The organism is Porphyromonas levii (assembly GCF_018206105.1).
Classification (GTDB): Bacteria; Bacteroidota; Bacteroidia; order Bacteroidales; family Porphyromonadaceae; genus Porphyromonas_A; species Porphyromonas_A levii.
Map to the genome: position 1 here is coordinate 1 of NZ_JADRGN010000013.1, position 51905 is coordinate 51905.

Below are 51905 nucleotides of genomic sequence, written 5' to 3' on the forward strand. Positions count from 1 at the left end.
GGCGAGACAATTTGTGTCCGATGGCAACTAGCGTTTTATGGAAGGGCGAGGGGCATTGTTGGAGCGCTAGAAGAGCTAGTGGGCGCCCTCTTGCTACTTGTAGCTAAATTTGTATCTTTGTGGATATTATATAATAATGTAGGAGATAGATGGGTGCAGTACTCGAAAGCATAGGAAAGTATGTGGCGTTGCTCGGGGAGGTATTTAAGCGTCCCCAGCGTATGCGTATGTTCTCTCGGGAGCTTGTGCGTGAGATTTATGTCCAAGGGGTTGGCTCTATCTGGATTGTATTTCTTGTCTCCTTTTTTATCGGTGCCGTACTGACGATGCAGTTAGGTATCAATATGAGCCACCCTTTGATTCCAAAGTTTACTATAGGTTATGCCGCTCGTGAGATCGTGATTCTAGAATTCTCGAGTACGATTATGTGCATGATACTTGCCGGCAAATGTGGAAGTAGTATCGCTAGCCAGATAGGCACAATGCGTATCACGGAACAGCTAGATGCCATGGATATCATGGGGGTAAATGCTGCGAACTATGTGATCCTCCCCAAGATTGTGGGGATGATGCTCTTTGTGCCCATCCTCGTATTGATAAGTATCATGGTGGGGATAGGGGGTGGCTATCTCGCTTGTCTTGTATCGCCCAATATCCCTATCAGTGAGTTCGAGGCAGGATTGCAGCTCACATTTAAGCCCTACAATGTGTTTTACTCTATCGTAAAGAGTGTGGTATATGTCTTCTTCATATCCTCTCTGGCTTCCTATTTCGGCTACTTCGTGAAAGGTGGAGCGCTAGAGGTAGGGCGTGCGAGCACTCAGGCGGTGGTGATGAGCAATGCGGCTATCCTAGTAGTAGACTTAGTACTCACCCAATTAATGCTCGTATAGGTATGATAGAGGTACATAATCTGCATAAGAGTTTCGGGGAAAAAGAGGTGCTGAAGGGGGTGAATACGACCTTCAAGCCTGGGGAGTGCTCTCTTATCATTGGCAAGTCGGGTGTAGGGAAAACGGTATTGATGAAGTGCGTGGTGGGGCTCGAGACCCCTACAAGTGGCGAGGTGCTCTATGATGGTAGGGACCTACACCAGATGTCGCCACGGGAGACCCGTAAGCTGAGGCAAGAGGTGGGCATGCTCTTTCAGAACTCAGCGCTCTTTGATAGCATGAATGTCTTTGAGAATGTGCTCTATCCGCTCGATATGTTTTCCAAGATGAAGCGGGGGATGAGGCTAGATAGAGCCAAAGAGTGCCTAAGGCGGGTGCAGCTCTATGACGCTCGCTACAAGTATCCTGGGGAGATAAGCGGAGGTATGAAGAAGAGGGTAGCTATTGCGCGTGCTATTGCCCTTGGGCCTAAGTACCTATTTTGTGACGAGCCTTCGAGTGGACTAGATCCTGAGACCTCGAAGCTCATCGACCAATTGCTTAAGGAGATTACTCGGGAGGGTATGATAACGACGATTGTGAATACGCATGACATGAACTCGGTGGCTAATATTGGCGATCATGTGCTATTCGTGAATGGCGGTAATATATGGTGGGAAGGGAAAGGTACAGAGATTGAAAATTCAGGAGACGAGGTATTGAAGAACTTCGTCTTTATCAGCAAATTGTAAAGTATATATATGGAGAAGGAAGTAAAGGGTGTCGGTGAAGTGGCACAAGAGAAGTCACTTAATTTTATAGAGCAGATAGTGGAGGAGGATCTACGCAATGGCTTAAATGATGGGCGTATTCAGACTCGCTTCCCACCCGAACCTAACGGATACTTGCATATCGGGCACGCCAAGGCGGTTTGTATAGACTTTGGTATCGCTCAGAAGTACAACGGTGTCTGTAATCTCCGTTTTGACGATACCAATCCTGTGAAGGAGGATACGGAGTATGTCGATGCAATAGAGGCGGATATCAAGTGGTTGGGATTTGAGTGGGGTAGTGTATATTATGCTTCGGACTACTTCCAGCAGCTTTATGACTTCGCTGTACGCCTGATAAAGGAGGGTCGTGCCTATGTCGATGAGCAGAGTTCGGAGCAGATAGCAGCGCAGAAGGGTACTCCTACTCAGCCAGGTGAGGATAGCCCTTACCGCAATCGTCCGATAAGTGAGAGCTTAGAGCTATTCGAGAAGATGCGCCATGGCGAGATTGCTGAGGGCGCTATGGTATTGCGTGCCAAGATAGATATGGGGCACTCCAATATGCACTTCCGCGATCCTATTATCTATCGAATTATTCACCACCCTCACCACCGTACGGGCAGGGACTGGAGTGTATACCCTATGTATGACTTCGCCCATGGTCAGAGCGATTACTTCGAGGGGGTTACACACTCTATCTGTACGCTGGAGTTTGTGGTGCACCGTCCGTTGTATGATTATTTTGTAGAGCTTCTCAAGGCGGATGAATATAGACCTCATCAGTATGAGTTCAACCGCCTCAATCTCACCTACACTATGATGAGTAAGCGCAAGCTTATGGAACTGGTGAGGAGAGGTCTGGTACATGGATGGGACGACCCTCGTATGCCTACGCTGGTAGGGTTGCGTCGTAGAGGTTATACCCCTAGGAGTATCCGCAACTTCGTAGATATGATTGGCTATACCAAGTACGATGGTACGATAGATATGGCTATGCTAGAAAGTGCTGCTAGGGAGGATCTCAATAAGGTATCGAACCGAGCAGCAGTGGTGATGGATCCCGTGAAGCTCGTGATTACCAATTATCCCGAGGGACAGGTGGAGATGATGTCGGTAGTGAATAATCCTGAAGCTGAGGCGGTGGAGAAGCACGAGATTGCCTTTACCCGTGAGCTATGGATAGAGCGTGAGGACTTTATGGAGGATGCTCCTAAGAAGTACTTCCGCCTTACCCCTGGGCAGGAGGTGCGTCTGCGTGGTGCCTATATCATCCAGTGCACAGGATGCAAGAAGGATGAGGAGGGCAATGTAGTAGAGGTATATGCTACCTGTGATATGGAGAGCAAGACCGGTATGGTCAATGCCAATCGTAAGGTGAAGGGAACCATCCACTGGGTGAGCACTGAGCATGCGCTACCAGTGGAGCTGAGGATGTATGACCGCCTATTTATGGCGGAAGACCCTGCATCGGCAGATGCTGAGGACTTGGCAGACCTCCTCAATCCCAATAGTGAGGTGATTATCCCAACGGCTTATGCCGAGGAGTGGCTAAGGGATGCGCAGCCTGAGGATCACTTCCAATTTGTACGTAAGGGCTATTTCGCTTGCGACAAAGATTCGACTAAGGATAAGCTCGTATTTAATCAGACTGTAGGTCTGCGCGATACTTGGGCAAAGGAGAAGAATAAGTAATGCATAGAAGGATATGAAGAATAAACTAATACTAGGGATAATCGCTGTGGCGATACTCCTCGGGCTAGGTTCGCCAGAGGCGTCGGCACAGACAAAGAACCGCTCGGGCGTCATCGACGAGGTGGCGTGGATTGTGGGCGATGAGGCGATCTTACTCTCCGATATTGAGCGTCAGAGGCTGTACTACGAGTCTATGGGGCAGCACTTCGAAGGGGATGCACGTTGCCTTATTCCCGAGCAGATGGCGATACAGAAGCTATTTCTGAACCAAGCTCAGATAGATAGTATCTATCCTAATGAAGCGATGGTGAACCAGGCGGTGAACCAATGGATAGAGATGGTGACTAATGAACTCGGTAGCCGTGAGAAGGTAGAGGAGTATCTGGGGCTCAATATGGCGCAGATACGTGCCGACCGTCGGAAGGTGGTGTCGGAGGAGTCTGTAGTGATGCAGATGAGGCAGAAGCTGGTGGGGGATATCCAGGTGGCGCCATCGGAGGTCAACCGTTTCTATGACACGGTGAATAAGGATAGCCTGCCCTTTATGCCACAGACAGTGGAGGTACAGATAGTGACCCAGCTGCCTAATGTGCCTCTGAGCGAGGTGGATCGTGTGAAGCAGCAACTCATCGAGTATACCGAGAAGGTAAATAAGGGTGAGATGTCGTTCGAGACACTTGCGCGTATCTACTCGGAAGATAGCAATACCGCACTTAAGGGCGGTGAGATTGGCTTTGTTGGCCGCTCGGAACTAGAGCCAGAGTTTGCCAATGTTGCCTTTGGTTTGCAGAATAAGGACAAAGTGTCGCGTATCGTGAAGACGGCAAAGGGCTATCATATCATGCAATTGATAGATAAGCGTGGCGACCAAGTTAATGTCCGCCATATCATGCTTCGACCTAAGGTGGCTAATGACGACCTTATAGCTACTACCAGTAGAATGGACTCTATCGCTCATCTCATAAGTGTGGATAGCCTGCCTTTCGATGTCGCTGCCCGTATGTACTCTTACGATGAGGACACCCGCCTAGGTAATGGACAGATGGTCAATACCAATGAACAGAGCCAGTACTACGGTACTTCGCGCTTTACGATGGAGGACCTTCCACAGGAAGTCTCTGCTCAGATTGCCAAGCTGCAGGAAGGCGAGGTGTCACAGCCATTCACCATGTTGGACAAGAATAAGAATACTGTAGTGGCACTTGTGCTACTAAAGCGCCGTGCGCCAGGTCACCGAGCCAATGTTGTGGATGACTATCAGATTATCAAAAACATCGTGCTCCAGAAGAAGCAGAACGACACACTCAATGAGTGGATACAGAAGAAACAGAAGACCACTTACGTAAGTATTAGTCCTGAGTATCGCCAATGCAAGTTTCAGTACCCCGGGTGGTTGGCGGAGTAGTCTTAGGACTACTATTCACCATCTTCGTTACTCGTGCTATGAATAGCAAAGGGTTGGTTACCTCTGTAGCCAACCCCTTTGCCGTGGATACCGCTACTAAGAAAAGTGCCAATGGCAAGGAGCGTATCTTCATAGAGAATGTAGACGTATGGAGGTTCGACCAAGCTATCGATAGCCAAGCGCAATTGCTTGTGGGTAATGTCGTGCTCCGGCACAACAACGCCTATATGTACTGTGATAGCGCTAAGCTATTCCAAGAGCAGAATAGGTTTGAAGGCTACAACAATGTCCGTATCGTACAGGGCGACTCTTTGGAGATTACCTGCAACTATATCGACTACGACGGCACCACCATGGTATCCCGACTGAGGGAGTTCGTAGTGATGAAGCATGGCGACAATACCCTATACACCGATAGCCTCGATTATGATAGAGTCTCTGGACTAGGGTACTACTTCGATTCGGGCTCTATCACCGATACGCTAAATGTCCTGAGCTCCATCTACGGAGAGTACGATACCAAAACGAAGAAAGCGGTATTCCAGAACGAGGTAGTACTGGATAACCCCAACTTCAAGCTCTATACCGATATCCTCCATTACGATACCGAGAGTAAGCTAGCCAATATCACAAGCCCTTCTCGTATTGTAGGCGATAGCGGGGTAATACTCACCTCGCGAGGCACTTATGATACTGCCAATGATCTTGCCTACCTTATGAATCGCCCCGTAATAGAGTCGGGCACTCGCTGGATGACGGGAGACTCTATCTTCTATGACCGTGGTGCGCAAAGGGCGGAAATATATGGGCACATCAATATGAAGGATACCGCTGATCAGGTAGCGCTCAGGGGCAATTATGCCGAATACCACGAAGAGACATCTTATGGCTATGCTACCGACAGTGCGTATATGGCTGAGTATTCTGGCGAAGACACTCTATACGTCCATGCTCACATATTAGAGATGATTAAGGTCGATAGCGTCTCTAACCTGATTAAGGGACGAGGGAATGCGCGTCTCTATCGTGAAGATATGCAAGCGGTATCGGATTCTATCCTCTATTATTCTGCCGATTCAGTGATGCACTGGGTAGGGCATCCATTTGTATGGAGTGGCAAGTCTCAGGTAACGGGTGATAGTCTCTCTATCTATATTAAGAATGGTGCTGTAGACTATGCCCATATCCGCGAAAATGCCTACCTGTCCAATAAGGTAGATGATAAAGAGCACTACAATCAGATGCGTGGGCGAGAAGTCCTCGCCTACTTCTCCGATAACAAGCTTGACTCTGTATGGACTCGGGGTAACGCTGAGGTCATCTACTACAGTCTAAACCAAGATAGTGTACCAACCGAGCATATCAAGTCGCAGAGTAGTGCTATCCTGATGCAGTTCGAGAAAGAAGAGATATCGCTTATCAAACTACTCGACCGTACCGTAGGTACCATGACTCCTATAATCTTATTGGATCATAGTCAGCTCTTCTACCCTGGATTCGTGTGGTTTCCCGAAGGGCGTCCTACTAGTTTCTTAGATATCTTCCGCACTACCCCTAAGCCCAATGTCAATACTTCACAGCCGGCTGATGGACAACAACCTCAGGCAGAAGCGCCTCCTTCGGAATTAGCACCCAGGGCATCGGTAGCCGAAGCAGCAGCCGAAGCACCTCCACTAGAAGTTAAGGCTAAACCCTAGTTTTACACCCCACTGACCTCTTGAAAAAGAGGTAAGTGGGGTTAATCTTCTATAGACATCCACCCTAAGTGCCCTGAAAATATTCTCCAGACCGAACCCTACCTCTCCATAGAAGTCCTTACTCATCTCCTGCGAGTGGGTCGGGAGCAAGAACAGCTCCTCACCTCCCTCTTGCCTATTCTTCTTGGTCAGATTGCCGTACATCATGTTGGCAGTCAACACACCCCTTAGTCCCAGATGCTTTACCCATGGGATGCGGTCAAATACCAACCCTCTCATGTGATACTCAAGAAAGGCAGTTCCCCATTCATCAGCCACAAACTCTAGAGGGTTGAGGAGGTTAAACGAATTATTCCTATGCAATATATCGCTATTAGTTGGTGGCGTATAGAGGATAGGGTAAGGCACAGCGCTCCATATCTTACCTATGCTGAGCTGGTAGTCCAACCTTCCCCACTTCCCCATCCATAGTCTTTGTTCCATACTCAGCTCCGTGCGCTGCCTATTATAGTCGCCTCCAAATTGCTTTGAAGCCCATTCGTGCTTAAGCCTATACACAGGCACTTCTCGCTGTATCCTAGAGTCGTGGTGGTACCTCTGCATAGAGCCCTCAAATATCCTCTCACTTGGCGACCACCGAAGCTCTACACCCACCACGGCGTCCCGTATCTCCGACAGCTTCTGTATCGAACCATCCCCATTAATCCTCACATACTCCAGATTACCCTGAGGTTTATCTTGGAAGTAGTTGGCATACACATTGAGTGATAGGTCTGGGCTGAAATCATTAAGGTACCGTATAGAGTAGGTCTTCCTATACGACCGAGAGGCGAGGTAAGAGACCCCCACATCGTAGAGGATATTGGTGCGATCGGTATTCTCAATCACCTGCCCTGGTACATTGAGGTCATACTTATGGTTAAGCGAAATCTCGTGCCTAGGGTACTCTTCTTTGAAGTAACGCTTCGGGTGGAAGGAGTGGGTATAGGTGATACCATACTTCCACCGCTCATCTCTAAAGCCATACGCTGCATAGCCTTCTATAAAGTGCATCCGAGAGAAGAAGCCTGTGGTTCTCCCCCCGAGCGTGAGCCTGAGTCCCTCCACTCCATTGTAATACACCATCTCATCGATAGGACCAATATCGAAGTGGCTTCCACCATACACCTTGCTATAGTCCCACCCCGTACGTAGATAGTTAAGCCCTATCATATCCGCTACCTCTAGCACAAAGCGTTGCCACGATAGCTTCCTAAACTCATCCATAAAGTGGCGCAAGCCCTCATCGGTAGCAATCAGTTTCTTCGCCTTAAGTTGGGACATCAGCAACTGAGACCGCTCATCATTAGTGAGGTCTTGGTACTGTTTCAAGGCGTAGACGAGTGTACTATCCGGTTGCTCGTACTCGTAATCACTGTACTTCCTATTGTGCTCCACATAGGCTGAGAACATCTTTAGGAATAGCTTCATATCTGCAGTCAAACGCTCTTCTACCAAGTGCCAATGCCCATTTTGCTCTCCGTACCACTGCTGTACCTGTAGCTGTTCCACGAAGTTGACATTGGTCATCTTGGGGAATACCAATACCGCCTGTAGTAGATGAGGCTCCTCTCCAGAGGCTATCTGTAGCCGTCCTGTAAAGCTCGGGGCATGTGGATTTCTTGGGATAAATTCTACGATCTGCGCTATCTTGCCATGCGCAATAATGGTATCGGTTAGGTAGAAACGATAGTTCTGCCTCGCCTTAGCGCCTAGAGGTGTAGGGAACTCCGTCTGTAGCATCCTCACCTTAGGGTCGAAGAGGTCCAGCTCGGGCAGAAGCTCCTCTAGCCTTATCGTATTGGTGCCATCATTGAAGTTTTGATCAATACCCATTAGGTTGCTATAGACCACAGCCTCATTGGTCTTACCCTGTTTGGCGTTATAGCCCTTGAGGGTCACCTTCACCCTCTTTGAGAGAGGCAACACAGCTGAGCCATCCATCTTGGAGTAGCTCAAGTATTGCCCGAAGAAAGGTGCTACCTTCGAGAGAACCGTCTCCCACTTATCCATACCCGCCAGCGAGAGCGATAGTTGATCTACTTGCTGGTAGCTGTGGTTGCTCTGGTACTTGCGCCGTTGACGCTCAAGCTCTGAAACCCTCTCTATGAGTGCTACAGCAGGATTATCCTCTTGGTACTTAGCTTTGTCGCCTATGACCGTGAGCACAGGCATCATGATTGGTTGGCGCTCATCGTTAGGGGTCTGGGCAAAGGTGTGTTGCCAACAAAATAGGAGCACAAGCCCGCATATTATGATACCCCAACGACTCATCGCTTATCCCCTTCCCGTCTTGGTGATTATTGTACCTATCTTACTCAGGTCTATGAAGCTGGGACTGAGAAATTGCTGCAACTGGTCTGTATCCACATTGGCAATCATCTCGCCACGATAGGCAATAGATATCTCACCTCTCTCCTCGCTAATAATGATTACCTTGGCATCCGTTGCTTGCGACATCCCTAGCCCCGAGCGGTGCCTAAGCCCCATCTCCTTGGGAAGCTCTTGCCCCTGCGCTACTGGCAAAATACATGCAGCAGCTACAATCGTGTAGTCTCGGATAATCATAGCGCCATCGTGCAAAGGAGCATTCTTGAAGAATATATTCTCCATCAAGCGAGAGTTGACCTTGGCATTGATAATCTCGCCCGTGTGGATGTATTGCTCCAAACTCGTCTCTTGCTCAATCACTATGAGCGCTCCAGTCTTTTTCCTCGCCATATTGGCACAGGCAAAAGAGATCATTCCGATAAAGCTCTGCCCTCGGCTTATAGAGGCATCCTTGTCCGTCCTGAATAGCTTCCGGAAGAAACGCCACCTCTGAGTACTACCCAGTACATTTAGGAACCGCTTGATATCGTCTTGGAAGATAATGACAATCACCACGATACCCACACTGAATAGAGCGTCTAGGATACCCCCCAATAGGCGCATCCTCAGGAGTTGCGATGTGACTACCCATATTACGATAAGTGCGATGATACCACCGAAGAGCGTGCCACTACCACTCTTCCTCAGCACATCGTACACGTAGTAGAGTAGTAGCCCTACTAGTAGGATATCCAAAAGGTCCTTAAACGAAAATACCAGCCAGTCCATGCTTCCTCAGGATAGTGATTGGCTCCCCTCTCTTTAGGGCAGGAGAGCACATCACGGTTCATTGTTTATTACTTCTTCTTCAGTAGTTTTACCATCTTCATTGCCTCCCATGCCTCACGTACATCATGCACACGGAGGAAGTGAGCTCCTTCGAGTAGCGCAAAAGTGTTCAGCACCGTGGTGCCATTGAGCGCATCGGCAGGAGTGGTACCGAAATAGCGGTAGATCATACTCTTTCTACTAATCCCTACATACAGAGGATAGTCTAGAGCCCTAAACTTCCCGAGGTCTCTCATCAGTTCGTAGTTTTGCTCCGTGGTCTTGCTGAAGCCAAAGCCCGGATCCAGTATGATATTCTCCTTGCGCACACCCAGCTCCCTCAGCTTCTCTATCGTAACCAATAGCTCTTCTATTACCCCATCAGCTACATTCCCTTTGTACTCGCAAAGGCTTTGCATCGTCTTGGGCGTACCACGCATATGCATCAGTATATAAGGTACATTTAGCTCAGCGATGGTTCGTAGCATTTCAGGGTCGATAAGCCCGCCCGAAACATCGTTGATGACGTCAGCCCCACCGATTTCTACCGACTTGCGTGCCACCTCAGCTACAAAGGTGTCCACGCTCACAGGGATATCCGGGTAGTCTTTCTGCAGTATCTCCAGTACGCCACTCACACGGCGCCACTCCTCCTCGGGTGTCACCTCAGCCGCATCAGGTCTACTACTATAGCCCCCTACGTCTACCATGGTGCCCCCCTCCTGTATAATCTCCTCTATACGCTCGTGTATAGCGCGCTCACCGGCTATCCTACTGCCCGAGTAGAAAGAGTCTGGAGTATGGTTTAGGATACCGACAATCATCGGCTCCTCCGTTAAGTTGTAAGCCTTCCCCCTAAAGTTCATCACCACGTCTTGCATATCTGCTGTCCCCTAGTTTAGTAATTTAATTCTTACAAATGTACCCAAAAACTCCCGATATATCGAACTAAGTCTACCGCTATCCTATATCATTTCGAGGCATTGTGGTGCCGCTACACCTAAGCTATTACCTTGATAATCAACCTTTATTATAGGTCTGAAAACCCTGCGATAGCGAGCAGCTATTTCGGAGACGGCGAGGGGGCAAATTTATTCCTAGAGATAAATAAATTTATTTGTACAGATAAATATTTTTATTCCTAGAGAAAAATAAATTTATTCCTAGGAATAAATTTTGCTACTTGCGCGAGCCACAATGCGTGCTATGGATAGTGCGGTTATCGCTAGCCGTAATAGCTATCGATAACCGCACCAATTGCCTCCTCCCCGAGGGTGTCCACCGAAGAGTTTAGAATGGAAGGGCTTGCTGTACACCTGCCTTAGCTACCCTAAGACCACTCTTTGCGATTTCCTCCATTTGCTCTACGGTATATTCCTTCTCATCGAACTTCTTCAATCCCTCGACCGCTTTCTTATACTCGTCAACAGCCTTATCGAAGTCTGCCTGATCCCCCTTCTCCTCAGCGATCTTCTCTACCTTCATAGATGCCTTTACCACCTTGTCCACTGCGCCCTCTGGAGTAGCGGTACATGCTGTAAATGCAAACATCGTCATAGTGGCTACGAAAGCCAACATCATTTTCTTCATCATATCTCTTACCTACTCTATTATTGGATTTTCGGCTTCCTCCTAAATAATAATACTGTAAAATCACCAGTTTTGCAAATATACGATATTCTATCCATATCCTTTACATAAATAATGACACGACACCCTATCTTGCTTTCAGGGACAACCTTAGGGCATATTCTAGATATTGGGTACCTTTGTGCTAAATGTCATCAAAAACAAATAATTTCATCAACGATCTATGGTTTGGTTGCAGCAGCTTTTCTTTGGAGGTGGCGTAGCACACTCTCTTTTGGTAATGGCGCTTACAATTATGACGGGGTTAATACTTGGGCGAGTGAAGATCTTCGGAATCTCACTCGGTGCTACCTTTATTCTCTTCGCCGGTATACTTTATGGAGAGCTCGGGATGAAGGTGGACGCTGGGATACTCCACTTCTTCCAAGAGTTCGGACTTATCCTATTTGTCTTTGCCATCGGTTTGCAGGTAGGGCCTAGCTTCTTCAGCAATTTTATGAAGGGAGGTCGAACCCTCAACCTCCTAGCCACCCTCAATGTATTACTTGCCGTGGTAGTGACTGTAGTCATCTACTTCCTCTCTGGCGTACCCGTACAGACGATGGTAGGCATCATGAGTGGCGCTATCACGAATACCCCTGGTCTTGGAGCTGCACAGCAAGCATTCAATGATATCACAGGCAACTCAGACCCCTCTATCGGTATGGGCTACGCAGTTGCCTACCCTCTTGGCGTAGTAGGCATCATCCTCTCCATGGTGCTGATCAGAGCTATCGCGAGAGTAAACATCAGCAAAGAGGAGCACCAGCTACAGGCTGAACGTGCCGAAGAAGAGCTCTCAGCGATTCCTCTTTCGCTAGAAGTCCAAAACCCATCCTTATTCGGATGCAATGTAGAATCACTCACAGAGCTACTCCGCGGGCGCCACTTCGTGGTTTCTAGGATATGGAAAAAGGCTACCGATGAGATTCAGATAGCAGTGACGAGCACGGTACTAGAGGAAGGAGATAGGATATTTGTTATCACGGAGCAGCCCAATATCGAGGCGCTAGTCATGACCGTGGGTAGAGAGCTACACATAGATCGTAAGCGCTGGATTCCTGAGGACTCCAAGTACATTGCAAGAAAGGTGGTAGTCACTAGGAAAGAGGTCAATGGTAAGAGCCTGAAGAGCCTCAACCTGAGGGCACTCTATGCGGTAAATGTAACGCGTATCTACAGAGCTGGTGTGGAAATTGTGGCATCGCCCAACTTCATCCTTCAGTACGGCGACCGCCTCAATGTAGTGGGTAGCGACGCTGCCATAGAGAATGTCATCCCTATTTTTGGTAATTCCGTGAAGCGTCTCGATGAGCCCAATCTCTTTACCATCTTCTTGGGTATTGTACTCGGTATCATGTTTGGATCTATCCCTATTATGTTCCCTGGCATTCCTCAGCCTGTGAAACTAGGTTTGGCAGGCGGTCCACTTATTGTCGCCATCTTCATAGCACGCTTCGGATACAAAGTACACCTCGTATCTTATACCACCACGAGTGCCAACCTTATCCTTCGTGAAATGGGTATCAGTATCTTCCTCGCCTGTGTCGGCATCAACGCAGGTAACGGATTTATCGATACGATAGTGAACCAGGGCGGTTTGGCTTGGGTAGGGTATGGTCTCTTGATTACGATGATTCCTCTACTGGTAGTAGGTTTCATAGGTCGATTTATCCTAAAGCTCAACTACCTACAGATAGTAGGAATGATGGCAGGTGCTACTACCGACCCTCCTGCCCTAGCCTATGCCAATAGCCTATCGGACAACGAGGCTTCTGCCGTAAGCTATGCTACGGTATATCCGCTTACGATGTTCCTGAGGGTACTCGCAGCACAGCTTATGATTATATTCCTACTCTAAGCACAAGAGCAGCAAGAGAATAATAGAATGTGAATAGTGACCAACGTAGGTATCATCCTATACGTTGGTCACTATTCGTATTATCACTAAAATAATAAGTATATTTGCGTGGTGATTAGGTAGAATAAATACTTCAAACAATATAAGATTCAATTACGATGGCTAATATCGAGAATTTTGACTTTAGGGGCAAGCGCGTCTTTGTACGCGTAGACTTCAATGTGCCCATGGATGAGAATAAGAAGATTACCGACGATACCCGCATGCGTGCGGCACTGCCAACACTTCAGAAGATTCAGAAGGACGGCGGTCGCCTTATCATCGGCAGCCACATGGGTAGACCCAAGGGGGTAGATAAGCAGTTCTCTCTCGACTACATCCGTCCACACCTAGAGGAGCTATTGGGTACGCCCGTTAAGTTTGCCGACGATTGCGTGAGCGACGAAGCACTCCAGATGGCCAACGAGCTAAAGGATGGCGAGGTGCAACTCCTAGAGAACCTCCGTTTCCACGCCGAAGAGGAGGGTAAGGGCAATGGCAAGGCAGGGCAGCCTGCATTCACTGAGCGCCTAGCCAATATGGCAGACGTTTATGTCAATGACGCCTTTGGTACTGCACACCGTGCACATGCATCTACAGCGCTTATCGCAGACCATTTTGATGCCGACCACAAGATGTTCGGCTTCCTTATGGGTAAGGAAGTAGCTGCAGTAGAGCGCGTGATGGACAAGGTAGAGCGCCCATTCACCGCTATCATGGGTGGTAGCAAAGTCTCCAGTAAGATCGAGATTATCGAGAATCTAATGAATAAGGTAGACAACCTAATCCTCACCGGAGGCATGGTGTATACCTTTATGAAGGCTCGTGGGGGTAAGATCGGCAACTCTATCTGTGAGGACGACAAGCTCGACCTCGCGCTAGAGATAGAGCGTAAGGCTAAGGAGAAGGGTGTAAACCTAGTACTTGGCGTAGACTCTGTAATTGGAGACGACTTCTCCAACGACGCCAATACCCAAGTTGCAGATAGCAACAACATCCCTGATGGTTGGGAAGGTCTGGACATCGGCCCTAAGACACAGGAGAAGTTCGCTGCCGTTATTCGCGACTCCAAGACCATCCTGTGGAATGGCCCATTCGGTGTATTTGAGTTCGACACTTTCGCCAAGGGCTCAGAGGCAATGGCTAAGGTAATTGCCGAGACTACCGCTAAGGGCGCCTACTCTCTCGTAGGTGGTGGTGACTCTGTAGCGGCTGTCAATAAGTTTGGTCTTGCCGATCAGATGAGCTACGTATCTACAGGCGGAGGTGCCCTCCTCGAAGCCATTGAGGGCAAAGTACTTCCAGGCATCGCCGCAATCAATAGGAAGTAAACCGTAATAGCGCTATTACAAGAGGGTCTGATAAGGCATTTGCCTTGTCAGACCCTATTTTATGAACATATTTAAGACTTTTCCTTTGCTACTCCATTACGATTTAGCTAAATTTGCGGAGTAATTATGTTTAGGGAAACAATAGTAAGAAATGGATTACGGTATTCTTGACTTTATCCACCTCATTGGCTCGCTCGGCATCTTCCTCTACGGAATGAAGATAATGAGCGAAGGGCTACAAAAGGTGGCTGGCGACCGCATGAAGAGTATTCTCTCTGCAATGACCTCCAATCGTGTATTCGGTGTATTTACGGGTATTCTTATCACCGCACTGATACAATCATCCTCAGCGACTACGCTCATGGCCGTGAGCTTTGTCAATGCCAGCCTACTTACGCTAGCCCAGGGGGTCAGCGTCATTATGGGAGCCAATATAGGCACCACCGCTACTGCTTGGATTATCTCACTCTTAGGTTTCAAGGTAGACGTCAGTGCCTTTGCCATTCCCCTCATTGCCGTAGCGATACCATTTATCTTCTCCAAGAAAGCTAGGATGAACTCGTGGGGCGACTTCATGCTCGGCTTCTCGCTCCTATTCCTGGGGCTTCAGTTCCTCAAGGAATCTATGCCCGACCTTCAGAACAACCCCGAGGCGCTCTCATTTCTCCAGACCTATACCAACCTAGGCTTCGGATCGGTACTCATCTTCCTTCTTATCGGTACTATCCTCACCTTCATAGTGCAGAGCTCAAGCGCCACAGTCGCTATCACCCTCGTGATGTGTAGCCAAGGATGGATCCCCTTCGAGATGGGCGCAGCGATGATCTTAGGAGAGAATATCGGTACTACTATTACCGCCAACCTCGCTGCCCTTAGTGCCAATTACAATGCTAAGCGTGCCGCACTCTCACACACCCTATTCAATGTCTTCGGTGTGGTATGGGTACTCTTCCTTTTCTTCCCAGCTATCAACCTCGTTTCAGGTATTGTAGAGAGAATAGATGGCTATGACCCTCGCAACCTATTCCCTATGATTGCCGACCTCAATGCTCGGTTCCAGCCTGGCGACGTAGCCATGATAACGGGCAAAGACCCTATTTTCGATCCCGAGCTGAGTCGTTTGCAAGCCACCATACGTAGCTCTGCAGGCGCCATCAGTATAGGGTTGTCGCTCTTCCACACGATGTTCAACATCTCCAATACTCTAGTGATGATCTGGTTTGTGCCAGTCATCGTGAAGATATGCAATAAGGTTATCCACCCTTCCAAGAAGGCTGCCGAGAAAAAGGAGTATTCCCACCTACAGTACCTTTCTACACGTATGCTCTCCACAAGTGAGCTATCCTTGCTTCAGGTGAATAAGGAGATTGTCTCCTTCGCCGATAAGGGACTAGGCATGCTCCGAATGGTTCGCGAGCTGAGCAATATCCAAGAGCGAGATCAGTTTGAACTCGTCTTTACCCGCATCGATAAGTATGAGCGCATCTGCGACCGAGTGGAGATAGAAATCGTGCAGTATCTGACAGAGCTATCCCGAGGAGACCTGAGTGGAGAGTCACGCCACAAGGTTCAGAAGTACCTCCGTATAGCTAGCGAGATAGAGAGCATCGGGGACTCCTGCTTCGAGATAGCCCGCATCCTCCGACGTAAGCTCGATGATGGCATCAAGGAGAACCCAATCATTGCCGCACACCTAGGCGTACTTCATGAAATGCTCGAGAATATCCTCAATCACATGAAAGGCGTACTAGAGGACAATGAAGATAATGCTCAGGACATGCTACTTATATCTCAAGACCTAGAGAAAGCACTCAACATCAAGTATAAGTTCCTAGTTACTGAGAACCTAAAGGATCTGCAGGTCAATGCTTATCCATACCAAGACTCAGTCTACTACCTCGATATCATCGACGAATACGAGCGAATAGGCGACTACGCTGTCAATGTAGTAGAAGCATTTATCGGCGAAGAGAAGTAATCGCCAATGGTAATCGCCTCTTTTCAGGCACCAATTCCCCTCCTATAGAGTCCTTTCTAAAGCTCTGTAGGAGGGAAATTTGCATTGCGCAAATACACATTCATTCAATAATCTTAAAGTAAATTGGGAAGTTCCAGAAAATATATTACCTTTGCCAATACAAGAGATGGGGTAAGGGAATTTGGTGCACAAGTCCAAAGCAGTACCCGCTACCGTGATGCTTCCCCTATAGATTAGGGTATCGTGCTATTATAAGCCACTGAGCCGAAAAGGTGCTTGGGAAGGCAATAGTAGAGAAGAGCTAAGCCGGGAGACCTCCCCTTCAATTTGGTGCAATGCGCTTGCACAGAGAGCCGATGACGCCTTCCGGGTGTGGAGGTGCCGTCATTCCAAGGCAGTCGTAGCTGTCTTTCTTTCTCTTTGTAGGTGTTGCGCCCCAAGCGAGTGATAAAGTTTAGTACAACGACAAAAGAAAAGAAAGGCATGAACAAGTATTTCGACAATCTAGCACTCCGCATCGGAGCTTTGTCTCTGATGCTCTTCGCGCTTGCTACCAGCTGCACTCCTAGCAATGACCGACCAACACCAGAGCCGATAAATCTTGAGCCTCCGACTGTGTATGTCATTAATTCAGGCGGTAAGGGCAAAGCTAATGCATCTATAGATGCGTATGCGCCAGACAGGAAGAGGCTTATAAGAGAAGTTTTCAACAAGACGAATGGTATTAAGCTCGGCGATACAGCACAAAGCGGATCCTTCTTTGGCAACGACTTGTACATAGTGGTTGGCAACTCTAATGTCATCTATAGGCTAAACCCTAAGACGATGAAGCGTACCGGTCAGCTCGAGATTGAGAGCCCGCGGTACATCTACTTCGTAAGTTCCGACAAAGCGTACGTGTCTCACTTGGGTTCGGGCGATATCACAATCTTCAATCCCCGGACGATGGAGACAACCGGAAAAATCACTACTTATCAGTCTGCTATTCACGGTGCTGGGAAGTTCGACCTCAGTACGGAGGAGTGGCTAAAAGTAGACGACAAGCACGTACTCGTGAGCTGCTGGAGCAACAATAGCAAGGTACTACTTATCGATACGACTCAGGACAAAGTGGTCAAGGAGATTGAGGTAGGTCTACAACCCAAGAGCATGGACATGGATAAGAATGGTAAGGTATGGGTACTCTGTGAAGGTCAGTCTTGGGTGGGTAAGAACCCTACCATCTGGACGATTGACTCCAAGGTCAACTATGCCGCACATCAGGTTGGTGGGGGGATTACGAAGTTTAAGGATCTTATGTATCCTGCGACTTCGCACCTCAGGATGAATTTCGCTAAGGATGCTTTCTACTTCTTCAATGCACCACACATCTTCAAGATGAGCATTACAGACAAAGAGATTCCGGCTACACCTTTCATCAATATGCCATCTAATTGTAATACCTATTCTCTGGCTGTAGCACCAAATGGCGACCTTTACATCGGAGACAGTAAGGACAACAAACAAGAGGGCACAGTATATAGGTACTCCGCAGATGGTCAGAAGCTCGATAGCTTCTCAGTGGGGGTACTGCCCATCGACTTCGTATTTTACGTCAAGAAATAATTAATCCCAATGAGGCTCTTGCTAGCCATATTTAGTATCGCGTTCCTCGCACTTCCCACAAGTGCAGAGGAGCGTGATACTTTATTGATACAACAGCAGTACAACCTCTCGGAGCTAGAGGTAGTCAGCCGAAGACCGCTCAGCCAAATAGGTGTGATGCAGAGCAAGATAGCGCCACTCGTACTCCACGATAATATTGCGCTCTCTCTGGGAGACGTCCTCACCTACGGAAGCGGTATATTCGTAAAAGAACAAGGGCGTGGGGCACTCAGCACCGTCTCCTTTCGTGGTACAGCTGCCAGCCATACCCGCGTAGACTGGAATGGGGTGGCACTCAATTCACCTACGCTTGGATTTACCGACTTCAGCCTTATACCGAGCTACTTTGTCGATAATGCCGCACTCCTGCACGGCTCTAGCTCTATCAGCCAAGGGGGTGGCGGACTAGGTGGTGCCGTGGTGCTTAATACCGACCTCTCTAAGCTCCCTCACGGGCATCTACTCACCTACACACAGGGCATTGGCTCCTACAAAACCTTCGATGAGTACCTGCGCTACACGTACAGTGGCGAGCAGTGGCAGAGCAGCACCCGTCTCGTAGCCGCCTCTAGCCGCAACGACTTCATCTACACCAATAAAGATGAGTGGGCTGATATCAAGGACGAAGAGGGGAATATCCTGAGTTCGTACCACCCTCGCGAGCGGAATAGCAATGGTGCCTTCCGAGATTTCCACCTACTTCAAGAGCTAGCCTACCAGCCTAATCCCGCCCACCGGATAGGGCTTTCCCTATGGGGCACAAGTAGCTATAGGCAACTACCACTATTGTCGGTAGACTATGGCAATCCCGCCCTTAGGGTCAATGAGAATAGAGAACAGAGCCTACGTGGCGTATTGACCCATAATTATATCGGAGCGCAATGGTCACTGGAGAACCGACTAGGGCATAGTACCTCTTATATCTCTTACGATAATGGCTCCAGGGCAGTGATAGACGGGCCTGTCTCCTACTTTTACCAGACCCGTAGCCTATTGCACAATACCTTTGCCGAGAGCAAAGCCCAGTGGTTTGCAAGCCCTAAGCTCATGCTTAATGGCTCAGCCAAGATAGCGCTACAGCAGGCACGCACGGCAGGCAAGGTACATGCTACGGGCGACCCCGACCTATCCAAAGGACTCCTACACAAGCGAGTAGAGGCGAGCCTCTACCTATCTGCCAAGTATACCCCTACCGACCGTCTCGGCATCTCTCCTGCACTTAGGTTCGAGGTGTATGGCAATCGCTCCACGCCACTTATCCCTGCGCTCTTCGTGGATTACCTCATCTACAAGCCTGCCAACCTAGCGCTGGTAGCTTCGGTAAGCCGTAATTATCACGAACCAACCCTCAATGACCTCTTCTATATCCCTGGGGGCAATCCCAACCTTCGCCCCGAGAAAGGACTTACTTACGATATCGGGCTCACCTATGCCATAGGGAAGAAGGACTGGAAAGTCTCTGGCTCTCTAAATTGGTTCGACTCCAGAGTACACGATTGGATTGTGTGGCTTCCTGCAGGAGGTAGTAGTGCTATTTGGACACCTATTAATTACAACAACGTACACGCCTATGGTATCGAAAGTGCTCTGCAGGGAGCTTATCGCATTAGTCCCAAGGCACAGATAGACCTACAGGTCAACTACTCTTGGACCCCTTCGATTAATCAGGGACCATCCATATTCAACAACGATAGGTCCATCGGCAAACAGCTCGTCTATATCCCTCGCCACTCAGCATCGCTGATTGCGACAGGCACTTACACCTCATGGCGCTTCACCTACAAGTACGCCTACTACAGCGAGCGCTTCACCTCTACAAGCAATAGCCCAAGTAAGCTATATACAGTTGCCCCCTACCACATGCACGATGTCTCGATAGAGAAACTATTCTCTACACGAGCTCTAGACCTAGGGCTCAAACTAGCGGTGAAGAACTTATTTAATGCCGACTATCAGACCGTCATGAGCTATCCCATGCCAGGGCGCAACTTCGAGCTCTTCATCACCATATCGCCTAACTTCAGCCCAAGCCACCACAAGTAACGCCCCAAGTAGCGCTACAGCAAATATTGCCTAGCGCTATCCAGCAACATGAACCGCCAAAGTAGGCAAATTTATCTCCAGGAATAAATTTATTTTTCTGTACCTAGATTCCGCAAATGACAATTAGTTCCATCTCAACTCTCAAATCTAGCACTTTTTGAGTTGTCTAGTTTTTTGGGGAGTATTATACCCTGCCATGGAATATGGAATAGTAGTAGCTGTATAACAATAACCAATAACTATGTAAAAAGAAAGAAAAATGTGTACGTTTGTAACAGTGAAAGAAAAAAACACTAGCCCGTTGTCTATAAATGGGGAGTACTATACAAGTTTCTTTAGCCGGCTTGAGGGGCGATGAGACGATCCAGAGTTTAGCGAAGCGATACGAAGTGAGCCCGAGCAAGATTACAGAATGGATGCGAGAACTTGAGGAGAAAGCAGCACAGGCTTTTGAAAAGCCTTCTGATAGCACCAAAGAACTTAAGAAGATAGAGAGTGAGAATAAGCGACTATTACAGAAGGTAGGACAGCTTACAATAGACTGCGATTTTTTTTGCGACTGCCTGCGAGGATGCAGGACTCAAAGTGAGATAATTGAGATGGAGCGTCAGCGCCCCGCAGGCTTAAGCCGAAATCGTTTCTGTAAGTACATGAAGCTTACCCGTTCAAGCTTGTACTACCAACCTAAGGGAGAAAGTGAGGAGAACCTTGAGGTGATGCGTATCATTGATGAGTACCACACGGAGCATCCCACCTCAGGAGTTGTACATATGCGTGATATGCTGAGACTGAGAGGCTACTCAGTAAATGAGAAGCGTGTAAGGCGACTTATGCGTAAGATGGACATACTGGTAATTTACCCACAGAAGAGCCTCAGTAACGGTACTGTAGCAAGCTCGTACATCCCTACCTACTTAGGGGACTTAAGGTAGAGCGCCCCAATCAGGTATGGTCGACAGATATTTCTTATATCCTTATAGAGAAAGGGTTTATGTACCTCTCTGCAGTTATAGATGTTTATAGTCGTTTTGTGGTGGGTTGGAAACTCTCCAATACGCTTTCAGCTAATAACTGCACCGACCTTGTGAAGGAGTGTGTAGAGCGATATGGATGCCCCGAGATTATCAACTCAGACCAAGGCGTACAGTATACGAGCAAGAAGTGGGTAGAGCTATTAGAGGAAAAGGGAATAAGGATAAGTATGGATGGAAAAGGTCGTTGCAAAGACAATATTTGGATAGAACGCTTCTGGAGAAGCAAGATAGGGAAAGTCCCTATTTCGCAATTTATTAGTATCTTTGCTCCGTTTCGATGACACTCAGAGGAGTGTCACCATGCTCCGAAACTCGGAGGACTCGCTGCCGTACGGTGCTCTATCAAGGGTATTAGGCGACGAGTAAAGTGGTACTTAAATAGATATTTATGAGACTAAAGACTATGTTGTTTGGTCTGCTACCCGTGCTCTTACTTTCGGGCAAGAGCTCCACAACGACTCCCGACAAGGGGTTTAATCCTGGAGAGCAGATACCAAGCATTGTAGTGGAAGGGACGGACATCGGCGGTTCTTTAGCAAGCGAGCCAAAGGCGGTGCTGGTGGTATGGTCGGTTGAAGATGCGACCTCTAGAATGGCCAATACATGGGTAATCAATAACCCTGAACTTCGCAGTGCCAATACTCCTATTTATTCCATCTGTATTGATGGTGATGATAAGGATGCCGACTTCTACTCTAAGATCGACGGTAGCAATGCTCCTATTACCCCCATAGGACTGGAGGGAGAGAGCCAGAAGCAAAGAAGCCTAAGGGAATTGGCTTCCCGTGGATCCAACAAAGTGTATTATACCTCGTATGGTATGATCGAAAAGGTAATCACTAGTGATGAACTTTTCAAAAAGATTCAATAATAAAAGGAGCGGCAAGATGGTCTACTATCCATCTCGTCGCTCCTTTTTCTTTTTTCCCCTTGTAGGACTAGCGCTACTTCTTAGACTTATTACGCTCATGTGCTGTACGCTGATGCGCTACGGCGTCTTTCTTCTTCCGTGCCCGAGCTTCTTGCTCCGTCACTTGGGTCTCATCGCCAAGCATAGCCTGTAGTTCGAAGAGCTGATCTCTATACTGAGCGGCAGAGACAAAGTCGAGCGCCTTGGCAGCTGCCTCCATAGCCTCACGTGTAGATGTTATCTTCTCAGCCAGTGTTTCCTTAGAAAGGTACTCGAAACCCTTCTCCGCAGCGCGCTGCCTATCGGTCTCTACCCGATACTGACGCACCTCCTTAGGCTCAAAGGTTCCACCCTTACTTGGTCCGGTTAGCTCTAGGATAGAAGCACTCTTCTTTATGATCTGCTTGGGCACTATTCCATGTAGCTTATTATAGGCAAGCTGTTTCTCTCGCCTGCGAGCGGTCTCATCTATAGTCAGCTGCATACTTGGGGTGATTCTATTGGCATACATAATCACCATACCATTCACATTACGTGCAGCTCGTCCGGCCGTCTGGGTTAGCGACCTATGATTACGTAGGAAGCCCTCCTTATCTGCGTCTAGTATCGCCACGAGAGACACCTCGGGAAGATCCAATCCTTCACGAAGCAGATTGACGCCCACCAGCACATCAAAGTCGCCCCTCCTAAGTCCCTCCATAATCTCCACCCTTCGGATGGTGACCACCTCGCTATGGATATATTCCGTACGAATACCCTGCTCTGCGAGGTGCTCCGAAAGCTCCTCCGCCATGCGCTTAGTGAGCGTGGTCACCAACGTACGCTCCCCCCGCTCTATACGCAGGTGTATCTCATGCACGAGGTCGTCAATCTGATTCTTCTCGGGGCGCACCTCTATGATAGGGTCGGGTAGACCTGTAGGGCGAATAATCTGCTCTACAATCATGCCGCCACTCTCCTCTAGTTCGAAATCGGCAGGAGTAGCACTCACATAGATGGTACGATCCGTAAGCGCCTGAAACTCGGGGAACTTCAGTGGTCTATTATCTATAGCGGCAGGAAGACGGAAGCCATAGTCTACGAGGTTGGTTTTTCTAAACTTATCCCCCTCGTACATACCCCTCACTTGAGGGATAGTCACGTGGCTCTCGTCTATTACGAGCAAGAAGTCTTTAGGGAAGTAGTCGAGTAGGCAATAGGGTCTTTCGCCTGCAGCACGCCCATCGAAGTAGCGAGAGTAGTTCTCAATACCATTACAATACCCTAGCTCTTGGAGCATCGTCACATCGTTGGTCACCCTTTCGTACAGCCTTGTTGCCTCCTCGGAGCGTCCCATCTTGTGGAAGAGCTCTACCTGCAGCTCCAAGTCCGCCTTTATCATCTGTATGGCCCGCTCCGTCTGCTCCTTGGTGGTCACAAATAAATTGGCAGGATAGATCTGCACCTCATCGAGGGCACTCATCTCCGTCATATCTAGAGGGTTGACACAGCTTATGCGTTCCACCTCATCGCCCCAGAACTCTATTCGGTATGCCATCCCCTCATAGCCCTCCACGGCAGGGAATATATCGAGGGTATCTCCCTGATTACGAAAGGTACCAGGCTTAAACTCCGCTCTATCATGTATGTAGTGGGCGTTGACTAGTTTCCGAAGAAATTCATCGCGCTCTATCTCCTCCCCCACACTGATATCGATACGCTGAGAAGCGTAGTCATGGGGGTTCGCCATACCATAGATACAGCTCACACTGGCAACGACAATGACATCCTTGCGCCCCGAAAGGAGAGAGGCGGTGGTCTTGAGGCGCAGCTTCTCTATCTCGTCATTGATAGACATATCCTTCTCGATATACATATCATTGCTAGGGAGATAGGCTTCGGGCTGGTAGTAGTCGTAGTAACTGACAAAGTACTCTACTGCATTATGGGGGAAGAAGGTCTTAAACTCTCCATAGAGCTGAGCTGCGAGCGTCTTATTATGGCTCAGTACCAGCGTAGGCATCCCTAACTCCTTCACCACATTTGCCACAGTAAAAGTCTTGCCCGACCCTGTCACGCCCAATAGGGTCTGCTTGTGCTGCCCAAAACGGATACCCTCCACGAGCTGCTTGATCGCCTCGGGCTGATCGCCCATCGGTGCAAATTTAGAAACTAGTTCAAACTCCTTCATAGACTACAAAGATACTATTTTACTTCGGCTCACGGCTTACTTCTTGTGCCCTAGAAAAAGGAGGTTATGCAGAGCATGCCTGCATAACCTCCTACACTCTATACTTGTGGGTATAAATTATTTCTTATAGAGTGCCTTATTAATCTGCTCCTCAGAGAGCTGCTTAGTACATAGGTACCAGTCGTAGCACTTAAGGTCTGCTTCCTTACCCTGCATACGATCTCTAGCTACACCGCAAGAGCCTGCAGTAGGCTGGATAACCTCAGCACCTGGCTGCCAATCTGCTGGTAGAGCTACACCGAACTCGTCAGCTACCTGAAGACCCTTGAGTACACGTACAATCTCATCGAAGTTACGACCGAGCGCAGCTGGATAGTAGATAATGGTACGGATCTTATCCTGTGGGTCGATGAAGAACACCGCACGGCTTGCCTGAGTGCTATTCTCATTTGGGTGAATCATACCATAGGTCTTAGCAATCTCCATGGTGATATCCTCTACGAGAGGGAACTCTACCTCGATATCCTTCATCCCATTGAACTCTAGGTCCTTGATGCCACGTAGCCAAGCGATGTGACTATAGAGACCGTCGATAGAAAGACCTACAAGCTGAGTATTGAGGTCGGCAAACTCCTGCTGCCTCTTGCCGAAGGTCATAAACTCAGTAGTACATACTGGTGTAAAGTCGGCTGGGTGGCTAAATAGGATCTTCCACTTACCTTGGAAGTCTTCAGGGAAGTTGATCTCGCCCTGAGTAGTTTTTGCATGAAATGATGGTGCCTTATCACCAATCCTTGGCATTGTATAAACCTTCTCCTGTTCCATAATTCTTTCTTTTATAGTAGTTATGTTATTAATTACAGCACAAAGGTATCTCTCTTTATTAGGACTACCAACAGACTGAAGCTATACCATTATAGATAAAAACTATACCCCAACGGCAAGCCCCGTCTACAGCACCTTTTGGAGAGATAAGCAAAAGGTGTATATTTGTATAAATAAAGATAGATATGACACTACAACAACTAGAATACCTCCTTGCGCTATCCCGCACGCGACACTTTGGCAGAGCAGCCGAGGAGTGCGACGTAACGCAGCCCACACTGAGTGCGATGATTTCCAAACTGGAGGACGAACTGGAGGCTAAGCTCTTCGATCGCAAACAAACACCTCTCGGTATCACCCCTATTGGCGAAGCGGTAGTAGCACAAGCCGAAGTGGTTCTACGCGAGTCAGAGAAACTACTCGGCACCGTCCGCGAGTCGCAAGGCTCTCTCACAGGCACCTTTCATATAGGCATCCTACCTACCATAGCACCCTACCTACTCCCTCGCTTCTTTCCTCAGATGATGCGAGAGCACCCCGAGCTGGATATAAGGATAACGGAGATGAAGTCGCCTCGTATCAAAGAAGCGCTTCTCAGAGGTGAAATAGATGCAGGTATCATGGCGGATATCGGGACTACAGATGGGTTTGGGATCACAGAGCTATTCTACGAACAGTATTTTGCCTACGTCTCAGAGCGAGATGAGCTATTCAAGGTAAATAGAATCAAAAGTAGCGACCTTGCAGGTAAATCTTTGTGGTTGCTAGAGGAGGGACACTGTTTCCGTGACCAGCTGGTTCGGTTCTGCCAGATTAAGGAAGCATCAGCAAGCCAAAGAGCTTATCATCTGGGCAGTATAGAGACTTTTATGCGCATGGTAGAAGGAGGGCGAGGAGTTACCTTTATACCCGAATTGGCAATAGACCAGCTCTCCCAAGAGCAAAAGCGCCTAGTGCGTCCCTTCGCTATTCCAGTACCTACCCGAGAGATTATGATGGTCACGCACCCTCACTTTATCCGCACACGCCTTAGGGACTTCTTAGTAGAGAAAATCTGTAAGAGCCTGCCCAAGGAGATGCTCTCCCCTCATCGCCAAAATAGTGTATTGCTAAGGTAGACGCCACTGTTTCTTATTGCAATGCGGGCATACCCCCTTAATAATGAGGGTATAGCCACCTGCCTTGTACCCCTCAGGCAAAAGCAGTTGGCTATAATCCAGCGACAATCCATCGAGGCATATCGTCTCGCCACACACCTCGCACGTGAAGTGTGCGTGGCTGTGCTCGTGCGACTGATTGACCGCATACTTAGCTATTCCACTACCATCCTGTATCTGATGAATCAATCCCACCCCAAGGAATAGCTGTAGGTTGCGAAAGATACTACTCTTATCCACCGTTACCAGCTCCGTCTCTAAGTCGTTCAGACTCATCGCAGTGCTTGCCTCCTCCAAGGCTCTATAGAGGAGATGACGCACGGGGGTAATACGCACGCCAAAGTGGTCTAGCAATCTTGTTAGTCTCTCCTTATCCATAGCACTCCTCCATTCCTTACACCTTAGACTTATAGGCGAGCGCTCTCAGGGCATTGAGCACCACGAAGAGTGTCACCCCTACATCGGCAATCACCGCAAGAGTTAGCGAAGCAAACCCAACTACCGCCAGTAGCATAACGAGGAACTTAAAGCCGAGGGCAAAGCTAATGTTTTGCACTACAATTTTGTGGGTATAGCGAGAGATATCTATGGCTTGGGGCACCTTCAGGGGGTCATCGCTCTGGATAATCACATCGGCAGCCTCTATCGTGGCATCGCTACCCATGCCGCCCATGGCAATACCCACACTACTCAGCTTCATTACTGGAGCATCATTGAGCCCGTCGCCTACAAAAGCCACCTTATGCTCGGCTAGTAGCTCCGCCACTGCCTCCATCTTATCGTCTGGCAGTAGTCCACCCCTAGCATCGGCAATACCAACCATTCGGGCAGTCTCTACTACGGCTTCCATCTTGTCCCCTGAGAGCATCACGACATGGGTCGTGCCTGCCGCCCTCAGAGCCTCTACCGCCTCGGTACTATTAGGCTTAAGCACATCGGAGAGTACCACCTCCGCAACCAATCGTCCATCTATGGCAAGCAAGATTACGCTTGCACCCCCTACCCCATGGGTACTGATGTCATGGCGCTCCAGTAGACGGTCACTCCCCACCAGCAATCGTTTGCCCGACGCACTTACCGCCTGTAGCCCTAAGCCAGGCAACTCCTCTACTTGCGCTACCTCTGCTGGCTCTACCCCCTCGGCATATCGCTGAATAGCCATCGCCATTGGGTGCGTACTCCGAGCCTCTAGGGCGAGGAGATAACCTAGTGCCTCTTCGCGTGAGACCCCTTCAAGGAGTCGGAGGTCTTTGACCTCGAAATGTCCCTCGGTGAGTGTACCAGTCTTATCGAAGACTACCGCTTCGACCTTCCTAAGCTCCTCCAGATGAATAGCCCCCTTCACCAATAGACCGTGCTGGCTCATAGCTCCTAGCCCACAGACATAACTAAGCGGCACACTAATCACCAAGGCACAAGGGCAAGAGACAACCAAAAAGACCAATCCCCGATAGAGCCATTCCTGGAATTCGTAAGCCGAACCTAGTACAAGCCAAGGCAATAATACCACGAGCACCGCTAAGGCAAACACAATGGGAGTATACACCTTTGCAAATCGGCGGACGAAACGCTCAGTCTTGGGCTTATGCTCGGCAGCTTCCTCCGTCATCTTTAGTATCTTAGCTAGGGTACTATCTTCATACGGCTTAAGCACCTCAATATCTATCGGCATACGGCTCACCAAGCTTCCTGCCAAGACTTCCTCCCCCGCTTCTAACTCTACCAGCATACTCTCTCCGGTGAGGGACGATTGATCCAGCACCGCCACCTCACTGAGTAGTCTACCATCCAGCGACACGCGTCTACCAGGTGCCACACGTAGGATATCGCCCACGCGAGCATCTGTAGCAAGTATCTCACGGGTTGAGCTTCCCTCTACGAGCTGTACCATATCGTTTCGGACATCCACAAGCTCGGAGATGTTATGGCGCACCTTACCTACCGCCTTAGCCTCGAGGTACTGACCCAATTGATACAAGAGCATCAGCAAGACAGCTTCACAGTGCTGACCTATGGCAAAAGCCCCGACAGAGGCAACCACCATTAGGGTACACTCATTAAAGTAAGACCGCTCGTGGCGTATCAGGCTCCACCCTTCGAGCATTACCGGAAGCCCTACTGGGAGAAAAGCTATCATTAGAGCAATGCTCTTCAGCCACTCTACCCCCCACCACTCGAAGAAATACGACACCAGCGCAGTCAATAGCAAGATAGCAACCGAAACGTTGACTCTCCTTAGTCCTTTGGAACTCTCATCATGATTATGGGTAGCCTCCGTACCACAAGTACTATTACTAGCACAGCCACAAGCACAGCCGCCACTACAGTTTTTATCACTCATAAATCCTCCTATCAATATTATCTTTCCACAAAGATAAGGACACTACCTTGCAACTCATTTGCAACTTACTTGCCACAGAGAACCAACCAGCTAATCCTCCTCCGACTTCCCTAGGACTTCAACCTAGTTCATTGACCCACCGAACCACCACAGGAGCGAAGTAACAATGCTCCAGCTTCATTACCTTCTGCTGAATCTGCTCCGCCGTATCGTGGATAGGGTCTATCACTATACTCGCTTGGAATAAAGTTGTCCCACGGTCATACTCCTTATCTATCACGTGTATAGTGATGCCCGACTCCGTTTCCCCAGCTGCTTTCACAGCCCTATGGACATGCATCCCATGCATCCCCTTACCGCCGTACTTAGGGAGGAGTGCCGGGTGAATATTGACTATCCTCTGAGGATAAGCCTCTAGTAGAAACTCTGGGATTAGTCTCAAGTACCCTGCCAAGACAATGGCATCTATGCCATATTGCTTCAAGAGGGGCAAGAACACGCTAGGGGTGCTTAGTTCCTCACGCGTAAGGCAGTGGCTCGGGATGCCGAGCTTCTTGGCACGCTCCAGTACATAAGCCTCTGGTTGATCACTCACTACGCAAGCTATCTGCACCCCTGCTTGTGGGTGCTCACGTAGATACTCCGCAATTTTCTGCATATTCGATCCACTTCCTGAGGCAAATATCGCTATCTTCTTCATCTCAAATAAAGTTAAATGTGCACACTCATATATTGCCTGTGCATTATTTTTTATATCTTTGCTCCGTAGTTAACAGAGATGTATGCTCAAAGATAGCTACTTTTGTGGATAAGTAATAAGATTGAATATTGATAACTACTAAGTAAGATTAACTATGGCAAATCAAGAAATTGCTGCTAAGGTAAAGGAGATCATCGTAGACAAGCTAAACGTAGATGCTAGTGAGGTTACAGAGGCTGCTAGCTTCACCAACGATCTTGGTGCTGACTCACTTGATACCGTAGAGCTAATCATGGAGTTTGAGAAGGTTTTTGATATCACTATCGAGGACGAGGTATCTCAGAATATCCAGACTGTAGGTGATGCTATCCAGCACATCGAGGAGGCTCTTGCTAGCAAGTAAGCAGTAAGCTTATATAAAAGTGTTCCCTGGGGATAACGCCCTTGGGAGCACTTTTATTCTTAAATAGCAAAGATATTCAGATAACAAGTATACAATTATCATTACAGATATATATGGAGCTTAAGAGAGTAGTAGTGACCGGACTAGGCGCTATCACACCTGTAGGCAACGATGCGCCTACCACCTGGGAAGCACTTAAAGCAGGCAAGAGCGGTGCAGGGACAATCACCCTGCTGAATACCGAGAAACACAAGACACAATTTGCCTGCGAGGTAAAGGACTTCGACCCCAATAAGCATTTCGACCGCAAGGAGGCACGCAAGTATGACCGCTACACCATGTTCGCCCTAGTAAGTGCGGACGAAGCGATCAAGGATTGTGGTATCGATCTAGAGCAAGCCGATAAGAACCGCATAGGAGTTATCTTCACCAGCGGTGTCGGTGGTATGAAGACCTTCGAGGAGGAGGTCATGGGCTACAACGAAGAGCGTGGTCCTCGTTTCAGCCCTTTCTTTGTGCCCAAGATGATTGCCGACATGGCTGCGGGTCAGATCAGCATGGCTTATGGTTTCCATGGTCCTAACTACGCTACAGTATCGGCCTGTGCGTCTAGTACCAATGCCATCATCGATGCGTTCAATCTGATTCGTCTAGGCAAGGCCGATATGATTCTGAGCGGTGGTGCCGAAGCGCCTATCACCATAGCAGGTCTAGGTGGCTTCAATGCCATGAATGCACTCTCTACCCGCAACGATGACCCTCAGGCGGCTTCACGCCCATTCAGTGCTAGTCGTGATGGTTTCGTGATGGGCGAAGGAGGCGTTACCCTAGTGCTTGAGGAGTACGAGCACGCCAAGGCTCGCGGTGCCAAGATCTATGCAGAAATGATTGGTAGCGGTCTATCTGCCGATGCCTACCACCTCACAGCGTCTCACCCAGAAGGGCTAGGCGCAAAGCTGGTGATGCTCAATGCGCTTGATGATGCTGGGCTCAAGGTAGAGGACATAGACTATATTAATGTACACGGTACCTCTACCCCTGTTGGCGATATTAGCGAGGTGAAAGCTATTAAGAGCGTATTTGGTGACCACGCCTACAAGCTCAACATCAGCAGTACCAAGTCTATGACCGGTCACCTCCTAGGAGCAGCTGGAGCCATAGAGGCGATGGCATGCGTGATGGCCATCAAGGACGGTGTGATTCCACCAACTATCAACCATGCCGATGGTGATGAGGATGAAGAAATAGATTATAAGCTCAACTTCACCTTCAATGTAAAGCAAGAGCGTCCTATCAAGGTGGCTCTATCCAACACCTTTGGCTTTGGCGGCCACAACGCTTCTGTAATATTCAAGAAGTACGAAGAATAAGCAACACCTATGGGCATAAGAGCCATACTAACTATAGTTCGGAAAAGGGTGCGCAAGCTCGCCACCCCTTTCCGAAAGAAAGAGGTACTAGAGGGGAATCCCAAAACACTCCGCCACATAGCGTTGGAGAAGATGATGGGCACAGAGATAAGTAATCCTCAGATATACTCTCAGGCTCTTACCCATCGTTCGTACGAAGGTGCTGGAGGTATGCGGAGCAATGAGCGACTAGAGTACCTTGGCGATAGCGTGGTGAGCCTAGCAGTAGGGCATACCCTATATGAGCTCTATCCTGATGAAGCCGAGGGGACACTCACGAGTATCCGCTCCTATCTCGTGAATAGGCAGAATATGAATGCCACTGCAGCAAAGCTCGGACTAGATAAGCTCATCTACGCAGATAGCGGCGTCACACTCAAGGGCGCAGATGTGATGGGCAACACTCTGGAGGCTCTAATAGGTGCCATGTACTTGGATAAAGGGTACGACTTTGCGGCTCAGTTCGTCCGTTCCAACCTGATTGTCTCCAAGAACAATGTACGTGTGGTAGCCAAGAAGGAAGAGGACTACAAGACTGAGCTCATTATCCTGATGCAGAAGGAGAAGGTAGACTACGAGTTTGTACACCTCGATACCAACTTCACCAAGGAGCAGGGCTTTATCCACCGTTGCGAACTAAGAATAAACTTTCCTACCGGGCAGATGTGTACCGTGGGTGTGGGTAATTCTAAGAAGAAAGCACACCAAAACGCATCGAAAGAGGCGCTTCGGCGTATCGAGAAGATAAGAGCGAAGTAATTTCTCTAGATTGTGATAAATAAATTTGGAGGCAGCTATGCGGATGTTGATATTCGTGTAGCTGCTTTGTCTTTATAAGTTCTGTCCTCTCCTGAAATAGTAGACACATTGAGTTAGCAAAATCATGGATAAACAAGTAACAATTAGGTATCGTCAGCCGGGGATTGCGAAGTTTCCGTCGATGGAAACAAAAGTTTCCAAGGTTGGAACGATAAGTTTCCATCGACGGAAATAAAAGTTTCCACGGTTGGAAACCTACCTTTCCAACGACGGAAAATATTTTGGAACGCCTACTCATGGTGGGCGACAAGACTTCTAAAGCAAAAGCAATTTTATTAGTTTTTTCAAGGAATACTCTGTGCGCTCGCAGCCGACACGCTGCGGACGCATTTTAGTTGCATCGAAAGGCTAAAACAAAATACATATTATTATACTCACGATTTTATCTGCATATACGTGCAATTTACTGGATATAATTACTATATTTGCCCGCAGAATGTAATTTTATCCTTTTATATACAGACATGGAGCTACAAGCAACATTACAACAAAAGACTAAGGGCATACTTCAGGAACGAACAGAGCAGTACCGTGTACCGCAAGAGTTTATGGCGAAGGGCATATACCCTTACTTCCGAGAAACCACTAGCAAGCAAGAGCCAGAGGTGACCATGCAGGGGAAGAGGGTATTGATGTTCGGCTCCAATGCCTACACGGGTCTGACCAATCACCCCGAGGTAATCCTAGCTGGGCAGATGGCTATGGAGCTGTACGGCAGTGGCTGTGCGGGCTCTCGCTTCCTCAATGGCACGCTAGACCTTCATAATACTCTGGAGCGTAAGATGGCGGAGTTTATCGGAAAGGATGATGCACTTGTTCTCGCCACTGGCTTTACGGTCAATTCGGGTGTAATCCCTCAGCTCGTGGGGCGCAATGATTATATTCTATATGATAGCCGTGTACATGCTTCTATCATAGACGGTCGCAGGCTCGCCAGTGCGAAGTCTATCCGATTTAAGCACAACGATATGGAAGACCTAGAACGTCAGCTACAGAAGTGTAACCCCGAGGCACTCAAACTAATCGTGGTGGATGGTGTGTACTCTATGGAGGGCGATCTGGCACCACTCCCCGAGATTGTGGCGCTGAAGTATAAGTACAATGCCACCCTACTCGTAGACGAAGCGCACGGAGTGGGCGTATTCGGGCGCAATGGGCGTGGTATCTGTGACCATTACGGTGTGACCAAGGATGTAGACCTCATCATGGGGACTTTCAGTAAGTCACTTGCCTCTATCGGAGGCTTTGTGACTGCCGATGCTTCGGTCATCAACTATCTTCGCCACACCACACGTACCTATATCTTCTCCGCTTCATCATCTCCTGCCGCTACCGCTTGCGCACTCAAGGCGGTGGAGATACTAGAGCAAGAGCCCGAACGGATAGAGCAACTATGGACGGTGACCAATTATGCCCTCAAGCGCTTCCGCGAAGAAGGCTTCGAGATTGGCGACACGGCTTCACCTATAATCCCTCTCTACGTAAGGGATGTGGACAAAACCTTTGCGGTCACGAAGCTCGCTTTCGATAATGGCGTATTTATCAACCCCGTTATCCCTCCTGCCTGTGCGCCAGAGGATACCCTCGTGCGCTTTGCCCTCATGGCTACGCACTCTATAGAACAAGTAGAGCGGGCAGTGAAGATTCTAAAACTCTGCTTTAAGGAACTAGATATCATCCAATGACACCTTCTCCAAGGCTACTCCTTACAGGCGCCACAGGCTTCATAGGTCGCTACCTGCTCCAAGAGCTAAAGGATAGTGGCTATGAAGTGTGGGTGGCTGTGCGGAGCGAGAGTAATCGAAGGGGGCTCGAGAGTGAATCGATTGTGGAGGTAGACTATGGCTCTACAGCTCAGATGAAGAGCGCTTTTGAGGAGATTGGGGGCTTCGACTATGTGGTGCACAATGCAGGGGTTACGAAGTGCAGCCATCGGAGTACCTTTATGGAGGTCAATTATCGCAATACTACACGTCTGCTTAGGGCACTAGAGGCATTGGTTCGGCGCCCTAAGTGCTTCCTCTACATGAGTAGTATGAGTAGCTTCGCCCCCAATCTCACAGAGCAACCACTCCGAAGCGATAGCCCCCAACAGCCTATTACGGAGTATGGAAGGAGCAAACTGGCAGCGGAGAAGGCCATTGCTGCGTCGGTGATACCACACGTAATCCTCTGCCCGACAGGAGTGTATGGCAAAGGGGATCAAGACTATATCCTCTCCATTCAGACGATGAAGAGGGGCTTCAGCTTCGTATCGGGCACTACGCCACAGCTTCTTAGCTTTGTGCATGTACGTGATGTAGCAAGGGCGGTGAGCTTCTTACTCCAGCACCCTGAGAGCTATGGAATGCGTTACTTGCTGAGTGATGGTAGGGACTATACCGACCAAGACTTCACACAGATTGTGTCTCAACTCATAGGACGACGGGTGAGAGAGGTGCGTGTGCCGCTCCGATTGGTCAAACGAGCATGTTATATAGGGGATAAGCTCGGAAAGATTATCGGGAAACCCCTTGTGTTTAACCAAGACAAGTATCCGATTCTTGCCCAGCACAATTGGCTTTGCGACATCACTCCCCTCCTATCCCTCGGTTTCCAGCCACAGTATGACCTGAGAAGTGGTATCGCCGAAGCCTTGGGAATTACTTACAAATCCATCTAATCGATCTCTCCCGAAAAGAGAATCTATAGATAGAATTATTCCTAGAGATAGACTTAGTTATCTCTGGGAATAATTTTTTATTTGTACATGCAAATATATCTATCCCGCTCGGTACAAGAAAATTGAAGCATCCAGAGAAATCACTTCGGAAGTATAGACGACCTCAATGTGGGCTTGAATAAATCACTTATAATGAGTATTTTTGCTTGAAATAGATAATAATTAGTTTGAAAGATATGAGATTGATTCAGGCATTGTTTTTGTCTTTATTTGTGCTGTTGGGTAGCACAGGGAGTTGGGCACAGCAGAGCAAAAAGACGAGGGTAGCGTGTATAGGAGACTCTGTCACCGAGGGGATGGGGCTCAAGGATGCCAAGACGGAGAGTTATCCATCGGTGCTTCAGGGATTATTAGGTGATGATTATGAGGTACGCAACTTTGGGCACAGCGGCGCTACACTCCTCAAGAATGGGCACAACCCTTATGTTAAAACTCAGCAATATGCAGATGCAATGGCATTCCCTGCCGATATTGCGGTCATTCACTTGGGACTCAATGACACCGATCCTCGCAATTTCCCCTTTTACAGAGACCGGTTTAGGCAAGACTATGTCTGGTTGATTGATCAAGTGCGTAGCCTCAATCCCGATGTCGAGATTTATATCTGTAGTATGACCCCAATATTTACAGGGCATCAACGCTATACATCGAGCACTCAGGTGTGGCACAGTCTTTTACAAAAGGAGATTGAGCAGGTGGTGCAGGCGAGGAATGTACACTTTATCGACCTCAATAGGGCATTTGCGCACCGCCCTGATTTGATTACAGACCGCCCAACTTTGCACCCTAATAAGGCCGGTGCAGAGCTCCTAGCTAAGACGGTGTACCGGCACTTGACTGGAGACTTTGGAGGTTTCCGGATCTCTTCCATCTGGGGCAGTGGTATGGTATTGCAGCAGTCCAGTGCGATACAGATGGAGGGGATAGCGAACGCAGGCACTCCTATTACAGTAGAATGGAATGGGCAGAAGCTAAGCACGGTCTCAGGTGAAGACGGTAGGTGGAGCGTCATTATTTTGACGCCTAAGGGTAGCTACAAGAGCTATGAGATGACCATTAAGCATGGCAAAGAGACTACCCGCTTTACGGATATCTTGGTGGGTGAAGTATGGCTCGCCCTCGGGCAAAGTAATATGGAGTGGCACCTTGGTAATATCAATGGCGGGAAGGAGCTCGCAAAGAGTGCTGATGCCCAACGACCGCTACGCCTTTTTCATCTATGGGAATTGGCTCGCACCGATAATGTGGTTTGGAGTGATGAGGTGCTCCAGCGTGCTAACGAATTGGATTTTTACCACGGTAAATGGGGGAAAGATGCTGAGGAGGAGGCATTGTCATTCTCTGGAATAGGTTATGCTTTTGGGAGACAGTTGCAGGAGCAAATCGATGTACCTGTAGGTGTAGTGCAATTGGCAGTGGGAGGTAGTCCTCTTCTTTCATGGGTAAGTAGAGAGCGATTGATAGAGGACCCGTTTTTTCACGGATCTTTTGTCAATTGGCGAAGTACTGATTATATGATGCGATGGGCAAGGGAGCGTGCTACGACCAATTTGGGAGAGAAAAGTAAGGATTCTTTCCAAAGGCATAGTTACGATCCCTCTTTCAACTATGAGGCCGGACTCGTCCAGCTAGGTGAGATCCCATTTGCCGGGGCTCTATGGTATCAAGGGGAGAGCGATGCAGAAAATGCCGAGCTATACGCACGTCTCTTTCCACTATTGGTAGAAGACCTCAGGAGGTACCATGGCACATCTCTTCCGATTTACACGGTACAATTGAGTTCTATCGAGCGTACGCCTTGGCCCTGGTTTAGGTGGCATCAGGCTATGTTGGCAAGCGATCCTATAATCCCGGGTGTACACCTCGCCGTGTCGCACGATTATGGTGACCCTAACGACGTACACCCAAAAGAGAAGCTCCCGGTGGCAAATAGGCTTGTTGCCTTGGCATTACAATACAATTACCATAGAAATATTGTAGCAGACAGCCCGATACCATTGGGGATTAATAGAATTGGAGCAGATAAGTGGCGCATTGATTTTGTCCCTTCAAAAGGACGACTCGCCACCACCGACGGGAGTAGCTCAGTGAAAGGGTTGGAAGTCATTACCACTTCAGGAGAGCGCATAGAGGTCTCTGCCATTATCTCTAAAGATCAGCGCAGTCTCGAGGTGACGATTCCTGCTAATTCAGGTGCGACAGACGTAGTCTACGCGTGGGATCCTATAGTGGGACCAGAGTGTAATCTATGCTATGACGGTGCTCAACCTGCAGGCTCCTTCCGTCTTGAATTTAAATAGAGGCTTAGGTAAGCCCCTTATAGCCGCAGTAGATGTGGCGTAAGTAAATAGGAAACCCCCATCCGATAGATTATCGGATGGGGGTTCTTTTTGTCTATTCTAGGGTAGACCTGTTGCAATTCGCACGAATGGCAAATATTTAATCATACAAGCATTGCAACTAAACATTATATTTGATAACTTTGTATTGCAAATAAAGATATAAGGAATTTAAGATAAGGTATAATATCATGGATTTTAAGAAAGGTCGTTGGAATAGCGAGATCAATGTGAGGGACTTTGTCCTCCTAAATGTGACCCCTTATGATGGGGATGCATCGTTTCTCTCAGGAGCATCGGAACGGACTAAGCGTATATGGAGGCTATGCCTAGATGCTATCAAGGAGGAGCGTGCCAATAATGGTGTACGTTCTATAGATGCGGAGACAGTCTCTACCATCACATCACACGCTGCTGGCTATATCTCTAAGGAGGATGAATTGATTGTGGGGCTACAGACAGACGAATTGCTACGTCGCTCAATCAAACCATACGGAGGCATCAGTGTTGTACGCAAGGCTTGTGAAGAGAATGGGGTAGAGCTATCTCCTAAGGTGTTGGATATCTTCACTCATTATGCTAAGACACACAATGAGGGAGTATTCGATGCCTATACAGATGAGATTCGCAAGTTTCGTTCGCTCGGGTTCTTGACAGGTCTGCCTGATAACTATGCTCGTGGTCGAGTGATAGGGGACTATCGTAGGCTTGCGCTCTACGGTCTTGATCGCCTCATTGAAGCGAAGGAAGCAGACTTGGCTACGCTTACCAGCCCGATGACAGAAGCTCGTGTGCGGCTACGTGAAGAGGTACGCATGCAGATTAAGGCACTTTATGCGATAAAGGAGCTGGGCAATATCTATGGACTTGACCTTTCTCGCCCGGCAGAGTCGGCTCAGGAGGCAGTGCAGTGGGTGTATATGGCATATCTAGCAGCGGTGAAGGAGCAAGACGGCGCTGCGATGTCATTGGGCAATGTCTCATCTTTCTTGGATATTTATATTGAGTATGATTTACAAAAGGGTAATATCACCGAGGAGTTTGCTCAAGAGTTAATCGACCAGTTTGTGATTAAGCTGAGGATGGTGCGTCATCTCCGCATGAATAGCTACAACGAAATCTTTGCCGGCGATCCCACTTGGGTCACTGAGTCTATTGGAGGTCGCCTGTCGGATGGTCGTCACAAGGTGACTAAGACATCGTTCCGCTTTATCCAGACGCTCTATAACCTCGGCCCAAGTCCCGAGCCCAACATGACTGTCCTCTGGGCGCAAGATCTTCCTCAGGGCTTCAAAGACTTCTGCGCTCAGGCCTCTATCGATACTTCTAGTATCCAGTACGAAAATGATGATCTCATGCGTGGGACTCGTGGTTCTGACGACTATGGCATCGCTTGCTGTGTTTCTTTCCAGGAGATAGGCAAGCAGATCCAATTCTTCGGCGCACGAGCCAATCTTGCCAAGGCGCTTCTGCTCGCTATCAATGGTGGGCGCTGTGAAAATACGGGGAAGGTTGTAATAGACTGTATTCCAGAACTTAAGAGTGATATCTTGGACTTCGAGGAGGTGATGAGCAACTATCGCCTTGTACTTAGAGAAGTGGCAAGAGTGTACAACGATGCGATGAATATCATCCATTACATGCACGATAAGTACTACTACGAAAAAGCACAGATGGCATTTATCGATACCAATCCCGCAATCAATCTCGCTTACGGAGCAGCTGGACTATCGATTGTTGCCGACTCGCTCTCGGCTATCAAGCACGCACAAGTACGTGTAGAGCGCAATGCAGATGGTCTCTCGACAGCCTTTCACACAGAGGGCGAATATCCCTGCTTTGGCAATGATGATGACCGTGTAGATAGTATAGCTACGAATATTGTAGATATTTTCATGGGACAACTTAGAGATCTTCCAATCTATAAGAATGCAGAGCCTACGCTATCTATCCTCACCATTACGTCCAACGTAATGTATGGCAAGAAAACGGGAGCTACCCCCGACGGTCGTAGCGCAGGCGTTGCCTTTGCTCCGGGAGCCAATCCAATGCACGGACGTGACCAGAGAGGTGCGATTGCGTCGCTCTCTTCGGTCTCAAAGATCAATTATGAAAACTCCCTCGATGGAGTGAGCAATACCTTTAGTATCGTACCACACTCTCTTGGTTCTAATGCAGAGGAGCGTGTAGAAAACCTTGTGAGTATGATGGATGGTTACTTCTCTAAAGAAGCGCACCACCTCAACGTAAACGTGCTCAATCGTGCGATGCTCGAAGACGCAATGGAGCACCCGGAGAATTATCCCCAACTCACAATCCGTGTATCGGGCTATGCGGTCAATTTTGTACAGCTCAGCCGTGAACACCAGTTAGAGGTAATCTCCAGAAGCTTCCATGAGCGTATGCGTTGATAACTACAATCATGATTAGAGTACATTCGTACGAATCTATGGGGACATTCGACGGGCCGGGGCTCCGGCTCGTCGTATTTCTCCAAGGATGCAATTTTAAGTGCGCCTTCTGTGCCAATCCGGATACCATAGCTTTTGAAGGGGGTAAGGAGACAGACCCACAGGAGATCCTCGACTTAGCACTGAGCCAGAAGGCGTTCTTTGGTCGGCGTGGGGGGATTACCTTTTCAGGAGGCGAACCGATGCTACAGGCTCGTCAGCTCTTGCCTTTATTCAGGCAACTCAAGGAACACGACATCCACATTGTGGTAGATACCAATGGTTCGTTTCTCAATGATGATGTCAAAGCGCTACTTGAGCACACAGATATGGTGCTACTAGATGTAAAGGCAGTGGACGAGACCAAGCACAGACACCTCACCGAAGCACGCAATATAAATGTTCGTCGAATGGCAGAATACTTGGAGCGGCAGGGTATTCCCATGCGCCTCCGCTGTGTGATGGTGCCGGGCTACAATGATTCTCCAGAGGATATCCGTCTTATTGGAGAGCAGTATAGCGGCTTCACCAATATTGATAGGGTCGAGGTGCTTCCTTATCACACTTTTGGAGTACACAAGTATAAGTCACTAGGTTGGGTATATCGTCTAGAGGGGCTTACGGAGCATGCCCCCGAAGAGGTCGCCCTCCTGATCCAGGAGTTTGAGAAGTATTTCCCCTTAGTCTGGGCTCAATCGTGATGGCTTAGTATCTATATTCAAAGGTCATCAATAGGAGGTGGGCGTCCCTCCAAAGTTTGTTTGCATCTTATAGTCCAGTTGGACATTAAATACCCCTTGCGCCTTCAAGGTTAGAGGGATCAATAGCAATAATAGAGGCAATAATTCTTTTCATAAAGAGCAAAACTTAGGTAAGTACAATAATAATGAACAAAAGTCTAAGAAACGAATGTAAGACATTTTTTTGAAACTTCAAAATTATAAGCGTTCATTGGCTTTTGGAGTGTTGTGATAACTAAAGATATTGCATGACAAAAATAATCATATAATATTTCAATGTTAGGACAACGGAGATGGTACAATACAACAAATCGGGGCTATGCTGAACCATCCAGCATAGCCCCGATTGTTGTATAATATATAGCGTATTACTTTTGGTAAAACTCCTGATTGGTCATATCGATAGCCTTAGGCCTTAGGAATACAATCTGGAGGATAAGTGCCAATAGCACCACACCTGCGAGTACGGCGAAGCCAATGCCAAGGTGTCCCTCTTGTGCCCAAGCACCGAGTACTTGCGTCACTACTGCACCAGCAAGCACGCCCACAAAGTTCATGAAGCCGTATGCCGTGCTCCGCAGACTATCGGGTACAAACTGACAAAGGATAGGCATGTTATTGGCATCGAATAGACCATAGCCAATACCGAAACAAAGTGCTGCACCCACGATAGCCAAGGTAGTACTACCGATACCTACGAGGACTAGAGCGGGAATGGTAAATGCCAATCCTATCGCACTTGTATATACACGCCCACGGAGGTTGCTCATTACCCACTTATCGCTCAGTACGCCACCAATGATGACGCCCACCAGACTGCTTGCCGCAATGGATATGGTACTCATAGGTCCAGCCTGCATCATATCCACGCCCAAATTCTCTGCGAATAGAGTGGGCAACCAGTTGCGCACCGCCCAGCCTGGGAGACTAGGGGCGGCAAACATCACTAGGATAACCCAAAAGGCTGGCGTGCCGAATAGTCGCTTCAGCCCAGTCATCACCGGCACCTTAGCTACCACGACATCCGCAGTTGCCTTCTTTCCACTTACAGTGCGCTTATCCATCAATACAATTGAGAGCAGCACGGCATATGCAACACCGATAACACCGAACCAGTGGAACGTCTCTTGCCAACTGAGATGGTGCGCCACAGTGGCGCCAAAGCCACCCAAGGCTTGTCCTAGATAGAGCCCTATCATGTGGATACCAGTAGCAAGCGAACGAGTCTTGCCCGTATGATACTCCGTGATAAGAGCCAGTCCCGCAGGGATATATAGTGCCTCGCTCACACCCATAATGGCACGAAGTACCAGCATCTGCTCAAAGGTGGTACAGAAACCCATGCCTAGGGTAATCGCACTCCATACCCCTAGGCTCCCTACAATAATCCATTTACGACTAAAACGGTCGGCAAAGCCACCCGCTACAGGACTAAGGAATGCGTAGATCCAGAGGAATACCGCCATAAGCATACCGAAGTTCTCCATATCCTGGAGCGCTTGGATATCCACAGCGATACTCTCGCGCATAGTAGAGAGTACCTGACGATCTAGGTAGTTGAGTAGCGCTACCATACTCAGTAGCACTACCACCAGCCAAGCATACCACTTACTCTCTTTGATGTGTCTGACGTCTGCCATAGTTTACTTCCTAAGAGTAGTTATCTCATCACACAGGAGCGATGCCTTTACAAGCATACGAGGGATATGGAAAGGACCCTTAAAAATATTTCCCTTGGCAGGCTGAGCCACAGTACCATCACGATGCAGATAGCCGTACCACTCGGGATACTCCTTATCCTTCAAGTGCTTCCAAGCCCAATCATCTACCTTCTGGTACCAGTCTACATACTTCTCATCTCCCGTAAGGATATAGGCATAAAGGGTAGCTATCTGTGCTTCGGTCTGTGGCCACCAGAACTTCATATCCTGCGAATAGTCTTGTGCAGGGAAGCCCTTGCAGTCACGGAAGTTGATGATACCACCATGTACCTCGTCCCAACCCCACTTCCACGCATCATCGAGTATCGTAGTAGAGAAGTCACGCATCTCCTTGGCACAAGAGAGGTTCGGCATTAGGCGACTCGCCTCCATTAGGAACCATGCAGTCTCGATACAGTGACCAGGATTGATAACCCGACCATTGAGGGTATCAATCATCTCTCCCTCAGGAGTTACCATCTCCAGTACGCAATTATACTTAGGCTGATAGAGCTTGTCCTTGATAAGGCGGAAGCTCTCCTCCACTTGCTTAGCTAGGCGCTCATCCTCGGTGACCTGCGAGAGCACCACCGCCACATTGAGCATAATCATCGTAATGCTATGCCCCACCGCCTCTAGCGAAGGTAGATACTTAGGCTCCAGCATTCCAGGAGTAGCCAGCCACTGTTGTACTTTGAAGAATAGATTGAGTGCCTTCTCGGCATAGCTCTTATCACCCGTTGCCTTGGCATATTCAGCCCAAGCGATGATTGCGAAGCTCTCCGAGAACACATACCGACGCTTCCTAAGTGGCGTACCATCGCGCTTCACCTCGAAGTACATACGTCCGTCCTTGGGGTCGAAGCAGTATTGCTCCATAAAGTCGAGTATTTGCTTGCTCGCCTCCAAGTACTCGGGGCGTTGTGCTACATTATTGTAGGCATAGGCGAAGGTAAAAGCAGAGCGCCCTTGGAACCATACCGACTTAGTCTCGTCCATCAAGACGCCATCCCTATCAAGACAGGTAAGCATCCCACCATACTCTCGATCCAGACCGTGCTCCAACCAAAATGGGAGGATACCCTCCGTAAGCTCAGAGCGATAGCGCTGAGCTTGTTTTCCGAAGTCTATCATACGAACTTACTTAACCGCAACGTCGAAGAACTTAATAGCCTCTAGCTCCCTCCTTATTGCCTCCGACTCCACTGGCTCTATCGTACGGAATGGGATGCGGTTAGGACCAAGGTCTAGCCCTAGGAGCTTCATGATATGCTTACCAGCTACAATATTGCCACGGTACTTAGCAATCACGTTGATAACGTCCTGAGCATAGTTCTGATGCTTCACCGCCTCATCGATATTGCCCTTATTCCACTCCTCGATAATGCTCACCAAGCCACGCCCATTGTAGTTGGCAGTTCCGCTGATACCCCCTTGGGCACCACCCATCACGAGACCAGAAAGAATCGTCTCGTCTTGACCATGCAGCATATCGAACTTTCCACCCTCATAGAGCATGCACTGGTTGTACTCATATAGACTCTCGTAGGTGTACTTGATGCCTGCGAAGTTAGGAATCTTACCATCTACATACTTCAGGAAGTCTACCATGCTCAGATAAGCCCCATTGAATACAGGGATATGATAGAAATAGAATGGAAGCTCAGGTGCACCCTCAGCAATCTGAGCACAGTAAGCAGCTAGCTCCTCTACCCTACCTACCTTTGGGAATGGAGGTGCCATAGCTCCAATACCATATACGCCTAGGGCTTGAGCATGCTCCGCAAGCTTGCGGCTACTCTTTACACAAGTAGAACCCACATGCACGATCACCTTGAAATTATCCCACGCCTTAGTAGCATTGTGCCAAGCCTCAGCCAACTGCATGCGCTCCTCATCCGTAAGCATATACCCTTCGCCAGAAGAACCATTGATAAATACCCCTACGAGACCATTCTTCCTAAGTAGCTCTGCGTACTGTGGAATCACACTGACATTTACCTCCTTACCATCAGCGGTAAAAGGGGTAAAGGGAGCCACCAATAGGCCCTTAATCTTTTCAAACTTTGCCATAATCTTTTCTTACTAATATATTGTGTAATTATTCTTCGTACAGTTCATCGCCCTCCACGAGTTCTACCAGAAGCTGGGCTATCTCACGAGCACAAGCCTCGGCAAAGGCTTTTCCCTTCTCGGGGGTTGCCTTGCGTGGATCTCCAACACCCGTATCTTCGGTCACATCCAGCCAGTTACGAGGCGTCCAAGCAATACCTTTTCTCAGCCCCTCCACAGCCCAGCCATGTTGCTTACCCTCACCAGCGCGCTCTAGTTCTACCAATTCAGGGAAATAGTGCATCATCACCGAGGTTTCCAACTCGTGTGCATGCTCTCCGTCCATCTCGAAGTACTCCTTCTCGGGTGCCGCTTTCCACCACTCCGCAGATAGGATCAGGAAGTCGGGATAGTCCACAGCGAGGTCGCGAATCATATTCTTGAAGCTATTGCCACCATGACCATTGAGAATCAGAAGTATATTTATACCTTGCTCATCTAGGCTCTCCACGATGTCGCTCAGAATCCCCGCCTGAGTCTCATACCGAGTATGGATACAGAAAGGCAACTCCCTCTGCCCTGGGTTTTGTGCGCCAAAGGGTACAGGGGGCAGCACCATCGTGTGTACATCCTTTTCCCAAGCTAGGCGGGCGGCATCCAGCCCTATCGCCTGCGATAGATAGCAGTCGGTAAGATAAGGCAAGTGGTAGTTGTGGGGTTCGGTAGCCCCCCAAGGCAAAATAGCTATATGGTATTCCTCTTTCCGTACCCGTCCATAATTGGTGGTACTCAAGTCATAATCTTTTATCATAATATCTGTCTCCAAGCATTGAAAGTCCGTACCCCAGGTTTGCGCTCTCCGCCAATCACCGTAGCAGCTTCGGGCGAAACGGCAAGCACAGCACCTGCCGTAGCTAGCGCATTATCTGTCGCCACAATCTCCCAACCATTTGTCTCCGGTATAAAGCGAATAATATGTGGCATAAAGTGGTAATCCTCCTCCTTCATACTCATATAGGCTTTGCCCTCCTCGGCGTACCTATCTAGGAGCGCTTCGTTGCCCTCCTTGGTAGCAATAGCTTTATTGAACCCGCGCATAATAGCAGGCTCAAAGACCTCCCAGTCTACACCACCAACCACATACACCTGCTTTGTGGTTGGTTCCACAGCCACCGTGCTTCCCACGAAGAGGAGCTTACGCCCATTTTCTAAAGTAGGACGCTCCGCTACCAATTCCCACTGAGGGGACTCGGCATGGATGCTGATGCGATAAGCCTTTTCGTGCATATAGGGGGGCTGCTCAAGCCCTACGGCAGGACGGTGACCTCCGAAGATATAGAAATAGCCATCGAGGATAAAGCTCACGCACTGAATACGTGCACCATCGGGCAGCGCAGCAAGCGTATGATGCTCGCCCGTCTTGATATTGACCTGAACCAAACTATCCATTGGCACACCATCAGCCACCCATCCACCGGCTAGATAAAGGCTATCGCCAGAGTAAGCGCCACTACCTTCGAACCAACCAGAGGGCAGCTTAGTATCGAGCAACTTCACACCCTCCGCGGTCACCTCATGAATGGTATCATACGCCTTTGTGCCATCCGAACCACCGACGAAGTAGAGGCGCTTGCCATCACTGCTAGGGATAGAAGTGCCGTAAGCAATAGGAGCGACCAACTCACCTATCCTTCTGGTCTCTCCGTCTCTCAGTCCGTAAACCGAACGGTAATACTTCTTTGTTCCCCCCTCGCTTGGACCTTTATCAGGGAAGTTGCACCCTCCGCCATAAATAGTCCACTCACCCAGAGCACCTCCAAATGCACCCGACACCCCTTTGGTAAAACCAGCCTCTGGATAAAGGCTTGTTTCCGTACTGATCGCCAACTTCTGTAGCATCTTCACCTCTTCTTTCTTATGTTCACACCCACACCCTGCCAGACCTACAATCCATATCGTAATAAGCCCGAGGGCAATAAAGCACCTATTCATAAATAAATTACTAATCTTACCGACCAGACAAATCTACCCAAAATTTCTCATACCGATAGCAAAAATAATAGCCTGAGAGAAGTAGAGAAGAAAAAAATCATACCCGTACCTCGTTGACCTGCCTAGGCAGACCCCACGACCATTTAATATATACTAATCACCACAATTAGTATATATTAAATTACTCATTTAGTATATATTAAACTGGTCAATTAATATATATTAAATGGTCTTGGGGTATAGCGAGAGCGGTCAACGAGTAGGCATGAAAGGTTTTTCGCCCTTACAGTATCCGTCTTTTCCCGAATAGGGTTGACTTTTTTGGGACAATCCTACTATCTACTTGACCTTATGTGCCTGTGGTATCACTGACCTATTGACTCCCATTTCCTAATTTACTTGACTATGCCCACTAAGTGGCTGACTATTTCAGCGCATTACAGGGTATCTTTCCCTAAATCTATTGTCCATTATGGGGCACTCTAGAATAGCGGTAAGGATTTGGTAACTTTGTTGCCTGTAACTTCACACATATATTATACAGCTATGAATCCTTGGATGACAATTGGTCTACTAGTGATCTCAAATATCTTTATGACCTTCGCTTGGTACGGACACGTCAAGCTGGAGCAAATAAAAGTATTTACCAATGCCACACCTCTCTACCTCATCATATTACTGAGTTGGGGACTAGCGTTATTGGAATACGCTTTCCAGATCCCCGCCAATCGCTACGGCTTTGTGGGCAATGGCGGTGCTTTCTCACTGATGCAGCTCAAAGTGGTTCAGGAGGTTATCTCTATCACGGTGTTCACTATCTTCTCCGTGATCTTTTTTAGAGGCGAACCGCTGCAGTGGAACCATTTCGCGGCATTTGTCTGTCTGATACTGGCCGTCTACTTTGTCTTTAAGTAGTCCGCTCCGTGGCATATAGAGTACAGACTTGATAGGGGTGATGCGTACCACTATTATTCGTATATTTGGGGTATGAAAGGAATAAACATAATTTGGGGCGCAGTAATAGCGCTAATAGGGATAACGACAGCGGAGGCTGGCACTCCGCCAATGATGATGCGGGATAACCAAAAAGCGGATGCCGCTTGGGCTTATGCCGATAGTGCTATGCAGGGGATGAGCGACGAGCAGATGCTGGCTCAGCTGATTATGCCCATGATATGGCCAAAGGAGGATAGCAAATCTATCGCAGCTTGGGATAAACTTGTGGAGAAAGGGTTTGGCGGTGTGCTGTGGCAGAAAGGCGAACCTTCGGCTCAGCTTCGGCTGACCAATCGCATGCGAGAACGTGCCCAGCTACCGATGCTAGTGGCAATGGATGGCGAATGGGGGCTCTCCATGAGACTCTCAGGTACGATCTCATGGCCTAGGAACATGGTGGTGGGTGCTACGGACAACCTGCTGACCATCTTTGAATACGGCAGGAAGACAGCCGAAGAGGCGCACAGGATGGGTATCCATGTCAATTTTGCACCTGTGGCAGATGTCAATAATAATCCTGCTAATCCTGTCATAGGCACCCGCAGTTTTGGTTCCGACCCTACGAGAGTGGCACGCCAAGTGGTGGCGTATGCCCAAGGGCTGGAGAGCCAAGGCGTATTATCGGTGGCGAAGCACTTCCCAGGGCATGGCGATACCAACGTAGACTCCCACAAAGCAGTACCCACCATTAAGCACAACCGCTCTAGGCTAGAGCAGGTGGAGCTACTGCCATTTCAGCAATATATCAATAGTGGGCTGGGGGGCATGATGACGGGGCACCTCTCGGTGCCTGCGCTGGACAGCAGCAAGCAAGTGGCAAGTGCGAGCCGCTTGATTACCACCGGGCTTTTGCAAGAAGGGCTAGGCTTCGAGGGACTCATCTTTACCGATGGGCTTGCCATGCAGGGTGCCATCGACGCCACCAGTGGCAAGTCCTTGGCTGTAGAGGTATTCAATGCCGGCAATGATATACTCCTAGCTCCTGCCGACCCTTATCGTACGTTGGCAGACCTTAGGCAAGCCCTCAAGGGCAAGAAGATAGAGCGCTCCGAGGTGGAGCGAAAGTGCCGCAAGGTACTCGCTTGGAAGTATCTATTGGGAGCCAATGACCACAGTCCCATCTCGGCGACCAACCTATCGGCAGACCTCAATAACGGCAAGAGCAAAGCGCTACTCGAGACTATTTATGAGGAGAGCATGACCCTCCTAAAGAATAACGGCAACACCCTACCCCTAGGCACCAGAGGTTCGCTTGCACTGCTCCGCTATGGCAATAATGGTACAGGTACTCTATTCTCCGAGCTACAGAGCAAACACGGCGTAAAGGCTTACGACCTTAGCCTTAGTGCTGGAGCAGGAGCACGCAATACGACCTATAAAAACCTTAGGAGTGCCGACCATATTGTGGTGGCAATCACTTCGGACAAGGCAAGACCCGATGCAGGGCTGGGACAATTGGCTCGGGACAAAGAGGTAACCCTAGTCTTTATGACCTCGGCTTATACAGCATTGCACTTCAAGGAGGTGATCGCTTTTGCCAAGGCGGTAGCTATCGGCTACGATGCTAAGGACCCTGCACAGCGTGCTATGGGGAAAGCGCTCAATGGGGTACTACCATTTAGAGGCACCTTACCTGTAGACCTACCCCCTATATATAAAGTGGGTGCTGGCATTGTTACAGAACCGGCTGTGCTTACGTTTGCTAAGCCAGAGGAGGTAGGGCTGAGTAGCATGATTCTCTCAGGCATAGACAAGATAGCAGAGGAGGGGCTCGCCAAGGGGGCTTACCCTGGCTGCCAAATCCTCGTAGCAAAGGGCGGCAAGGTAGTCTATAGCAAAGCCTTTGGGTATAAGGATGCTCGGAAACAAGAACCCAATACCACGGCAACACTCTACGACTTGGCCAGTATCACGAAAGCGGCAGTGACCACACCGCTTATCATGATAGCCGAGGATGAGGGTCTACTGAGGACAACCGACAGAATAGGTACCCACTTGAACTATCTCAAGGGGAGTGACAAGGAGGAGGTTCGTATTTCAGACCTCCTTCATCATATAGCCGGTATGCCAGCGGTCATCAACTTCTACCTCTCGCTGATAGACGAGCAGAGCTACGCCTCGCCCCTGATTACATACTCGAGGAAGGAGGGATTCCCGATTCAGATAGCGCGCAAGGCTTGGGCTCGTAGGGGGTGGCGCTTCCTCCCCACGCTAGTACAGGAAACGAAGAGCGACCAGTTCCCCATCCGTATGGCGGAAGGGCTTTTCCTCAGTACCTCAGTGCGGGAGATGATGAGGGGGGAGATACGTGATGCCAACCGCCGAAAAGGTGGCTATAGGTATAGCGATATCGACTTCCTCTTGCTCCAAGACATTCTAGAGGCGAAGTATCAGAAGCCTTTGGATCAGCTATTTTACGAGAAGATAAGTCGCCCACTAGGTGAAGGGCGAATTACCTTCAACCCTCTAGAGCGTTTCGCTCCCGAGGAGATTGCCGAGGGGCAGAAAGACGACTTCCTCCGGCGTCAGACCCTTCGTGGTGATGTAGACGACGAGGCTGCGGCTATGCTCGGTGGCGTGTCGGGTAATGCTGGGCTTTTTAGTAATGCCGAATCGCTGTTCCCCGTGGTACAGACCCTACTCGATGGTACTTATGGAAACAAAAGAGTGATGAAGACGCCCACGGTGAAGATGTTTACCAGCGCAAGACACAGCGCATCGCCGTATGCTCTGGGGTTCGACAGACATAGAGGCAGAGGCAAGGTGGGGAATGTAGCAGATATTGCACCCCTGAGTACCTTCGGGCACACAGGCTTTACGGGCACTTGCTTCTGGGTAGATCCGGAGCATGAGATCGTCTATATCTTCCTCTCCAATAGGACGGCACCCACCCGTTGGAATACCAAACTCTCTCAGCTGGATATTCGTACCCGCATCCAAGAGACCATTTACAAGGCTCTACAGTAGGGAGCCGGTAGCCATAATAGACCAAGGAGCGACCTCCGTGCGCTGTCAAGTGTGACACTTTTGTCAGACTTAGGCAGGTGGCACGGAGGTTGCTCTTATTGTAACAGAAATAACAACATATATATTAGAATAGAACATGGGAAAGATAATTGGTATAGACTTGGGTACAACGAACTCTGTTGTAGCTGTACTTGAGGGTAACGAACCGGTGGTAATCACCAATAGCGAGGGCAAGCGCACGACTCCTAGTGTGGTAGCCTTTGTACAGGATGGCGAGCGTAAGGTGGGTGATCCTGCAAAGCGCCAAGCCATCACTAATCCAGAGCACACTGTGTACTCTATCAAGAGATTTATGGGCGAGCGCTTCTCTCACGTCGCTGAGGAGGCACACCGTCTACCTTACAAGCTAGTAGCAGGCGAGAATGATACGCCTCGTGTAGATATCGACGGAAGGCTCTACACCCCTCAGGAGATCTCGGCAATGACGCTTCAGAAGATGAAGAAGACAGCTGAGGACTACCTAGGTACTGAGGTAACCGACGCAGTTATCACCGTACCAGCTTACTTTAGCGATGCTCAGAGGCAGGCAACTAAGGAGGCAGGTGAGATTGCTGGGCTCAAGGTACTACGTATTGTGAATGAGCCTACGGCTGCTGCCCTTGCTTATGGTTTGGACAAGAGCAATAAGGATATGAAGATTGCGGTATTCGACCTCGGCGGTGGTACTTTCGATATCTCTATCCTTGAGCTGGGCGATGGCGTATTTGAGGTACTCTCAACCAACGGTGATACCCACCTCGGTGGTGACGACTTCGACCACGTGATTATCGACTGGCTGGCAGAGGAGTTTAAGAACGATGAGGGACTTGACCTCCGTAAGGATCCTATGGCACTACAGCGCCTAAAGGAAGCTGCTGAGAAGGCAAAGATTGAGCTCTCTAGCTCTACCAGCACAGAGATCAACCTACCTTATATCATGCCGGTAGACGGAGTGCCAAAGCACTTGGTACGCACACTGAGCCGCGCTAAGTTCGAGCAGCTAAGCGATAAGTATATCAATGCTTGCCGTATCCCTGTAGAGCAGGCGCTCAAGGATGCTGGTCTGTCTGCTTCGGATATCGATGAGGTAATCCTCGTAGGTGGTTCTACTCGTATCCCTGCAGTACAGGAGTTGGTAGCTAAGATATTTGGCAAGGAGCCTTCAAAGGGTGTAAACCCAGATGAGGTAGTGGCTCTAGGTGCAGCTATCCAAGGTGGTGTGCTGAGTGGCGATGTAAAGGATGTGCTGCTGCTGGATGTAACTCCGCTCTCTCTTGGTATCGAGACTATGGGCGGCGTGATGACGAAGCTCATCGATGCAAATACCACAATCCCAACCAAGAAGTCACAGACCTTTACCACGGCTACAGATAACCAGCCAAGCGTAGAGATACATGTACTTCAGGGTGAGCGCCCAATGGCGAAGGACAATAAGAGCCTCGGGAAGTTTAACCTCGACGGTATTCCACCAGCCCAACGCGGTGTGCCACAGATTGAGGTGACTTTCGATATCGATGCCAATGGTATTGTAAACGTTTCGGCTAAGGATAAGGGCACAGGCAAGGAGCAGAAGATCCGTATCGAGGCTTCGAGTGGTCTATCGGACGCTGATATCGAGCGTATGAAGGCGGAGGCACAGGCCAATGCTGAGAGCGATAAGAAGGAGCGCGAGCGTGTGGATAAGATCAATGAAGCCGATAGCGTTATCTTCCAGACCGAGAAGCAGCTCGCTGAGCTTGGCGACAAGTTGCCAGCAGATAAGAAGGGTCAGATTGAGGAAGCACTCAATAAGCTAAAGGATGCCCACAAGGCACAGGATGTAGCGCTTATTGATACTGCACTCAATGGTCTGAATAGCCTAATGCAGCAGATGAGTGCCGAGATGTACGCCCAGACGGGTGGCGATGCAGGACAAGCTGGTCCAGACATGAGCGGTACTAACAATAGCCAGAGCCAAAGCAATAATGGCAATGACGATGTTACCGATGCCGACTTCGAG

38 protein-coding genes, 1 pseudogene and 1 riboswitch are annotated in these 51905 nt (G+C 48.9%); of the genes and pseudogenes, 25 read left to right on the forward strand and 14 right to left on the reverse strand.

All coding sequences use genetic code 11. The annotated features are described in order from the left end of the window. The first annotated feature begins 149 nt into the window (after positions 1 to 149). From IX315_RS04215 to IX315_RS04235, 5 genes are read left to right on the forward strand one after another with little or no spacing between them, the layout of a single operon-like run. Positions 150 to 893, forward strand: a complete 744-nt coding sequence (locus tag IX315_RS04215; RefSeq protein ID WP_018358021.1) for an MlaE family ABC transporter permease — start codon at positions 150 to 152, stop codon at positions 891 to 893. Positions 894 to 895: 2 nt separating this feature from the next. Then, entirely contained in the window at positions 896 to 1624 is a 729-nt protein-coding gene (locus tag IX315_RS04220) for an ABC transporter ATP-binding protein (protein WP_134849589.1), read from the forward strand. A 9-nt stretch (positions 1625 to 1633) separates the two neighbouring features. Next, a complete protein-coding gene (locus tag IX315_RS04225) occupies positions 1634 to 3337 on the forward strand; it encodes a glutamine--tRNA ligase/YqeY domain fusion protein (RefSeq protein ID WP_018358023.1) in 1704 nt (567 codons plus the stop codon). 13 nt (positions 3338 to 3350) lie between these two features. After that, complete coding sequence (locus tag IX315_RS04230) at positions 3351 to 4742, forward strand: peptidylprolyl isomerase (protein ID WP_018358024.1); 1392 nt, start codon at positions 3351 to 3353, stop codon at positions 4740 to 4742. Beyond that, positions 4706 to 6439, forward strand: a complete 1734-nt coding sequence (locus IX315_RS04235; protein ID WP_244973086.1) for an OstA-like protein — start codon at positions 4706 to 4708, stop codon at positions 6437 to 6439. Before IX315_RS04230 ends, IX315_RS04235 begins: the two co-directional genes overlap by 37 nt. Here the strand turns inward: IX315_RS04235 and IX315_RS04240 are convergent. The 4 genes from IX315_RS04240 to IX315_RS04255 form a co-directional block, all read right to left on the reverse strand. Beyond that, positions 6416 to 8752, reverse strand: a complete 2337-nt coding sequence (locus IX315_RS04240) for a DUF5686 family protein (protein WP_211837208.1) — start codon at positions 8750 to 8752, stop codon at positions 6416 to 6418. The genes IX315_RS04235 and IX315_RS04240 overlap by 24 nt on opposite strands. Positions 8753 to 8755: 3 nt before the next feature. Then, positions 8756 to 9577 carry a diadenylate cyclase CdaA gene (cdaA, locus tag IX315_RS04245; RefSeq protein WP_211638788.1) on the reverse strand — a complete coding sequence of 274 codons (822 nt, stop codon included), beginning with the start codon at positions 9575 to 9577 and terminating at the stop codon, positions 8756 to 8758. A gap of 68 nt (positions 9578 to 9645) precedes the next feature. Further along, positions 9646 to 10497, reverse strand: a complete 852-nt coding sequence (gene folP / locus IX315_RS04250) for a dihydropteroate synthase (protein WP_211638787.1) — start codon at positions 10495 to 10497, stop codon at positions 9646 to 9648. Between the two features lie 409 nt (positions 10498 to 10906). Further along, positions 10907 to 11209 (reverse strand): hypothetical protein, encoded by a 303-nt coding sequence (locus tag IX315_RS04255; protein WP_033408805.1) that lies wholly within the window; start codon positions 11207 to 11209, stop codon positions 10907 to 10909. Positions 11210 to 11429: 220 nt separating this feature from the next. Here IX315_RS04255 and IX315_RS04260 point away from each other — a divergent pair, with 220 nt between their 5' ends. The 8 genes and pseudogenes from IX315_RS04260 to IX315_RS04295 all read left to right on the forward strand — a co-directional run bounded on the left by IX315_RS04260 (position 11430) and on the right by IX315_RS04295 (position 22046). Then, entirely contained in the window at positions 11430 to 13106 is a 1677-nt protein-coding gene (locus tag IX315_RS04260) for a putative transporter (RefSeq protein WP_018359146.1), read from the forward strand. 158 nt (positions 13107 to 13264) lie between these two features. After that, entirely contained in the window at positions 13265 to 14476 is a 1212-nt protein-coding gene (locus tag IX315_RS04265; protein ID WP_211837209.1) for a phosphoglycerate kinase, read from the forward strand. A 151-nt stretch (positions 14477 to 14627) separates the two neighbouring features. Then, positions 14628 to 16454 (forward strand): Na/Pi cotransporter family protein, encoded by a 1827-nt coding sequence (locus IX315_RS04270; protein ID WP_211638783.1) that lies wholly within the window; start codon positions 14628 to 14630, stop codon positions 16452 to 16454. A 151-nt stretch (positions 16455 to 16605) separates the two neighbouring features. Beyond that, positions 16606 to 16791: riboswitch (cobalamin riboswitch) on the forward strand. 146 nt (positions 16792 to 16937) lie between these two features. Then, the gene (locus IX315_RS04275; RefSeq protein WP_211835938.1) at positions 16938 to 18059 is read left to right on the forward strand and encodes a DUF5074 domain-containing protein; all 1122 of its coding nucleotides are present in this window, start codon (positions 16938 to 16940) and stop codon (positions 18057 to 18059) included. Positions 18060 to 18068: 9 nt separating this feature from the next. After that, entirely contained in the window at positions 18069 to 20141 is a 2073-nt protein-coding gene (locus tag IX315_RS04280; RefSeq protein ID WP_134849598.1) for a TonB-dependent receptor, read from the forward strand. A gap of 311 nt (positions 20142 to 20452) precedes the next feature. After that, positions 20453 to 21073 (forward strand): IS3 family transposase, encoded by a 621-nt coding sequence (locus tag IX315_RS04285; RefSeq protein WP_211837210.1) that lies wholly within the window; start codon positions 20453 to 20455, stop codon positions 21071 to 21073. An 11-nt stretch (positions 21074 to 21084) separates the two neighbouring features. After that, positions 21085 to 21456 (forward strand): annotated as a pseudogene (locus IX315_RS04290) (transposase); the annotation flags it as partial. A gap of 107 nt (positions 21457 to 21563) precedes the next feature. After that, on the forward strand, positions 21564 to 22046 hold the full coding sequence (locus IX315_RS04295) for a hypothetical protein (RefSeq protein WP_018358092.1): 483 nt from the start codon (positions 21564 to 21566) through the stop codon (positions 22044 to 22046). Between the two features lie 73 nt (positions 22047 to 22119). Here the strand turns inward: IX315_RS04295 and uvrB are convergent, their stop codons facing one another. After that, the gene (gene uvrB / locus IX315_RS04300) at positions 22120 to 24255 is read right to left on the reverse strand and encodes an excinuclease ABC subunit UvrB (protein ID WP_211837211.1); all 2136 of its coding nucleotides are present in this window, start codon (positions 24253 to 24255) and stop codon (positions 22120 to 22122) included. A 117-nt stretch (positions 24256 to 24372) separates the two neighbouring features. Beyond that, positions 24373 to 25080, reverse strand: a complete 708-nt coding sequence (locus IX315_RS04305) for a peroxiredoxin (RefSeq protein WP_018358094.1) — start codon at positions 25078 to 25080, stop codon at positions 24373 to 24375. Positions 25081 to 25265: 185 nt separating this feature from the next. Here IX315_RS04305 and IX315_RS04310 point away from each other — a divergent pair, with 185 nt between their 5' ends. Then, on the forward strand, positions 25266 to 26198 hold the full coding sequence (locus IX315_RS04310; RefSeq protein WP_211639768.1) for a hydrogen peroxide-inducible genes activator: 933 nt from the start codon (positions 25266 to 25268) through the stop codon (positions 26196 to 26198). Here the strand turns inward: IX315_RS04310 and IX315_RS04315 are convergent. From IX315_RS04315 to purN, 3 genes are all read right to left on the reverse strand, one after another. Beyond that, a complete protein-coding gene (locus tag IX315_RS04315; RefSeq protein WP_018358096.1) occupies positions 26190 to 26615 on the reverse strand; it encodes a Fur family transcriptional regulator in 426 nt (141 codons plus the stop codon). The genes IX315_RS04310 and IX315_RS04315 overlap by 9 nt on opposite strands. Before the next feature lie 16 nt (positions 26616 to 26631). Then, positions 26632 to 28578 carry a heavy metal translocating P-type ATPase gene (locus tag IX315_RS04320; protein ID WP_211833277.1) on the reverse strand — a complete coding sequence of 649 codons (1947 nt, stop codon included), beginning with the start codon at positions 28576 to 28578 and terminating at the stop codon, positions 26632 to 26634. A 118-nt stretch (positions 28579 to 28696) separates the two neighbouring features. After that, a complete protein-coding gene (purN, locus tag IX315_RS04325; RefSeq protein WP_018358098.1) occupies positions 28697 to 29278 on the reverse strand; it encodes a phosphoribosylglycinamide formyltransferase in 582 nt (193 codons plus the stop codon). A 154-nt stretch (positions 29279 to 29432) separates the two neighbouring features. Between purN and IX315_RS04330 the strand changes: the two genes are divergently transcribed. The 8 genes from IX315_RS04330 (at position 29433) to pflA (ending at position 40121) form a co-directional block, all read left to right on the forward strand. Beyond that, positions 29433 to 29681 carry an acyl carrier protein gene (locus IX315_RS04330; RefSeq protein WP_018358099.1) on the forward strand — a complete coding sequence of 83 codons (249 nt, stop codon included), beginning with the start codon at positions 29433 to 29435 and terminating at the stop codon, positions 29679 to 29681. A gap of 113 nt (positions 29682 to 29794) precedes the next feature. Further along, positions 29795 to 31051, forward strand: coding sequence for a beta-ketoacyl-ACP synthase II (gene fabF / locus IX315_RS04335; protein WP_018358100.1), 1257 nt, complete (start codon positions 29795 to 29797; stop codon positions 31049 to 31051). Between the two features lie 9 nt (positions 31052 to 31060). Then, the gene (locus IX315_RS04340; RefSeq protein ID WP_018358101.1) at positions 31061 to 31849 is read left to right on the forward strand and encodes a ribonuclease III family protein; all 789 of its coding nucleotides are present in this window, start codon (positions 31061 to 31063) and stop codon (positions 31847 to 31849) included. A 524-nt stretch (positions 31850 to 32373) separates the two neighbouring features. Continuing rightward, a complete protein-coding gene (gene spt / locus IX315_RS04345) occupies positions 32374 to 33594 on the forward strand; it encodes a serine palmitoyltransferase (RefSeq protein ID WP_018358102.1) in 1221 nt (406 codons plus the stop codon). After that, a complete protein-coding gene (locus IX315_RS04350; protein ID WP_211837212.1) occupies positions 33591 to 34571 on the forward strand; it encodes an NAD-dependent epimerase/dehydratase family protein in 981 nt (326 codons plus the stop codon). The genes spt and IX315_RS04350 overlap by 4 nt, the downstream gene beginning before the upstream one ends. 236 nt (positions 34572 to 34807) lie before the next feature. Beyond that, on the forward strand, positions 34808 to 36931 hold the full coding sequence (locus IX315_RS04355) for a GDSL-type esterase/lipase family protein (protein ID WP_211837213.1): 2124 nt from the start codon (positions 34808 to 34810) through the stop codon (positions 36929 to 36931). A gap of 230 nt (positions 36932 to 37161) precedes the next feature. Further along, positions 37162 to 39381 (forward strand): formate C-acetyltransferase, encoded by a 2220-nt coding sequence (gene pflB, locus IX315_RS04360; RefSeq protein ID WP_018358105.1) that lies wholly within the window; start codon positions 37162 to 37164, stop codon positions 39379 to 39381. A gap of 11 nt (positions 39382 to 39392) precedes the next feature. Further along, positions 39393 to 40121, forward strand: a complete 729-nt coding sequence (gene pflA, locus IX315_RS04365) for a pyruvate formate-lyase-activating protein (RefSeq protein ID WP_026215615.1) — start codon at positions 39393 to 39395, stop codon at positions 40119 to 40121. A 407-nt stretch (positions 40122 to 40528) separates the two neighbouring features. On the opposite strand, the gene IX315_RS04370 is transcribed toward pflA, so the two are convergent. From IX315_RS04370 to IX315_RS04390, 5 genes are read right to left on the reverse strand one after another with little or no spacing between them, the layout of a single operon-like run. Then, on the reverse strand, positions 40529 to 41782 hold the full coding sequence (locus IX315_RS04370) for an MFS transporter (RefSeq protein WP_026215616.1): 1254 nt from the start codon (positions 41780 to 41782) through the stop codon (positions 40529 to 40531). A gap of 21 nt (positions 41783 to 41803) precedes the next feature. After that, positions 41804 to 42994, reverse strand: coding sequence for an AGE family epimerase/isomerase (locus IX315_RS04375; protein WP_018358108.1), 1191 nt, complete (start codon positions 42992 to 42994; stop codon positions 41804 to 41806). Between the two features lie 6 nt (positions 42995 to 43000). Then, positions 43001 to 43933, reverse strand: a complete 933-nt coding sequence (locus tag IX315_RS04380) for a dihydrodipicolinate synthase family protein (protein WP_018358109.1) — start codon at positions 43931 to 43933, stop codon at positions 43001 to 43003. A 28-nt stretch (positions 43934 to 43961) separates the two neighbouring features. Beyond that, positions 43962 to 44723: a creatininase family protein gene (locus tag IX315_RS04385; RefSeq protein WP_211837214.1), complete on the reverse strand. Its 762-nt coding sequence runs from the start codon at positions 44721 to 44723 to the stop codon at positions 43962 to 43964. Continuing rightward, a complete protein-coding gene (locus tag IX315_RS04390; RefSeq protein WP_018358111.1) occupies positions 44720 to 45904 on the reverse strand; it encodes a hypothetical protein in 1185 nt (394 codons plus the stop codon). The genes IX315_RS04385 and IX315_RS04390 overlap by 4 nt, the downstream gene beginning before the upstream one ends. 546 nt (positions 45905 to 46450) lie before the next feature. Between IX315_RS04390 and IX315_RS04395 the strand changes: the two genes are divergently transcribed. The 3 genes from IX315_RS04395 to dnaK all read left to right on the forward strand — a co-directional run. After that, the gene (locus IX315_RS04395; RefSeq protein WP_018358112.1) at positions 46451 to 46819 is read left to right on the forward strand and encodes a DMT family protein; all 369 of its coding nucleotides are present in this window, start codon (positions 46451 to 46453) and stop codon (positions 46817 to 46819) included. Positions 46820 to 46891: 72 nt separating this feature from the next. Continuing rightward, the gene (locus IX315_RS04400; RefSeq protein WP_244973088.1) at positions 46892 to 49867 is read left to right on the forward strand and encodes a serine hydrolase domain-containing protein; all 2976 of its coding nucleotides are present in this window, start codon (positions 46892 to 46894) and stop codon (positions 49865 to 49867) included. A 136-nt stretch (positions 49868 to 50003) separates the two neighbouring features. Further along, positions 50004 to 51905, forward strand: a 1902-nt coding sequence (dnaK, locus tag IX315_RS04405; protein WP_211837215.1) for a molecular chaperone DnaK, incomplete at its 3' end; no start/stop codon positions are given.

What these genes read in the sequence shown, in the direction of transcription:
- IX315_RS04215 (WP_018358021.1), top strand. Translation starts at nt 150, where the DNA reads ATGGGTGCAGTACTCGAAAGCATAGGAAAGTATGTGGCGTTGCTCGGG.
- IX315_RS04220 (WP_134849589.1), top strand. Translation starts at nt 896, where the DNA reads ATGATAGAGGTACATAATCTGCATAAGAGTTTCGGGGAAAAAGAGGTG.
- IX315_RS04225 (WP_018358023.1), top strand. Translation starts at nt 1,634, where the DNA reads ATGGAGAAGGAAGTAAAGGGTGTCGGTGAAGTGGCACAAGAGAAGTCA.
- IX315_RS04230 (WP_018358024.1), top strand. Translation starts at nt 3,351, where the DNA reads ATGAAGAATAAACTAATACTAGGGATAATCGCTGTGGCGATACTCCTC.
- IX315_RS04235 (WP_244973086.1), top strand. Translation starts at nt 4,706, where the DNA reads ATGCAAGTTTCAGTACCCCGGGTGGTTGGCGGAGTAGTCTTAGGACTA.
- IX315_RS04240 (WP_211837208.1), bottom strand. Translation starts at nt 8,752, where the DNA reads ATGAGTCGTTGGGGTATCATAATATGCGGGCTTGTGCTCCTATTTTGT.
- cdaA (WP_211638788.1), bottom strand. Translation starts at nt 9,577, where the DNA reads ATGGACTGGCTGGTATTTTCGTTTAAGGACCTTTTGGATATCCTACTA.
- folP (WP_211638787.1), bottom strand. Translation starts at nt 10,497, where the DNA reads ATGCAAGACGTGGTGATGAACTTTAGGGGGAAGGCTTACAACTTAACG.
- IX315_RS04255 (WP_033408805.1), bottom strand. Translation starts at nt 11,209, where the DNA reads ATGATGAAGAAAATGATGTTGGCTTTCGTAGCCACTATGACGATGTTT.
- IX315_RS04260 (WP_018359146.1), top strand. Translation starts at nt 11,430, where the DNA reads ATGGTTTGGTTGCAGCAGCTTTTCTTTGGAGGTGGCGTAGCACACTCT.
- IX315_RS04265 (WP_211837209.1), top strand. Translation starts at nt 13,265, where the DNA reads ATGGCTAATATCGAGAATTTTGACTTTAGGGGCAAGCGCGTCTTTGTA.
- IX315_RS04270 (WP_211638783.1), top strand. Translation starts at nt 14,628, where the DNA reads ATGGATTACGGTATTCTTGACTTTATCCACCTCATTGGCTCGCTCGGC.
- IX315_RS04275 (WP_211835938.1), top strand. Translation starts at nt 16,938, where the DNA reads ATGAACAAGTATTTCGACAATCTAGCACTCCGCATCGGAGCTTTGTCT.
- IX315_RS04280 (WP_134849598.1), top strand. Translation starts at nt 18,069, where the DNA reads ATGAGGCTCTTGCTAGCCATATTTAGTATCGCGTTCCTCGCACTTCCC.
- IX315_RS04285 (WP_211837210.1), top strand. Translation starts at nt 20,453, where the DNA reads ATGGGGAGTACTATACAAGTTTCTTTAGCCGGCTTGAGGGGCGATGAG.
- IX315_RS04295 (WP_018358092.1), top strand. Translation starts at nt 21,564, where the DNA reads ATGAGACTAAAGACTATGTTGTTTGGTCTGCTACCCGTGCTCTTACTT.
- uvrB (WP_211837211.1), bottom strand. Translation starts at nt 24,255, where the DNA reads ATGAAGGAGTTTGAACTAGTTTCTAAATTTGCACCGATGGGCGATCAG.
- IX315_RS04305 (WP_018358094.1), bottom strand. Translation starts at nt 25,080, where the DNA reads ATGGAACAGGAGAAGGTTTATACAATGCCAAGGATTGGTGATAAGGCA.
- IX315_RS04310 (WP_211639768.1), top strand. Translation starts at nt 25,266, where the DNA reads ATGACACTACAACAACTAGAATACCTCCTTGCGCTATCCCGCACGCGA.
- IX315_RS04315 (WP_018358096.1), bottom strand. Translation starts at nt 26,615, where the DNA reads ATGGATAAGGAGAGACTAACAAGATTGCTAGACCACTTTGGCGTGCGT.
- IX315_RS04320 (WP_211833277.1), bottom strand. Translation starts at nt 28,578, where the DNA reads ATGAGTGATAAAAACTGTAGTGGCGGCTGTGCTTGTGGCTGTGCTAGT.
- purN (WP_018358098.1), bottom strand. Translation starts at nt 29,278, where the DNA reads ATGAAGAAGATAGCGATATTTGCCTCAGGAAGTGGATCGAATATGCAG.
- IX315_RS04330 (WP_018358099.1), top strand. Translation starts at nt 29,433, where the DNA reads ATGGCAAATCAAGAAATTGCTGCTAAGGTAAAGGAGATCATCGTAGAC.
- fabF (WP_018358100.1), top strand. Translation starts at nt 29,795, where the DNA reads ATGGAGCTTAAGAGAGTAGTAGTGACCGGACTAGGCGCTATCACACCT.
- IX315_RS04340 (WP_018358101.1), top strand. Translation starts at nt 31,061, where the DNA reads ATGGGCATAAGAGCCATACTAACTATAGTTCGGAAAAGGGTGCGCAAG.
- spt (WP_018358102.1), top strand. Translation starts at nt 32,374, where the DNA reads ATGGAGCTACAAGCAACATTACAACAAAAGACTAAGGGCATACTTCAG.
- IX315_RS04350 (WP_211837212.1), top strand. Translation starts at nt 33,591, where the DNA reads ATGACACCTTCTCCAAGGCTACTCCTTACAGGCGCCACAGGCTTCATA.
- IX315_RS04355 (WP_211837213.1), top strand. Translation starts at nt 34,808, where the DNA reads ATGAGATTGATTCAGGCATTGTTTTTGTCTTTATTTGTGCTGTTGGGT.
- pflB (WP_018358105.1), top strand. Translation starts at nt 37,162, where the DNA reads ATGGATTTTAAGAAAGGTCGTTGGAATAGCGAGATCAATGTGAGGGAC.
- pflA (WP_026215615.1), top strand. Translation starts at nt 39,393, where the DNA reads ATGATTAGAGTACATTCGTACGAATCTATGGGGACATTCGACGGGCCG.
- IX315_RS04375 (WP_018358108.1), bottom strand. Translation starts at nt 42,994, where the DNA reads ATGATAGACTTCGGAAAACAAGCTCAGCGCTATCGCTCTGAGCTTACG.
- IX315_RS04380 (WP_018358109.1), bottom strand. Translation starts at nt 43,933, where the DNA reads ATGGCAAAGTTTGAAAAGATTAAGGGCCTATTGGTGGCTCCCTTTACC.
- IX315_RS04385 (WP_211837214.1), bottom strand. Translation starts at nt 44,723, where the DNA reads ATGATAAAAGATTATGACTTGAGTACCACCAATTATGGACGGGTACGG.
- IX315_RS04390 (WP_018358111.1), bottom strand. Translation starts at nt 45,904, where the DNA reads ATGAATAGGTGCTTTATTGCCCTCGGGCTTATTACGATATGGATTGTA.
- IX315_RS04395 (WP_018358112.1), top strand. Translation starts at nt 46,451, where the DNA reads ATGAATCCTTGGATGACAATTGGTCTACTAGTGATCTCAAATATCTTT.
- IX315_RS04400 (WP_244973088.1), top strand. Translation starts at nt 46,892, where the DNA reads ATGAAAGGAATAAACATAATTTGGGGCGCAGTAATAGCGCTAATAGGG.